Source organism: Pseudomonas sp. GM49 (genome assembly GCF_000282355.1).
Classification (GTDB): domain Bacteria; phylum Pseudomonadota; class Gammaproteobacteria; order Pseudomonadales; family Pseudomonadaceae; genus Aquipseudomonas.
Window position 1 is genome coordinate 1 of sequence record NZ_AKJL01000286.1, and the last position, 57,477, is coordinate 57,477.

General features: G+C 60.0%; 50 protein-coding genes, 1 tRNA gene and 1 pseudogene (1 of these 52 only partly in view). 31 read left to right on the forward strand and 21 right to left on the reverse strand.

From position 1 onward, the window contains the following. Positions 1-37 precede the first annotated feature (37 nt). From PMI29_RS04275 to panM, 6 genes are all read right to left on the reverse strand, one after another. A complete protein-coding gene (locus PMI29_RS04275; protein WP_008002896.1) occupies positions 38-439 on the reverse strand; it encodes a hypothetical protein in 402 nt (133 codons plus the stop codon). Positions 440-758: 319 nt separating this feature from the next. Then, positions 759-834: transfer RNA gene (locus tag PMI29_RS04270), tRNA-Phe, on the reverse strand. A 103-nt stretch (positions 835-937) separates the two neighbouring features. Then, the gene (locus tag PMI29_RS04265) at positions 938-1,210 is read right to left on the reverse strand and encodes an oxidative damage protection protein (RefSeq protein WP_007989188.1); all 273 of its coding nucleotides are present in this window, start codon (positions 1,208-1,210) and stop codon (positions 938-940) included. Further along, a complete protein-coding gene (mutY, locus tag PMI29_RS04260) occupies positions 1,207-2,274 on the reverse strand; it encodes an A/G-specific adenine glycosylase (RefSeq protein ID WP_008002899.1) in 1,068 nt (355 codons plus the stop codon). The genes PMI29_RS04265 and mutY overlap by 4 nt, the downstream gene beginning before the upstream one ends. Continuing rightward, positions 2,271-4,505, reverse strand: a complete 2,235-nt coding sequence (locus tag PMI29_RS04255) for an AsmA family protein (RefSeq protein WP_008002901.1) — start codon at positions 4,503-4,505, stop codon at positions 2,271-2,273. Before PMI29_RS04255 ends, mutY begins: the two co-directional genes overlap by 4 nt. Positions 4,506-4,583: 78 nt before the next feature. Next, entirely contained in the window at positions 4,584-4,988 is a 405-nt protein-coding gene (panM, locus tag PMI29_RS04250; RefSeq protein ID WP_008002903.1) for an aspartate 1-decarboxylase autocleavage activator PanM, read from the reverse strand. Between the two features lie 231 nt (positions 4,989-5,219). On the opposite strand from panM, the gene PMI29_RS04245 reads away from it, so the two are divergent. The 7 genes from PMI29_RS04245 to PMI29_RS04215 all read left to right on the forward strand — a co-directional run bounded on the left by PMI29_RS04245 (position 5,220) and on the right by PMI29_RS04215 (position 11,065). Then, positions 5,220-6,884, forward strand: a complete 1,665-nt coding sequence (locus tag PMI29_RS04245; protein ID WP_008002905.1) for an OFA family MFS transporter — start codon at positions 5,220-5,222, stop codon at positions 6,882-6,884. Positions 6,885-7,176: 292 nt separating this feature from the next. Further along, on the forward strand, positions 7,177-7,770 hold the full coding sequence (gene hisB, locus PMI29_RS04240) for an imidazoleglycerol-phosphate dehydratase HisB (RefSeq protein WP_007939452.1): 594 nt from the start codon (positions 7,177-7,179) through the stop codon (positions 7,768-7,770). Continuing rightward, positions 7,770-8,408, forward strand: a complete 639-nt coding sequence (hisH, locus tag PMI29_RS04235; RefSeq protein WP_007989198.1) for an imidazole glycerol phosphate synthase subunit HisH — start codon at positions 7,770-7,772, stop codon at positions 8,406-8,408. The genes hisB and hisH overlap by 1 nt, the downstream gene beginning before the upstream one ends. After that, positions 8,409-8,666 (forward strand): DUF2164 domain-containing protein, encoded by a 258-nt coding sequence (locus PMI29_RS04230; RefSeq protein ID WP_007989200.1) that lies wholly within the window; start codon positions 8,409-8,411, stop codon positions 8,664-8,666. It begins immediately after the preceding gene. A 42-nt stretch (positions 8,667-8,708) separates the two neighbouring features. Next, entirely contained in the window at positions 8,709-9,446 is a 738-nt protein-coding gene (gene hisA, locus PMI29_RS04225; protein WP_007972753.1) for a 1-(5-phosphoribosyl)-5-[(5-phosphoribosylamino)methylideneamino]imidazole-4-carboxamide isomerase, read from the forward strand. A 10-nt stretch (positions 9,447-9,456) separates the two neighbouring features. Next, a complete protein-coding gene (gene hisF, locus PMI29_RS04220; RefSeq protein ID WP_007972752.1) occupies positions 9,457-10,227 on the forward strand; it encodes an imidazole glycerol phosphate synthase subunit HisF in 771 nt (256 codons plus the stop codon). 82 nt (positions 10,228-10,309) lie between these two features. Further along, complete coding sequence (locus PMI29_RS04215) at positions 10,310-11,065, forward strand: substrate-binding periplasmic protein (protein ID WP_008002907.1); 756 nt, start codon at positions 10,310-10,312, stop codon at positions 11,063-11,065. Positions 11,066-11,209: 144 nt separating this feature from the next. On the opposite strand, the gene PMI29_RS04210 is transcribed toward PMI29_RS04215, so the two are convergent. The 4 genes from PMI29_RS04210 to gpmI all read right to left on the reverse strand — a co-directional run bounded on the left by PMI29_RS04210 (position 11,210) and on the right by gpmI (position 16,418). Further along, entirely contained in the window at positions 11,210-11,986 is a 777-nt protein-coding gene (locus PMI29_RS04210; RefSeq protein WP_008002909.1) for a divergent polysaccharide deacetylase family protein, read from the reverse strand. Between the two features lies 1 nt (position 11,987). Beyond that, the gene (locus tag PMI29_RS04205; protein WP_008002911.1) at positions 11,988-13,307 is read right to left on the reverse strand and encodes a S41 family peptidase; all 1,320 of its coding nucleotides are present in this window, start codon (positions 13,305-13,307) and stop codon (positions 11,988-11,990) included. A gap of 34 nt (positions 13,308-13,341) precedes the next feature. Continuing rightward, positions 13,342-14,637 carry a murein hydrolase activator EnvC family protein gene (locus tag PMI29_RS04200; RefSeq protein ID WP_033052689.1) on the reverse strand — a complete coding sequence of 432 codons (1,296 nt, stop codon included), beginning with the start codon at positions 14,635-14,637 and terminating at the stop codon, positions 13,342-13,344. Between the two features lie 251 nt (positions 14,638-14,888). Further along, positions 14,889-16,418, reverse strand: a complete 1,530-nt coding sequence (gene gpmI, locus PMI29_RS04195; RefSeq protein WP_008002915.1) for a 2,3-bisphosphoglycerate-independent phosphoglycerate mutase — start codon at positions 16,416-16,418, stop codon at positions 14,889-14,891. Positions 16,419-16,570: 152 nt separating this feature from the next. On the opposite strand from gpmI, the gene PMI29_RS04190 reads away from it, so the two are divergent. Genes PMI29_RS04190 through secB form a run of 3 tightly spaced genes read left to right on the forward strand, consistent with a single transcriptional unit; the run spans position 16,571 to position 17,782 of the window. Then, the gene (locus PMI29_RS04190) at positions 16,571-16,984 is read left to right on the forward strand and encodes a rhodanese-like domain-containing protein (RefSeq protein WP_008002917.1); all 414 of its coding nucleotides are present in this window, start codon (positions 16,571-16,573) and stop codon (positions 16,982-16,984) included. A 1-nt stretch (position 16,985) separates the two neighbouring features. Next, complete coding sequence (grxC, locus tag PMI29_RS04185) at positions 16,986-17,240, forward strand: glutaredoxin 3 (RefSeq protein ID WP_008002919.1); 255 nt, start codon at positions 16,986-16,988, stop codon at positions 17,238-17,240. A 56-nt stretch (positions 17,241-17,296) separates the two neighbouring features. Then, entirely contained in the window at positions 17,297-17,782 is a 486-nt protein-coding gene (gene secB / locus PMI29_RS04180) for a protein-export chaperone SecB (RefSeq protein WP_007972740.1), read from the forward strand. A gap of 116 nt (positions 17,783-17,898) precedes the next feature. On the opposite strand, the gene trmL is transcribed toward secB, so the two are convergent. Then, positions 17,899-18,354, reverse strand: coding sequence for a tRNA (uridine(34)/cytosine(34)/5-carboxymethylaminomethyluridine(34)-2'-O)-methyltransferase TrmL (trmL, locus tag PMI29_RS04175; RefSeq protein WP_007989218.1), 456 nt, complete (start codon positions 18,352-18,354; stop codon positions 17,899-17,901). Between trmL and PMI29_RS04170 the strand changes: the two genes are divergently transcribed. Next, positions 18,353-18,793: a hypothetical protein gene (locus PMI29_RS04170; protein ID WP_033052685.1), complete on the forward strand. Its 441-nt coding sequence runs from the start codon at positions 18,353-18,355 to the stop codon at positions 18,791-18,793. The two genes, trmL and PMI29_RS04170, sit on opposite strands and share 2 nt — an antisense overlap. 556 nt (positions 18,794-19,349) lie before the next feature. Here PMI29_RS04170 and ntrC read toward each other — a convergent pair. Continuing rightward, entirely contained in the window at positions 19,350-20,786 is a 1,437-nt protein-coding gene (ntrC, locus tag PMI29_RS04165; RefSeq protein ID WP_008002922.1) for a nitrogen regulation protein NR(I), read from the reverse strand. After that, the gene (gene glnL, locus PMI29_RS04160) at positions 20,783-21,868 is read right to left on the reverse strand and encodes a nitrogen regulation protein NR(II) (protein WP_008002923.1); all 1,086 of its coding nucleotides are present in this window, start codon (positions 21,866-21,868) and stop codon (positions 20,783-20,785) included. The genes ntrC and glnL overlap by 4 nt, the downstream gene beginning before the upstream one ends. Before the next feature lie 23 nt (positions 21,869-21,891). Here glnL and PMI29_RS32115 point away from each other — a divergent pair, with 23 nt between their 5' ends. After that, entirely contained in the window at positions 21,892-22,050 is a 159-nt protein-coding gene (locus PMI29_RS32115; protein WP_157221388.1) for a hypothetical protein, read from the forward strand. A gap of 48 nt (positions 22,051-22,098) precedes the next feature. On the opposite strand, the gene PMI29_RS04155 is transcribed toward PMI29_RS32115, so the two are convergent. The 3 genes from PMI29_RS04155 to glnA form a co-directional block, all read right to left on the reverse strand. Then, complete coding sequence (locus tag PMI29_RS04155) at positions 22,099-22,719, reverse strand: DUF4124 domain-containing protein (RefSeq protein WP_008002925.1); 621 nt, start codon at positions 22,717-22,719, stop codon at positions 22,099-22,101. Continuing rightward, positions 22,716-23,231 carry a DUF4124 domain-containing protein gene (locus tag PMI29_RS04150; protein ID WP_008002927.1) on the reverse strand — a complete coding sequence of 172 codons (516 nt, stop codon included), beginning with the start codon at positions 23,229-23,231 and terminating at the stop codon, positions 22,716-22,718. Before PMI29_RS04150 ends, PMI29_RS04155 begins: the two co-directional genes overlap by 4 nt. 313 nt (positions 23,232-23,544) lie before the next feature. After that, the gene (gene glnA / locus PMI29_RS04145; RefSeq protein ID WP_008002929.1) at positions 23,545-24,951 is read right to left on the reverse strand and encodes a type I glutamate--ammonia ligase; all 1,407 of its coding nucleotides are present in this window, start codon (positions 24,949-24,951) and stop codon (positions 23,545-23,547) included. 328 nt (positions 24,952-25,279) lie between these two features. Between glnA and thiI the strand changes: the two genes are divergently transcribed. Both thiI and typA read left to right on the forward strand, forming a co-directional pair. Then, positions 25,280-26,734: a tRNA uracil 4-sulfurtransferase ThiI gene (gene thiI, locus PMI29_RS04140; RefSeq protein WP_008002931.1), complete on the forward strand. Its 1,455-nt coding sequence runs from the start codon at positions 25,280-25,282 to the stop codon at positions 26,732-26,734. Positions 26,735-26,873: 139 nt separating this feature from the next. Further along, positions 26,874-28,694, forward strand: coding sequence for a translational GTPase TypA (gene typA / locus PMI29_RS04135; protein ID WP_007989225.1), 1,821 nt, complete (start codon positions 26,874-26,876; stop codon positions 28,692-28,694). 219 nt (positions 28,695-28,913) lie between these two features. Here the strand turns inward: typA and PMI29_RS04130 are convergent, their stop codons facing one another. After that, positions 28,914-29,351, reverse strand: a complete 438-nt coding sequence (locus tag PMI29_RS04130) for a YkgJ family cysteine cluster protein (protein WP_007989226.1) — start codon at positions 29,349-29,351, stop codon at positions 28,914-28,916. Positions 29,352-29,607: 256 nt separating this feature from the next. On the opposite strand from PMI29_RS04130, the gene PMI29_RS04125 reads away from it, so the two are divergent. The 5 genes from PMI29_RS04125 (at position 29,608) to PMI29_RS04105 (ending at position 38,814) form a co-directional block, all read left to right on the forward strand. Then, positions 29,608-32,058 (forward strand): glycogen/starch/alpha-glucan phosphorylase, encoded by a 2,451-nt coding sequence (locus PMI29_RS04125; RefSeq protein WP_008002936.1) that lies wholly within the window; start codon positions 29,608-29,610, stop codon positions 32,056-32,058. 289 nt (positions 32,059-32,347) lie between these two features. After that, a complete protein-coding gene (locus tag PMI29_RS04120; protein WP_008002938.1) occupies positions 32,348-35,554 on the forward strand; it encodes a DUF2339 domain-containing protein in 3,207 nt (1,068 codons plus the stop codon). Further along, the gene (locus PMI29_RS04115) at positions 35,551-36,924 is read left to right on the forward strand and encodes a DUF3999 domain-containing protein (RefSeq protein ID WP_008002941.1); all 1,374 of its coding nucleotides are present in this window, start codon (positions 35,551-35,553) and stop codon (positions 36,922-36,924) included. The genes PMI29_RS04120 and PMI29_RS04115 overlap by 4 nt, the downstream gene beginning before the upstream one ends. Before the next feature lie 273 nt (positions 36,925-37,197). Continuing rightward, positions 37,198-38,208, forward strand: a complete 1,011-nt coding sequence (locus PMI29_RS04110) for a class 1 fructose-bisphosphatase (RefSeq protein WP_008002944.1) — start codon at positions 37,198-37,200, stop codon at positions 38,206-38,208. A gap of 3 nt (positions 38,209-38,211) precedes the next feature. Beyond that, entirely contained in the window at positions 38,212-38,814 is a 603-nt protein-coding gene (locus PMI29_RS04105) for a DUF924 family protein (RefSeq protein ID WP_008002945.1), read from the forward strand. A gap of 132 nt (positions 38,815-38,946) precedes the next feature. Here PMI29_RS04105 and PMI29_RS33180 read toward each other — a convergent pair whose 3' ends face one another. Both PMI29_RS33180 and PMI29_RS33185 read right to left on the reverse strand, forming a co-directional pair. After that, entirely contained in the window at positions 38,947-39,711 is a 765-nt protein-coding gene (locus tag PMI29_RS33180; protein ID WP_412071740.1) for a methyl-accepting chemotaxis protein, read from the reverse strand. A 93-nt stretch (positions 39,712-39,804) separates the two neighbouring features. Beyond that, a pseudogene (locus PMI29_RS33185) lies at positions 39,805-40,839 on the reverse strand (HAMP domain-containing protein); the annotation flags it as partial. Between the two features lie 282 nt (positions 40,840-41,121). Here PMI29_RS33185 and PMI29_RS04095 point away from each other — a divergent pair. Both PMI29_RS04095 and PMI29_RS04090 read left to right on the forward strand, forming a co-directional pair. Next, positions 41,122-41,376 carry a hypothetical protein gene (locus PMI29_RS04095; RefSeq protein ID WP_008002948.1) on the forward strand — a complete coding sequence of 85 codons (255 nt, stop codon included), beginning with the start codon at positions 41,122-41,124 and terminating at the stop codon, positions 41,374-41,376. A 30-nt stretch (positions 41,377-41,406) separates the two neighbouring features. Next, the gene (locus tag PMI29_RS04090) at positions 41,407-41,976 is read left to right on the forward strand and encodes a lipocalin family protein (protein ID WP_008002949.1); all 570 of its coding nucleotides are present in this window, start codon (positions 41,407-41,409) and stop codon (positions 41,974-41,976) included. Positions 41,977-42,086: 110 nt separating this feature from the next. Here PMI29_RS04090 and PMI29_RS04085 read toward each other — a convergent pair whose 3' ends face one another. Next, positions 42,087-43,451: a formimidoylglutamate deiminase gene (locus tag PMI29_RS04085; protein WP_008002950.1), complete on the reverse strand. Its 1,365-nt coding sequence runs from the start codon at positions 43,449-43,451 to the stop codon at positions 42,087-42,089. A gap of 146 nt (positions 43,452-43,597) precedes the next feature. Between PMI29_RS04085 and hutC the strand changes: the two genes are divergently transcribed. Continuing rightward, the gene (gene hutC, locus PMI29_RS04080) at positions 43,598-44,308 is read left to right on the forward strand and encodes a histidine utilization repressor (RefSeq protein ID WP_161793960.1); all 711 of its coding nucleotides are present in this window, start codon (positions 43,598-43,600) and stop codon (positions 44,306-44,308) included. A gap of 10 nt (positions 44,309-44,318) precedes the next feature. After that, entirely contained in the window at positions 44,319-44,891 is a 573-nt protein-coding gene (locus PMI29_RS04075; protein ID WP_008002951.1) for a HutD/Ves family protein, read from the forward strand. A gap of 6 nt (positions 44,892-44,897) precedes the next feature. Here the strand turns inward: PMI29_RS04075 and PMI29_RS04070 are convergent, their stop codons facing one another. Continuing rightward, a complete protein-coding gene (locus tag PMI29_RS04070) occupies positions 44,898-46,535 on the reverse strand; it encodes a methyl-accepting chemotaxis protein (RefSeq protein ID WP_008002952.1) in 1,638 nt (545 codons plus the stop codon). A 451-nt stretch (positions 46,536-46,986) separates the two neighbouring features. Between PMI29_RS04070 and hutU the strand changes: the two genes are divergently transcribed. From hutU to PMI29_RS04030, 8 genes are all read left to right on the forward strand, one after another. After that, positions 46,987-48,669: a urocanate hydratase gene (gene hutU / locus PMI29_RS04065; RefSeq protein ID WP_008002953.1), complete on the forward strand. Its 1,683-nt coding sequence runs from the start codon at positions 46,987-46,989 to the stop codon at positions 48,667-48,669. Positions 48,670-48,832: 163 nt separating this feature from the next. After that, on the forward strand, positions 48,833-50,305 hold the full coding sequence (locus PMI29_RS04060) for a purine-cytosine permease family protein (RefSeq protein ID WP_008002954.1): 1,473 nt from the start codon (positions 48,833-48,835) through the stop codon (positions 50,303-50,305). Positions 50,306-50,374: 69 nt separating this feature from the next. Further along, positions 50,375-51,343, forward strand: a complete 969-nt coding sequence (locus PMI29_RS04055; RefSeq protein WP_008002955.1) for an ABC transporter substrate-binding protein — start codon at positions 50,375-50,377, stop codon at positions 51,341-51,343. 70 nt (positions 51,344-51,413) lie between these two features. Further along, a complete protein-coding gene (locus PMI29_RS04050; RefSeq protein WP_007989253.1) occupies positions 51,414-52,265 on the forward strand; it encodes an ABC transporter permease in 852 nt (283 codons plus the stop codon). Continuing rightward, entirely contained in the window at positions 52,262-53,092 is an 831-nt protein-coding gene (locus PMI29_RS04045) for a quaternary amine ABC transporter ATP-binding protein (protein ID WP_007989255.1), read from the forward strand. Before PMI29_RS04050 ends, PMI29_RS04045 begins: the two co-directional genes overlap by 4 nt. Before the next feature lie 168 nt (positions 53,093-53,260). Further along, entirely contained in the window at positions 53,261-54,784 is a 1,524-nt protein-coding gene (hutH, locus tag PMI29_RS04040) for a histidine ammonia-lyase (RefSeq protein ID WP_008002956.1), read from the forward strand. A 119-nt stretch (positions 54,785-54,903) separates the two neighbouring features. Beyond that, positions 54,904-56,436: a histidine ammonia-lyase gene (hutH, locus tag PMI29_RS04035; RefSeq protein WP_008002957.1), complete on the forward strand. Its 1,533-nt coding sequence runs from the start codon at positions 54,904-54,906 to the stop codon at positions 56,434-56,436. 109 nt (positions 56,437-56,545) lie between these two features. Next, positions 56,546-57,477, forward strand: the 5' portion of a protein-coding gene (locus PMI29_RS04030; RefSeq protein ID WP_008002958.1) for an amino acid permease. 475 nt of this gene lie beyond the right edge of the window; the window shows 932 of its 1,407 coding nt (coding positions 1-932); the start codon lies at positions 56,546-56,548; its stop codon lies off the right edge, out of view.

Below are 57,477 nucleotides of genomic sequence, written 5' to 3' on the forward strand. Positions count from 1 at the left end.
GCTGCTACAGATCGCATTACCGCTTAACTGACTGGCATTAAACCAAGGCCCGTCTGTTGTCTTTGATGACCATGGCCGATTCCCGGGTCAGCGTGTATTCGACCGGAGTTGCTTCACCCACGCCCTGGCAAAGTGCGGTGTAAGCCGTTTTCACAAAGGTCGAGGCGTCGTCATTGACCGAAAAACGATACGAGTTAAGGCCATCGGAATAGGCATCCAGCAGTTCGCATTGGTCTTTCGAAAACAAGAACTTTAATTCGGTGGCTGCCAGAGAGGCTTTGGACCTGGCTCCTGGTGCTTGAGGCCCGCCGATGGCGGTCAACTCTTCGGCGAATTTGTGCAGCAATGCTGACTGCCGAATATCAAAGCTGAAAGTTCTGATTTCTTGTTCAGTAAAAAGCTCAGCGGATTCGACGTCTGGTTTGATGGCGTCAGTCATTGCCTATATCTCTGTTGTGCATCTGCTCCCGGTTATGCGGCAGCTCCTCTTTCGATTCTGCACAAACTGAAGATCGGCGTATGTCATCCGTTTCCGTTAAAGCATACGGAGCGTTCTTACAGGCCAAATACTGCCAGGAAGAGGGTGATCTCCAATGTCGGAAGCTTTTCAGGACTCGGCCCCGGCAACCGTTGCGGATGCCTGTGGGTGCGGCGATAGGAGGTGGGAAATTGTCGCTTCGAAGGTCACCGGACCAGTGCCTGATCAAATAGCAGGCATAAAAAAACCCTGAATCTTGCGATTCAGGGTTTTCGGTATTTGGTGCCCAGAGACGGAATCGAACCGCCGACACGGGGATTTTCAATCCCCTGCTCTACCGACTGAGCTATCTGGGCAACGGGGCGCATTAAACGGGTTTTTCAGGGGGTCGTCAAGCAAGTTTTCAAAAAAATTTTAATTATTACCGTCGCTTACGTTCAGACCCCCGATAAATCGGGGTTATTCCGACGGCGGCACGTAGCCTTCGGCCTTGGCGTAATCCTCGCCGGAGAAGTACTTGTCCATCTCGCCCTGCAGATATTTGCGATCTTCGGCGTTCATCATGTTCAGGCGTTTTTCGTTGATCAGTAGGGTCTGGTGTTTCTGCCAGTCGGCCCAGGCCTTTTGCGAGACGTGGTCAAAAATGTCCTGGCCTTTGGCGCCCGGGAAGGGAGCGCGCTCCAGGCCTGGCAATTCTTCTTTGTACTTGCGGCACATGATGGTGCGGGTCATGACGACTCTCCTGCGTTCAATACGGCGGCCGCGCGTTCGAGCAAGGTTTTGACCGGGGCGGCAAGGCCCAGGCGCGGCGGGGTGGCGAGGTTATACCAGAGCCAGTCAGCCTCGGCCATGTGATGGCCGCTCTCCTGGACCTGAACCAGCCAGGGTTCGATGGATAACTGAAAATGGCTGAAGGTGTGCACCAGGCTCGGCATAGCCTGTTGGGTGCCCAGCTCTAGCGAGTGCTGCGCTGCCAGATGTTCCAGGTCGTCGAGTGCGTCGAGTTCCGGCAGGCTCCACAAACCGCCCCACAGGCCCGTGGAGGGGCGACGGTAAAGCAGGATGGCGCCTTCGGCGTTGGCAAGCATCGGCATCAGCGTGCGCTTTTGCGGGATGGCTTTGCGCGGCTTGGGGATCGGGTAACGGGTTTCCAGGCCGAGCATGTGCGCCTCACAGCCCTTTTCCAACGGGCACAGCAGGCAGCTCGGTTTGCTGCGAGTGCAGAGCGTGGCACCGAGGTCCATCATCGCTTGGGTGTAGGCGTTGACCCGGTCGTGCGGCGTGAAGCGCTCAGCGTTGGCCCAGAGCTGTTTCGCGACCTTCGGCTCGCCGGGGTAGCCCTCTTGCGCGGTAAAGCGCGCCAGTACCCGTTTGACGTTGCCATCGAGGATCGGCGCGCGCAGGCCCATGCTGATGCTGGCAATGGCGCCAGCGGTGGATAGGCCGATGCCCGGCAATTCAGTGAGTTTTTCCACATCCCGGGGAAATTCGCCGCCGTACTGCTCGACGACGATTTTCGCGGTCTTCTGCAAATTGCGCGCGCGGGTGTAATAACCCAGGCCCGTCCACAGATGCAGCACTTCGTCTTCCGGTGCCGCCGCCAGGGCTTCGACCGTTGGCAACGAGGCCATGAAGCGGTCGAAGTAGTTCAGCACCGTGCTGACCTGGGTTTGCTGCAACATGATTTCCGAGACCCACACCCGATACGGGTTGATGCCCTGCTGCCAGGGCAAATCATGACGGCCGTGGCGGTCGAACCAGTCCAGCACCGCCGTTGAAAACTGCTCGGCTCTCATCGCTTGAACAGCTCCTTGAGCGCGTCTTTGAGTTTCGGGTTGACCTTGTCGCCCCATTTCTCGTCGATTTTTTCGCTGATCCTGTCGCCAGCCAGTTTGGCCGCGACCTGGCTCATGCGGTCGTTATCCAAACGGCAAGCCTTGGCACCCAGTTCCAGCGGGCCGCGGCAGCGCAGTGGCCACTCGATGCCGACAAACTTGTCGCCGACCTGACAGGCCGGGTCCGGCATGGCGCTGGTATCGCCTTCGACGATGATGCCGACGCGGTAGTCCATGCCCAGCACTCGCAGATCGATGTCACCGTCACCGTTGACGGTCATGCCCGGGATGCGCACTTTCAGGTCCGGGTTGCTGGCCACGCCGTTACGCAAGGTCAGGTTACCCTTGAGCTCCTGGAACGGTGTGTCCTTGCCCCGGGGTTCGCCGCTGAGGGTTTTGCGGTTGAGCGTGGCGATGCCTTTGCACAGCTGTTGTTCAAGGTTGGCATTGAGCAGCACGCCATTGTTGATGACGAAACTGGCATTGCCATTAAGGGTTTCGATCAACGCTTTCTGGCTGTTGCCATTGCCGGTCAGGTTGCTGTTGAGCGTGACCAGGCCTTTGGCCGGCGGATTCTTGCCTTGGCTTTCGAGGATTTTTTCCAACGGCACACGGGTGATCTTCGTCTGCAGGTTCAGCGCCGGCACTGGCTGGCGCACATCCAGCGTGCCGGTGGTTTCGAAGTTGCCTTCGTACAGATCGCCGCGCAGGTTGGCCAGCGTCAGCAGGCCGCCCTGGCCGGTGGCCTTGAGCGCAGCGTTATGGATCGGCAGTTTTTGCAGGGTCAACTGGCCGAAGGTCAGGTCGGCGTCCACATCGAGCTTGCTCAAGCGTTCCACTGGCAACAGGCGCTCGCTACTCCACGCGTCCTTGGTCGGCGCGGGTGGTAACGGAGTGCTGCCGGCGCCGGCCATGGCATCGGCTTCGGTGCTGGCGACTTCGGCCTGACGCACTTGCGTCGTGCTATTGGCCTCGGCGGATTTCGGTGGCAGGTAACGGTCGACGTTGAAGGTGTCGGCCTTGAGCACTGCGCGCAGCGATTGCCTGGCGAAGTCTTCGACGGCAATGCGGCCGCTGAAGGTGCTGTCGTCGACTTTCAGGTTGATGCTGTCGAGCGCCAGGCTGGTCGGTGTCGCTGCCAATCGGCTGACCAGCTCGACTTTACTCAGGCTGCCTTCGGCCATGGCCGGGAGTTTCTGGCCGATGCTTTCGACGAATTTCGCCAGGTCGAACTGGGCAATCGAGATACCGCCGCTGACTTGTGGGGTCTTGTCGAGGTCGTTGACCTTCAGTTCACCCAGTGCCCGCAGTTGGTTGGCGGAGATCTTGATGCCGGTCCACTCGGCGACATTGGCGGCCTTGTCCAGCACCAGTTGGCCCTGGGCGGAGAACGTCATGGTCTTGCCTTGCAACGGGTCGCCAGTCACTTCACCGGACAATCTCATGTCTTCGAACTGATAGCGCTGCAGGGCACGTGCGATGCGCAGCTCACCATTGAGCTCGGTACGAACCCGCAGTGCCGGCTGGTTGGCGGACAGGAAAGCCGTGAGCTTGAGTGGAATGTTGACGGAGTCGTGAACCGCACCGGTGCTCAATTGAATACTTTCGGCGCTGAAGCTCTTGCCGGTTCGTTCGTCGGTGTATTCAACCCGCGCGTTGTTCACGGTCAGGCTGTCGATGTCCAGGCGGATCGGCTGGGGCGGTTTTTCCGCCGCGACGCTGGCTTCGGGTGCAGGTTCGATAGTGGCCGGCGGCGTGCTGGCCGCCGCGCCGGTGTTGGCCGTTGCAGGCACCTTGCCGATGTCCTCCCAGTTGCCGTGACCGTCCTTGTCGCGGTTCAGGCGCAGGTTCAGGCCTTCGACGCGCACGTCGCTCATCTGCACTTCACGGCGCAGCAGCGGCAGTACGCGCACCGACAGGCCGAGCATCTGCAAGTCGGCGTAGGGTTCGGTCGGTTTGACCATGGTCGCGACACTGGCGTCGTGCAGCTCCAGGCCCAGCCACGGGAACAGGCTCCAGCCGATATCGCCATTGAGCGTCAGCTCGATGTGGGCCTTGTCGCGGGCAATCTGGCGAATTTCGTCTTTGTAGTCGTTGGGATCGAAGAGGTGGGTCAGGGCAAAGCCCAGCGCCACAATGATCAGCAACAGCCCGAGAAGTACCAGACCCAGGATTTTGCCGAACGCTTTCATGGGCGAGTCCTTGTAATTAATCGAATTCAAAATTTAGCCGAGGAGTATAGCGCTCCGGAACGGACGACCGGTCAGCGATCACGCCGGCAGTACATCCAGCGGCAGTTTCAGCTTGGCGGCCAGTGCCTGAGCCTCCAGATGCCCGGCAGGCGCCAGCAGACGCAGGGTCATGCCCGATTGCGCGGCCATTTTTTGGGCTTCGGCAACCAGTCGCTCGGCAACACCACGGCGACGGGTAATTTTTCGCACACAAATTTGTGACAAGTGCCAGGCGTCTTGGTGCCTTTGCAAGCGGGCCGCGCCCAGCAGGCGATCATTGAAGCGTCCGGCGATCAGTGTGCCGTCGCGCAAACAGTCTTCGATCAACTGCGCGGCCCCGGAAAAAGGGGCGAACAGCCAGTCCGGGGCGTCGCAGTAGATCTTTTGCAGATCCTGCCGATCCTGGGCAGTGGCTTGGTTCAGCGGCTCGACAATGATCGGCATGGTGATTCCTGTGAGGTCATGAGGCGAGGGAGATCAGATGACGTACAAACGGTGATGTCAGTTTGGTTTTTCTGTCACTTGCAGATGGTAACCTTTGCCCGTTCGTCCGTCCTTCTGCGACCTGTTGTCGCACGACAAGGTGCTCCACCGAAAAAACGGTCATGCCTGCGTGCATAAAGGCCGGGAGTGAACTGTGGCTGGCGAACCATACTGATAATTGGGGGATACACAATGACCACGAGCATCACGGCGGACGGCTTCGGCGCCGACCAGCCTGCGTTCCTGTCCAAGGAGCGGATCATCGCCAAGCCCGGTTTCAACCGTTGGCTGGTGCCGCCGGCCGCGCTGGCCATCCACTTGTGCATCGGCATGGCCTACGGCTTTTCGGTGTTCTGGTTGCCGCTGTCAAAGGCGTTGGGCATCACGACTCCAGTGGCCTGCGCGCCAGACATGAGTTTTATCGCTCAGGTCTTTTCGTCCCAGTGTGACTGGCCGATCTCGATGCTCGGCTGGATCTACACCCTGTTCTTCATCTTCCTGGGTTGCTCGGCCGCCATTTGGGGCGGCTGGCTGGAACATGCCGGGCCGCGCAAGGCTGGCGTAGTGTCGGCATTGTGCTGGTGCGGCGGTCTGCTGATTTCGGCGCTGGGGGTGTATACCCACCAGATCTGGCTGATGTGGATCGGCTCCGGGGTCATCGGCGGTATCGGCCTGGGCCTGGGCTACATCTCGCCGGTGTCGACCCTGATCAAGTGGTTCCCGGACAAGCGCGGCATGGCCACCGGCATGGCGATCATGGGCTTCGGCGGCGGCGCAATGGTTGGTGCTCCACTGGCTGCGGCGCTGATGGGGCATTTCGCTTCGCCAACCAGCGTCGGTGTCTGGCAGAGCTTCCTGGTGATGGCCGCGATCTACTTCGTGTTCATGATCGGTGGCGCGCTGTCCTACCGCGTTCCGCCAACCGGCTGGAAGCCTGAAGGCTGGACCGCCCCGGCGAAAAAAGCCTCCAACGCGATGATTACCCATCGTCATGTTCACGTGAATGTGGCCTGGAAAACGCCGCAGTTCCGTCTGGTGTGGCTGGTGCTGTGTCTGAACGTATCGGCCGGTATTGGCATCCTCGGCATGGCGTCGCCGCTGTTGCAGGAAGTGTTCGGTGGCAAGTTGCTGGGCAATGACCTGGCGTTCGGCCAACTCGACGCTTCGCAACTGGCTTCGATTGCCGCCATCGCTGCCGGTTTCACCGGTTTGCTCAGTCTGTTCAACATCGGTGGCCGATTCTTCTGGGCTTCGTTCTCGGATTACCTGGGTCGCAAAAACACCTACTTCGTGTTCTTCGCCTTGGGCTTTGCCCTGTACGGACTGATTCCGAACCTCGGTCATCTGGGCAGCGTTGCGCTGTTCGTGGCGGCGTTCTGCGTCATCCTGTCGATGTACGGCGGTGGTTTCGCGACGGTTCCGGCGTATCTGGCGGACCTGTTCGGTACGCAAATGGTCGGTGCGATTCACGGCCGTCTGCTGACGGCGTGGGCTGCAGCCGGCGTGCTCGGTCCGGTGTTGGTGAACTACTTGCGTGAATATCAGCTGAGCGTCGGTGTCGAGCGTGCGGCGGCTTACGACATCACCCTGTACATCCTCGCCGGCCTGCTGGTGTTGGGTTTCCTGTGCAATCTGCTGGTGCGTCCGGTGGCGGACAAATACTTCATGACCGACGCAGAACTGGCCGCCGAACAGGCGCTGGGCCATGACAAAGGCGCTGACAGCAGCACCGTGCTGGAGTGGAAAGCCGCGCCGGGCACCAAGCCGCTGGCGATTGCCGCGTGGCTGGTGGTGGGCATTCCGCTGGCGTGGGGTGTGTGGGTGACCCTGCAGAAGACGGCGGTACTGTTTCACTAAGGTGTTCATGGGCTGACAACAGCCAGTCCTGAATAAACACCCATACTGTGGGAGCGAGCTTGCTCGCGATAGCGGTCTGACAGTCGACAGAAAGGTTGAATGTGAGGGCCCCATCGCGAGCAAGCTCGCTCCCACAGTTGTTTTATAGTGTGCCAAATGGCTTGTATGGACATGTCTATCGCCGACACCCCCGGATTCACTCCGTCAGGGATATCACCTCTCGTGTTTCTGTTTGGCGCCCGCAAGCCTATAATGGCTGCCTTTTTCGCCCAATGATTTTGCGGAGCTGGTGATGGCCGAACGTATGGCGTCTGTCGAGCGCGACACTCTGGAAACCCAGATCAAAGCCTCGATCAACCTCGATGGCACCGGAAAGGCCCGATTCGATATCGGTGTACCTTTTCTTGAGCACATGCTGGACCAGATCGCCCGTCACGGGCTGATCGACCTGGATATTGTCAGCAAGGGCGACCTGCATATCGATGACCACCACACCGTGGAAGACGTCGGTATCACCCTCGGCCAGGCCTTCACCAAAGCCATCGGCGACAAGAAAGGCATCCGTCGCTACGGCCACGCCTACGTGCCGCTCGATGAAGCGCTGTCGCGCGTGGTGATCGATTTCTCCGGCCGTCCCGGCCTGCAGATGCATGTTCCATACACCCGTGCCACCGTCGGCGGCTTCGACGTTGACCTGTTCCAGGAATTCTTCCAGGGCTTCGTCAACCACGCCAACGTCACCTTGCACATCGACAATCTGCGTGGGCATAACACCCACCACCAGATCGAAACAGTGTTCAAGGCTTTCGGCCGCGCCCTGCGCATGGCCGTCGAGCTCGATGACCGCATGGCCGGGCAAATGCCTTCGACCAAAGGCGTCCTGTAATGCAGACAGTCGCGGTTATCGATTACGGCATGGGCAACCTGCACTCGGTGGCCAAGGCCCTCGAGCACGTGGGTGCCGGCAAGGTGCTGATCACCAGCGATGCCAACGTGATTCGTGAAGCCGACCGGGTGGTTTTCCCTGGTGTTGGCGCCATTCGCGATTGCATGGCGGAGATCCGTCGCCTCGGTTTCGATTCGCTGGTGCGTGAAGTCAGCCAGGACCGTCCGTTCCTTGGCATCTGCGTGGGCATGCAAGCCTTGCTCGACACCAGCGAAGAGAACGACGGCGTCGACTGCATTGGCCTGTTCCCGGGCCAGGTGAAGTTCTTCGGCAAGGATCTGGTCGAGGACGGTGAGCACCTGAAAGTGCCGCACATGGGCTGGAACGAAGTGAAGCAGAAGGTCAGTCACCCGCTGTGGCACGACATTCCGGACCTGGCGCGGTTCTACTTCGTGCACAGCTACTACATCGCTGCCGCCAACGCGCGGCAGGTGGTGGGTGGCGGTCACTACGGTGTCGATTTCGCCGCGGCGCTGGCCGAAGGCTCGCGTTTCGCCGTGCAGTTCCACCCGGAGAAAAGCCATACCCATGGCCTGCAGTTGCTGCAGAACTTCGCTGCGTGGGACGGTCGCTGGTAAATGGCCGTCAAGAAGAAACCGCCGATCCTGACCCTCACTCCCGAGCAGGAGAGCGAGGCCAATCGCAAGATCAAGCGTTTCATGGAAGACCGCTTCGAACTCGACCTCGGCTCGTTCGAGGCGGCGGAGATTCTTGAGCTGTTTACCCGTGAAATTGCTCCGCACTATTACAACAGGGCGATTTTCGATGTGCAGGCGCACCTCAAAGAGAGGTTCGAAAGCATCGAAAGCGACTTGTGGGCGCTCGAAAAAAACTGATTTTCGAGCCAAGCTGAACATTCAATTCTGAAGGTTTGCCAGATGCTGATTATTCCCGCTATCGATCTTAAAGACGGTGCCTGTGTTCGTCTGCGCCAGGGCCGCATGGAAGATTCCACGGTGTTCTCCGATGACCCGGTGAGCATGGCTGCCAAGTGGGTGGAGGGCGGTTGCCGCCGTCTGCATCTGGTCGACCTGAACGGTGCGTTCGAAGGCCAGCCGGTCAACGGTGAAGTGGTCACCGCCATCGCCAAGCGCTACCCGAACTTGCCGATTCAGATCGGCGGCGGTATCCGTTCACTGGAAACCATCGAGCACTACGTGAAAGCGGGCGTGAGCTACGTGATCATCGGCACCAAGGCCGTGAAAGATCCGGCCTTCGTTGCCGAAGCCTGCCGCGCGTTCCCGGGCAAGGTGATTGTTGGCCTGGACGCCAAGGACGGTTTCGTCGCCACCGACGGCTGGGCTGAAATCAGCACCATTCAGGTGATCGACCTGGCCAAACAGTTCGAAGCCGACGGCGTCTCCGCCATCGTTTACACCGACATCGCCAAAGACGGCATGATGCAGGGCTGCAACGTGCCGTTCACCGCGGCGTTGGCTGCGGCGACAAAGATTCCGGTGATCGCTTCCGGCGGCATCCACAACCTGGGTGACATCAAGACCCTGCTCGACGCCAAGGCACCGGGCATCATCGGCGCCATTACCGGCCGTGCGATTTACGAAGGCACCCTCGATGTCGCTGAAGCGCAAGCTTTCTGCGATTCGTACAAAGGCTGAGGAAACGACCATGGCCCTGGCCAAACGCATCATCCCTTGCCTGGACGTGGACAACGGCCGGGTGGTCAAGGGTGTGAAATTCGAAAATATCCGCGACGCCGGTGACCCGGTGGAAATCGCCCGTCGCTACGACGAGCAAGGCGCCGACGAGATTACCTTTCTCGACATCACTGCCAGCGTCGACGGCCGCGACACTACGCTGCACACCGTCGAGCGCATGGCCAGCCAGGTGTTCATCCCGCTGACCGTGGGCGGTGGCGTGCGTACCGTGCAGGACATTCGCAACCTGCTCAATGCCGGCGCGGACAAGGTCTCGATCAACACCGCAGCGGTGTTCAACCCTGAGTTCGTCGGCGAAGCGGCGCAGCATTTCGGTTCGCAATGCATCGTGGTCGCGATCGACGCGAAAAAGGTTTCCGGGCCGGGCGAAACCCCGCGCTGGGAAATCTTCACCCACGGTGGACGCAAGCCAACCGGTCTCGACGCTGTCGAATGGGCGAAGAAAATGGAAGGCCTGGGTGCCGGTGAGATCCTGCTGACCAGCATGGACCAGGACGGCATGAAAAACGGTTTCGACCTGGGCGTCACCCGCGCCATCAGCGACGCGCTGGGCATTCCGGTGATCGCTTCCGGTGGCGTCGGCAACCTGCAACACCTGGCTGACGGCATTATCGAAGGCCACGCCAGCGCTGTACTGGCGGCGAGTATTTTCCACTTCGGCGAATACACGGTGCAGGAAGCCAAGGCTTACATGGCCCATCGCGGAATTGTGATGCGCTAAACGCCAAAAACGATACAGGCCAGTGGACACCATGGCGGGCCCAAGGCACTCTTGGGTACGCCATGGATTTCGGTAGCCAGACATGCTTAAACGCTTTCTTCTAGCCCTCGCCAGTGCTTCTCTGTTGTTCATCAGCGGAGCGCAAGCAGCAGACCGTCCCAATACCGATCTGGTGTTGCTGACGGAAAACTTCCCGCCGTACAACATGGCGAAGAATGGCAAGAATTTCGCGCAGGACGAAAACATCAATGGCATCGCCACGGACATCGTCCGCGAGATTTTCAAGCGCGCCAACATTACCTACAGCCTGACGCTGCGTTTTCCTTGGGAGCGGGTCTACAAACTCGCACTCGAAAACCCCGGATACGGCGCATTCGTCATGGCGCGGTTGCCGGATCGCGAGAAGCTATTCAAATGGGTCGGCCCAATTGGTCCGGACGACTGGATCATGCTGGCCAAGGCTGACAGCAAGATCACCCTCGAAACCTTGAATGACGCGCGCAAATACAAGATTGGTGCCTACAAGGGCGATGCGATCGCCGAGACCCTCGCCAAGCAAGGGCTCAATCCGGTCGTCGTACTGCGCGATCAGGACAACGCGAAGAAACTGGTCAACGGCCAGATCGATCTGTGGGCCACCGGCGATCCGGCCGGGCGCTACCTGGCGCGCCAGGAGGGGGTTATCGGATTGAAAACCGTGTTGCGTTTCAACAGTGCCGAACTGTACCTGGCGCTGAACAAGGACGTGCCGGATGAGACGGTGGCCAAGCTCCAGACGGCGCTGGATCAGATGCGCAAGGAAGGTGTGGTGGACGAGATTATGGGGCGGTATCTCTAACCCCCGACACCCCCATCAGCCATGCGCATATCACTGTGGGAGCGAGCTTGCTCGCGATGGCGTCGTGTCAGTCGACATCATTGTTGAATGACAGATCGCTATCGCGAGCAAGCTCGCTCCCACAGTGGTTCTGCGGTGTAGCTATTAGCGGTACACCCCATCCTTGCCATGCGCTACTGTCGCCCGATTACCGCGCACACTGATCATCTGCCGGATATCAATCCACTCGATCCCCTGGGCCCTGAGCTTGGGCAATTCGCGCTCCAGTACCGCCAATGTCTGTGGATACGGATGCCCGATCATCACCACTGAGCCCTGCTTGTGCGCAAGGCTGATCGCTATCTGCAACTGAGTGAAGATCGCAGCTTCAGTACGCTCATCGTCGAGGAACACGTCCCGCGAAACGCTGGCCAAACCGATCTTCTGCGCTTCGGCAGCGGCCACGGTCCGGGCGCTGGTGCGGCTGTCGACGAAGAACTTGTGCCGTCGTTGCAAGTCCGCCATCAACCAGGCCATCGCCGCTGGTTGTGCGGTCATGCGGCTGCCCATGTGATTGTTGATGCCGCTGGTGTACGGGACCATTTTGAACGCGGCATTCAGGCGCTTTTCCAGCTCATCGACCGGCAGCTCGGGATGCCAGGCGAACGGCCCGGTGGCCGGATCCATGGGCATGTGCAGGATGACGATCTTGCCGGCGCGATGGGCTTCGCGGGCGAATTCGGTGGCGTGGGGCGTGTCGGGCATGATCGCCGTGGTCACCGGGCCGGGCAGGGCCAGCACGCGACGATCCCGGGGCAGGTTCTGCCCCAGGTCATCGATGATCAGACTCAGGTAGGCTTTGTGGGGTGTCGATCCGGCGGGTTCTGCGTGAGCAACACCCGCCAGACAACACAACAGACCGATCAGCAACCGCAGAAGCATCTCAGCGGCCGGATGTGATGCTCAACCCTTTGAGCAGGCTCAGGGCCTGGGCCAGTTGGTAATCGTCGTCCTGCGGCATAGGTTTGGCTTTGCCGCCGGGGCCGGTCGGTTTGTCGGCGCCGCCGTTGCCATTGCCCAGGTGACCTTGCAGATCGGCTTCCTTGAAGTAGTCGCTGTCCTGCTCGCTGGTAATCTTGGCCTTGCGTACTTCGATGTCCGGCACGATGCCCAGGGCCTGGATCGAGCGGCCGTTCGGCGTGTAATACAACGCTGTGGTGATCTTCAGTGCGCGTTCATTGTTCAGCGGCAGCACGGTTTGCACCGAGCCCTTGCCGAAACTGGTGGTGCCCATCAGCACTGCACGTTTCTGATCCTGCAGGGCGCCGGCGACAATTTCCGAAGCCGAGGCGCTGCCGCCGTTGATCAGCACGACCATCGGCACGGCTTCGCTTTCGTCCTTGCCAGTGGCCGAGAAGCGCAGCTCCGAATTGGCGATGCGGCCCTTGGTGTAGACGATCAGGCCCTTGGTGATGAAGTGATCGACCACTTCCACCGCTGCCTGCAACACGCCACCCGGGTTGTTGCGCAGGTCGAGGATGATGCCTTTGAGCTTCTTGCCGTTGTCCTTGCGCAGCTTGGCCAGGGCCTTGGAAACCTCTTCGCCGGTCTTGACCTGGAACTGGGTGATACGGATGTAGCCGTAGCCGGATTCCAGCAACTGGCTCTTCACGCTCTTCACTTGAATGACGGCGCGGGCCAGGGTCACGTCGAACGGCGTGCCACCGTCGCGCACCAGGGTCAGGGTGATTTTCTGGCCGATCTTGCCGCGCATCTTGTCCACGGCTTCGGTCATGCTCTGGCCACGGGTGGGCTGGCCGTTGATCTTGACGATGAAGTCGCCGGCCTGAATGCCGGCCTTGGAAGCCGGAGTGTCGTCAATCGGCGACACCACTTTGATGAAGCCGTCTTCGGCACCGACTTCGATGCCCAGGCCGCCGAATTCGCCACTGGTGCTTTCCTGCAACTCGGCGAAATCTTCAGGGCCGAGGTAAGCGGAGTGCGGGTCGAGGTTGCTGAGCATGCCCTTGATGGCGTTTTCCAGCAGGGTCTTGTCGTCCACCGGTTCGACATAAGCGGCCTTGATCCGGTCCATCACCTCGGCAAAGGTGCGCAACTCGTCCAGCGGCAGTGGCGCCTTGGTGGTCGCAGCAGTGCCCGCAGGCGCAACCGCCGGGGCTGGTTGAGCGGCAAACGCCAGAGGCGCGCCGATCACCAGGGCGATCGTCAGGGCCAGCGAGGTAAGGCGGGACAAATGCAGCATGTCGAACGAACTCCTAATGTAGGTGACTCTACGCCTATCCTTGCGCGTGGCACCATTGCGCCGGGTCACTCGGGTGACCCTGCTGACGAATTGCGAAATACAGCGCTGGTGTGTCCTGCCCGCCACTGTTACCGACAGTGGAAATAGGTTCACCGGCTTTTACAACGTCACCCGCAGACTTGAGCAGCGTCTGGTTGTGACCGTACAGACTCAAGTACCCGTTGCCGTGGTCGAGAATCACCAGCAGCCCGGCGCCGCGCAACCAGTCGGCGAACACCACGCGACCACCGTGCACGGCATGTACCGCACTGCCGGCAGACGCGCCGATCATCACGCCATCCCACTTGGTCCGGGCATCGTCGCCACGGTTTTCACCGAAACGCGCCAACAGTCGACCATCGACAGGCCAGGGAAGTTTGCCGCGGGTTGATACAAACGGACCGCCAAAGGTCTCGCCGGAGCTGGAAACCAGTGCGCCAGGTGTCGACTTGACCGGTTTGCGCGGGGCGTCGTCGCTGGCATCTGCCAACGCCTGGGCCTCACGTAAACGCTTTTTTTCGGCTTCCTGCTGGGCAATCAGCGCTTTTTGCCGCGCTTCTTCTGCCTCACGGGCCTGGCGGGCCAGGGTTTCCTCAATGGTTTTAAGGACTTTAGACAGGTCCGCCTGATCCTGCTCGCGTGCCGCCAGCTTCTGATCGCGAGCCTTTACGTCGTCATTGAGTTTGGCCAGGACTTGCTGGCGTTCCTTGCGGACTTTTTCGAGCTCGTCACGCTGGGTGTCGAGGCTGCTTTGCTGCACCAACAGTTGCGCCTGCTGCATGGCGATGTCTTTCTCGACATTGGACAGTTGGCGCAGGGTTTCGTTGAAATTCTTCAACTGCTCCAGGCGAGCCTGGCTCAGGTAGTCGTAATAGGTGAGGGTACGGGCGAATCTTTCCGGATTCTGCTGGTTGAGCAGCAGCTTGAGGTATTCCTGGCGACCGTTCTGGTAGGCCGCCCGGGCCTGAATGGCGATCAGTCGTTGCTGTTCAGTGCGCGCGCTCTGGAGTTTTTTTTTCTCCGCATCGAGCCGCTGCAACTCGGCTTCGCTTTTCTTCAGCTCTTTCTGCAGGGCTTCGACCTGCTTCTCGAGTTTGCCCATTTCGGTTTCGGTGCCCTTGAGCTCTTTCTGCACACCGGATTTTTCTTCCTGCAGCTTGCCCAACAGTTTCTTCAGCTCGGCAATGTCCTGACGCGTGGCGTCCAACTGTTGTTGGGTATCTGCGCGCTCGTCAGCAAAGGCCGGTTGGAGCAGGCATGTCAGGGCTAGGGCTATCAGGACGCGAAGCATAGGGGCGGGCGGCACCAGGGAAAGGGACGGCCTAGTATGCCCGCCATGGGCGGCAAAAAAAATGCCCATTTCTGACTGTGTGATAACTGGAGCGAGCGGCAGACTGAATTCCATTTCGAAAACTCCATAAACCATTGTGGGAGCGAGCTTGCTCGCGATGGCATCCGATCATTCAACATAGATGTTGGCTGTCAGATTGCTATCGCGAGCAAGCTCGCTCCCACAGGTTTTGTTGCGTTTTGGAGATCCAATCAGACCAGAATCGAAGTCCCGGTCATTTCCGCCGGTTGTTCCAGGCCCAGCAACTTCAGCATGGTGGGTGCCACGTCCGCCAGCACGCCGCCTTCGCGGACTTTCAAGTCGCGCTTGCCGACATAGATGAACGGCACCGGCTCGGTGGTGTGCGCAGTGTGCGCCTGGCCAGTGGTTTCATCGGACATTTGCTCGACGTTGCCGTGGTCGGCGGTGATCAAGGCTTCGCCGCCGACTTTTTCCAGGGCATCGACGATGCGGCCCACGCACAAGTCCAGGCATTCAACCGCCTTGACCGCCGCTTCGAACACTCCGCTGTGACCGACCATGTCGCCGTTGGCGTAGTTGACCACGATCACGTCATAACGCTGGTTTTCGATGGCGTCGACGATGCGGTCGGTGACTTCCGGTGCGCTCATTTCCGGCTGCAAGTCATAGGTAGCGACTTTCGGCGACGGAATCAGAATGCGTTCTTCGCCCGGGAACGGTTCTTCGCGACCGCCGGAGAAGAAGAAGGTCACGTGGGCATATTTTTCGGTTTCGGCAATACGCAGCTGGGTCTTGCCGTTTTTCGCCAGGTAGTCGCCCAGCACGTTTTCCAGGCTGCCGGCAGCGAAAGCCGACGGCGCAGGGATGCTGGCGGCGTATTGGGTCAGCATGACGAAACCGGCCAGTTTCGGCTTGCGGGCACGCTCGAACTCACTGAAGTTGTCTTCGACGAACACGCGGGTCAGCTCGCGGGCGCGGTCGGCGCGGAAGTTCATGAACACCACGGCATCGCCGTCTTCGACTTTTACCGGCTCACCGATGGAGGTGGCTTTGACGAATTCGTCGCTCTCACCGCGCTCGTATGCCGCTTGCAGGCCTTCCTGAGCGGTGGCGGCGTTGAATTCGCCCTGGCCATCGACAATCAGGTTGTAGGCCTGGGACACGCGGTCCCAACGGTTGTCGCGGTCCATGGCGTAGTAACGGCCGATCAGGCTGGCGATCCGGCCTTTGCCCAGGGCCTGGAAGGTTGCATCGAGCAGTTCGATCGACGATTGCGCGCTTTTCGGCGGGGTATCGCGACCGTCGAGGAAAGCGTGCAGGTAGATGTTTTGAGCGCCGCGCTTGAACGCCAGCTCGGCCATGGCGACCAGGTGATCCTGGTGGCTATGCACGCCGCCATCGGACAGCAGGCCCATGAAATGCACGGCTTTGCCGGCGGCGACGGCTTTGTCCACGGCAGCGCAGATGGTCGGGTTCTCGAAGAACTCGCCGTCGCGGATCGATTTGGTGACGCGAGTGAAGTCCTGATACACCACGCGGCCGGCGCCCAGGTTCATGTGGCCGACTTCGGAGTTGCCCATCTGGCCGTCCGGCAGACCGACGTCCATGCCGCTGCCCGAGATCAGGCCGTTTGGCACGGTGGCCCACAGACGATCCAGTACAGGCTTCTTCGCCGCGAAAATGGCGTTGGATTCGGGGTTGTCGCTGTGACCGAAGCCGTCGAGAATCATCAGGACCAAAGGTTTAGGCGTGGTAGTCATGGAATTCGCTCTGGCTTAAGTAAAAAGGGGCGATGGAAAAGGGAGTCGCAGTTTAAAGCGAAGTTCCGGCCGCGTCACCGCCGGACGGGGTTTGGCCCACCATAGTGGCTGTGTATACTGGCCGACATTTTAACGCCCTGGAACCTCCTTCGATGGTTGCTCACCTGATTGAATTCGCCACTAACCACTACATTCTCGTCGGTATCTTCGTCGTACTGCTGGCGTTGCTGATTGCCTATCAAATGCAGGGCGGCGGCCGTAGCCTGAGCACCGGCGAACTGACCGGCCTGGTCAACAAGGACGCTGGCGTGGTGATCGACATTCGTCCGAGCAAGGATTTCGCCGCCGGTCACATTGTCGGTGCGGTGAACATTCCCCAGGACAAACTGGCTGCCCGCGTTGGCGAACTGGAAAAGCACAAGGCCAAGACCATCATCCTGGTCGATGCCATGGGCCAGACCGCCGGCACCCACGCCCGCGAATTGATGAAATCCGGCTTCACTGCCGCCAAGCTGTCCGGCGGTATCTCCAGCTGGAAAGCCGACAATCTGCCGCTGGTGAAGTGATATGAATAGCGTCGTCGTCTATTCCAGCGATTACTGCCCTTACTGCTCGCGAGCCAAATACCTGCTCGAGAACAAAGGCGTGGCCTTCGAAGAGATCAAGGTCGATGGCAAGCCGCAGGTGCGCGCCGCGATGGCCCAGAAAGCCGGACGTACGTCCGTGCCGCAAATCTGGATCGGCAGCACCCACGTGGGCGGTTGTGATGATTTGTTCGCCCTGGAGCGCGCCGGCAAGCTCGACGCGTTGCTCAGGGCCTGACGGCAAAACCCCAAACAAGCAAACCTAAAAGAACCCTGGATCAAGAAGGATCTGCGATGACTGACCAACAGAACACTGCTGCGAACGAAGAAGAAACTGCACCGCAATTCTCCTTGCAGCGCATTTATGTGCGTGACCTGTCCTTCGAAGCTCCGAAAAGCCCGGCGATCTTCCGCCAGCAGTGGGAGCCGAGCGTCGCCCTGGATCTGAACACCCGTCAAAAGACGCTGGAATCCGACTTCCACGAAGTCGTGCTGACTTTGTCGGTGACCGTGAAAAACGGTGACGAAGTGGCGTTCATCGCCGAAGTGCAGCAGGCCGGGATCTTCCTGATCAAGAATCTGGATGACGCTTCGATGAGCCACACCCTGGGTGCGTTCTGCCCGAACATCCTGTTCCCGTACGCTCGCGAAACCCTGGACAGCCTGGTGACCCGCGGTTCGTTCCCGGCACTGATGCTGGCTCCGGTGAACTTCGATGCGCTGTACGCGCAAGAGCTGCAACGCATGCAGGCTGCCGGCGAGACTCCAACCGTTCAGTAAAAGCGTTTCAATACTGTGGGAGCGAGCTTGCTCGCGATGAGGTCACCAGTTTCAACATCAATGTTGACTGATGCACCGCCATCGCGAGCAAGCGCGCTCCCACATTTTTTTGGGTGTTATTTAAAGCCGTTTTGACGCCACGCTTCGTACACGGCCACTGCGACAGTGTTCGACAGGTTCAGGCTACGGCAGCCTTCGCGCATCGGCAGGCGCAGGCGTTGTTCGGCGGGCAGGGCATCAAGCACCTCGGCGGGCAGGCCACGGCTTTCCGGGCCGAACAGGAACGCGTCGCCCGGGGCGAAGCTGGCATCGTGGAACGGCCGCGAGCCTTTGGTGGTGAATGCGAACACCCGCGGGTGACCGAGGCTTTCCAGGCAGCTGGCCAGGTCCGCATGGCGTTGCAGAGTGGCATACTCGTGGTAGTCGAGACCGGCCCGGCGCAGGCGCTTGTCGTCCATCTCGAAGCCCAGCGGTTCGATCAAATGCAGGTGGCAGCCACTGTTGGCGCACAGCCTGATAACGTTGCCGGTATTCGGCGGAATTTCTGGTTGGAAAAGGATGACGTGAAACATGCACGGCTCCGAAGGTAAAGATGACGCGCATTCTACGCCGCCAGAAGGCGTGCGTTCGAAACTATTCCTGCGGGTAATGGGCTCGCTGGCGATTGTCGGGATGATGGTCGGGATGATGATCGGTCGCCTGACCGCGCCAGACCCCAGTCAGTTGCAGCAGGTTGAAGTGACAAGCGATGGGCTGGTGGTGTGGTTCAACAACGAGCCCGAGACCCACGGCGAAATGGTGGATGGCAGTGTCGCGCTGCTGTTTGGCGCCGAGGGCAAGGCGCAGAAAGGCCAGCTCAAGCTCGGCGGCAAGGACGTGAACTGGCGGGTACGTTTGAGCGATGGGGGGTTGTTGCTGACACTGGTGGCGGCCCGGCCCCTGCAGGGCGAGTGGGCCGGTAGCGAGGTCGATGACCGCTGGCGGCTGGAGATCCATCTCCGGGAGCAATAAAAGAGGGAATCCCCGGCCTGCCTGTACCAAGGTTCCCGAAACGGGAGGCTCGTCGCGAGTGCGGTATGAGCCTGGTGTAAAGAAGGAACCCCTGACCTGCCTGTATCAAGGGCCCCAAAACGGTCGGGCTCGTCGCGGGTGCGGTGTGAGCCCTGTGTAAAGAGGGGAATCCCCGGCCTGCCTGTACCAAGGTCCCCGAAACCGGGTAGGTGAACTGATTCACTTGAAAGGGTTATTGCAGGGGGCGTGCCAGGTTTTCATATGTGCTAACAGAAAATTCTGAAGTAACACTCAAGGCCCCGTAATTCGGGGCTTTGGTGTTTTTTGGGGGGGAGTTTTGCGGCAGATGGAGGCGGTGTTTCGATTCAGCTTTCGTGCGCGATTGCGGTTCACGGTGCATTCAGTCGGTGCATTGATGGCTCTGAAAACATCGCGAGCAAGCTCGCTCCCACAGGGTTTGATGGTGTCTACACGATAGTGAAAACGCCGAAAAACCACTGTGGGAGCGAGCTTGCTCGCGATTGGGCCTAACGATCAGCGAATAACTACAGGCTGTTTAGCCCTCATCCCCCTCATCATCATCCCCGCCATCTACCTTCATCCCCAATTCCTTGATCTTGCGCGTCAGGGTGTTGCGCCCCCAACCCAGCAACACGGCGGCATCGCGGCGGCGGCCGGCGGTGTGTTTGAGGGCGGTCTCGATCATGATCCGCTCGAAGGCCGGCACGGCGCTGTCGAGCAGGCTCGACTGGCCGCGGGCCAGCGCCTGATCGGCCCACTGGCGCAGGGCTTGCTCCCAGTTGGTCACGGGTGCCGAATCCTGCGGCAGGCTCAGCAGCTCCGGCGGCAGGTCGCCGATGTGTACTTCACGACCCGACGCCATCACCGTGATCCAGCGGCAGGTGTTCTCCAGCTGTCGCACGTTGCCGGGCCACGGCAGGTTCTTCAGGTATTCCTCGGTTTCGCTTTTCAGCAGCTTCGGCTCGACGGCCAGTTCTTGCGCGGCGCGGCTGAGGAAATGCTTGGCCAGGGTCGGGATGTCTTCGCGACGGTCCGACAGGCGCGGGATATGGATGCGGATCACATTCAGACGATGGAACAAGTCCTCACGGAATTTCCCGGCATGCACCAGGGTTTCCAGGTTCTGGTGGGTCGCAGCAATGATGCGCACATCGACCTTCACCGGCACATGGCCGCCGACGCGGTAGAACTCGCCATCGGCCAGTACACGCAGCAATCGGGTCTGGGTATCGGCCGGCATGTCGCCGATTTCATCGAGGAACAGCGTGCCGCCGTCGGCCTGTTCAAAACGCCCTCGACGCAGGTTGGCCGCGCCAGTGAACGCGCCTTTCTCGTGGCCGAACAGTTCGGACTCCATCAGGTCTTTTGGAATCGCCGCCATGTTCAGCGCGATGAACGGCGAAGCCGCCCGCGGGCTGTGGCGGTGCAGGGCGTGGGCCACCAGTTCTTTACCGGTACCGGACTCGCCGTTGATCAGCACGGTGATGTTGGAGTGGCTCAGGCGGCCGATGGCGCGAAACACCTCCTGCATCGCCGGCGCTTCACCAATGATTTCCGGCGTGCGGGTCAGTGCCGGGGCGACTTCCAGGCCCTGTTGTTCCTGGGCGTGCTGGTTGGCGCGTTTGACCAGGGAGACCGCTTCGTCGACATCGAACGGCTTGGGCAGGTACTCGAAGGCGCCGCCCTGATAGGACGCGACAGCGCTGTCCAGATCGGAGTGAGCGGTCATGATGATGACCGGCAGCCGGGGGTGCTGCTCGCGAATCCGCGCCAGAAGGTCCAGGCCGCTGGCGCCGGGCATGCGGATGTCGGAAATGATCACATCCGGCTGCTGGCGCGCCAGGCGACTCATCACGCCATCGGCGCTGTCGAAGCTTTGCGTGGTCATGCCTTCCTGCTGCAGGGCTTTTTCCAGGACCCAACGGATAGAACGGTCGTCATCGACGATCCACACGGTTTCACTACGGCTCATGTCGATGTGGCTCCTTGTTCCAGTGGCAGAAAGATCGAGAAAGTGGTGTGGCCGGGGTGGCTGTCACATTCGATCAGGCCCTGGTGCTGGCTGATGATGTTCTGGGTAATGGCCAGGCCCAGCCCGGTACCGTCCGGACGACCGCTGACCATGGGAAAGAAGATGGTTTCCTGAAGCTCCGCAGGAATGCCCGGGCCGTTGTCGATGATCTCGATCTTGGTCACCAGACGATGGCGCACGTGGCCTATGGTGAACTGGCGCATGGTGCGGGTGCGCAGGCTGATGCGCCCCAGGCGCAGCTCGTTCTGGCTGCTGATGGCCTGCATGGCGTTGCGCACGATGTTCAGGACCGCCTGAATCATTTGCTCGCGGTCGATCAGCACGTCCGGAATGCTTGGATCGTAGTCGCGCACCAAGGTGATGCAGCCCTGGCTTTCGGCCTCTACGAGGTGGCAGACGCGCTCCAGCACTTCGTGGACATTGCACTGGGCCAGTGACGGCAACTTGTTGGAGCCGAGCATGCGATCCACCAGGTTACGCAGGCGGTCGGCTTCTTCGATGATGACGTTGGTGTAGTCGCGCAGGCTTTCTTCCGGCAGTTCCCGGGCCAGCAATTGTGCTGCGCCGCGAATCCCGCCTAGCGGGTTCTTGATTTCATGGGCAAGGCCGCGCACCAGCATCTTGCTGGTTTCCTGCTTGGACAGCTGTGCTTCTTCCTTGGTGATCCGCAGCAAGCGGTCGCGGGGGTGGACTTCGAGCAGCAGCATCGTGTCGCCGTTGCTCAGAATCGGCGTTACCGCGTAGTCGACGGTCAGGGTCTGGCCGGTGAGGGCGGTGAGCATGGCTTCGCGCTTGGTGAACGGGTGCGCTTGTTCGACGGCCTGGCGCAAGGAGTTCAACGCTTCGGTCGATTCGGTAAACAACTCACTGATGAACTGCCCGTGGCTGCGCTGACCGCTGATGGCCAGCAGCATCTCCGCCGCTGGGTTCATGTACTCGAGGCGCAGTTCGGCGTCGAGCAGGATGGTGGCGGTGGTGAGGTTGTCGAGTAGCAAACGGTGGAGTGCGTCGCTAATGGTCATCGGGACCTCTTTTAGAGCAGGGCATGCGCAAGAAAAAAGCGCTGGTACGGGCAAAATGCAAAAACCAAACCAAGGCTCCGAAAAGAAGCGTTCAGCGCCTGAAACAGGCGTTTGACGCTCGTTTGCGTGGCGTTCTGCCGGCTTTTTCGGGTACTTTCGAACCAAAATGGGTTGGAATGTGAGTACGGTGCAAGCAATTGCACCAATATAGTGCGCAAACCTGAACGAGGTTAGAAAAGTCGCAGGAAAGGATTTTTTTCTTCGGCGGGTTTGTCGCCGGGCGGGCATTCCGGCCGCTGGCCGTAGTCTTCGAGAGTGCAGGGTTTGATCTTGCGCTTCTGGGCGAGAGACGTGCGCTGCATGTGGAAGGGTTGGCTGGCGGTGCGTTCGACGATGCGCCCCTGTTCGTCAAGGATTTCCACGGACAGGGTATGGCTGCCGCGATCGATGTTGCTCAACGGGAACACCGGGCTCGGGCCAGGTTCGGCGGTGGGCTGGCCGTCGAGCAGCAATCGGTAGCGATGACCCCGCTGCAGGCCTGGTTCGCTGGTGACGCTGACGATGATTTCACCGGCGTTGCTGCGGATGGTCGCGTCGGGTTCCGGAACCAGGATGCGCACCAGATCATAGTGGAACGGCGCTTTTACTTCGGGACTGTCTTCTGCACTCAACGGCGCTGCACTTGTGGGGTTGGCCGCCATTCGATTGCTCTTTACCAGTGGTACACGCGTGGCGTTGCCGGGTTTGGGTTGGTCGGTGAAAACCCGATTACCTTGGGGGTCAACGTAAGTAAAGACCTGCGCCGACGTGGGTAGCGCAATGAAGCAGGCGATCAGCAGCCAGGCCTTCAAGGCGTGTGTACTCGTTGCACGGTGAAAGTTGTGGTGGGGCTCTGCTGCACAATGTTTTCGCCATCGATCACTTGCACGGCGAGGCGGTGTTCGCCGCGATCGATGTTCACCATTTGCAGGATCGGCACATTGCCTGGCTGGCCGTAGGGCTGACCGTCCAGCAGCAGGCGCAACAGGTGCGGGCCTTGCAGGCGCGGCTTGATCAGTACCGTTACGGTGAACGTGCCGTTGTTGGCGCGCAAGGCTTCGGTGGTCGGCAGGCCTGTCAGCTCAAGCACTTCATAGGTCTTGTGGGGCTGTTCATTGCGCACGGCTTCGGCAGCAGGTGCAGCTTCGCCGGGAGGCTGGTATTCGACGCTGTTGAGGGGCGGCAAGTCGACCGGTTGGGCGCTGACGCCGTCAGGCGGTTGATTGCTGTACGCGGTGGCGCCGTTGGCGTCCGTGTATTTGTAGATCTGCGCCGTGGCGGGCAGGGCGATCAGCAACAGGATGAAGAGAAAACCACGACCCATGGAATCGACCGGAAACGAAAGCGTTGGGTTGCAGCATAGGTCAGGTGTGGCGGTTGTCCCAAGCAGCTAAACATATGGATATGGTTTGCGAGATATTCCAAGCGCCACAAGTCCCTGTGGGAGCGGCGGTGCGACGATTCGACTTGCTCGCGAAGACGTCAGTACACTCAACATCTGCTTATCAGACAGACCGCTTTCGCGGGCAAGCCCGCTCCCACAGGGATGTGCGTCAGCCGTTGAATTGTGGGCAATAAAAAAGGCCTCCACGAAGGAGGCCTCTTTTTTTCACGCCGCGTGCCGCAGCGCTACCGGATCAGCAGCTGTAGTACAGCTCGTATTCCAGTGGGTGTACGAAGGTACGTACCTTGATTTCTTCTTCGCTTTTCAGGGCGATGTAAGCGTCGATGAAGTCGTCGCTGAAAACGCCGCCTTTGGTCAGGAACGCACGACCTTTGTCCAGCTCTTCCAGGGCTTCTTTCAGGCTGCCGCAAACTTGTGGGATCTCTTTCGCCTCTTCAGGCGGCAGGTCGTACAGGTTTTTGTCAGCGGCGTCGCCAGGGTGGATCTTGTTCTGGATGCCGTCCAGGCCAGCCATCAGCAGTGCGGCGAAGCACAGGTACGGGTTGGCAGCCGGATCCGGGAAGCGTGCTTCGATACGGCGGGCTTTCGGGCTCGACACGTAAGGAATACGGATCGAAGCGGAGCGGTTGCGAGCCGAGTAGGCCAGCATCACTGGAGCTTCGAAGCCTGGAACCAGACGCTTGTAGGAGTTGGTCGCCGGGTTGGTGAAGCCGTTCAGGGCCTTGCCGTGCTTGATGATGCCGCCGATGAAGTACAGAGCGGTATCGGACAGACCGGCATAGCCTTCGCCTGCGAAGGTGTTCTTGCCATCTTTCCAGATGGACATGTGTACGTGCATACCCGAGCCGTTGTCGCCGTACAGAGGCTTAGGCATGAAGGTCGCGGTGCGGCCGTAGGCATCGGCTACGTTGTGCACGACATACTTCAGGGTTTGGGTTTCGTCGGCTTTCTTCACCAGGGTGTTGAACTTGACGCCGATTTCGTTCTGGCCGGCAGTCGCCACTTCGTGGTGGTGAACTTCGACGGTCAGGCCCATTTCTTCCAGTGCGTTGCACATGGAGGTACGGATTTCGTGGTCGTGGTCGAACGGTGGAACCGGGAAGTAGCCGCCTTTGACGCCTGGGCGGTGGCCTTTGTTGCCGCCTTCGATGTCCTGGTCGGACATCCACGAACCTTGTTCAGAGTAGATCTTGAACATGGAGCCGGAAATGTCGGACTTGAACTTGACCTGGTCGAAGATGAAGAACTCTGGCTCTGGACCGGCGTACACAGTGTCACCGATAGCGGTGGCTTTCAGGTGCTCTTCGGCGCGCTTGGCGATCGCGCGTGGGTCGCGATCGTAGCCTTGCATGCTCGAAGGCTCGATGATGTCGCAGACCAGGATCAGGGTCGGTTCTTCGGTGAACGGATCCAGAACAGCGGTGGAGTCGTCCGGCATCAGGATCATGTCGGAGGCTTCGATGCCTTTCCAGCCAGCGATGGAGGAACCGTCGAACATTTTGCCGACTTCGAAGAAGTCGTCATCCAGCGCATCGCGAGCCGGCATGGTCACGTGGTGCTGAGTGCCTTTGGTGTCCGTGAAGCGCAGATCAATCCACTTGACGTCATGATCTTTGATGAGTTGAACCGACTTCGACATAGTGTCCTCCGGGTGGCTTCGGGCTAGTAATGGATGCCCTTAAATGTGGGTGATGCCGGCGCGAATACTCTGCCAAGGCAACCTGCCTCACAAGGGAGCAAATTGCATGCCAGTGCCCCACCATGGGTTTTTTGCCCCAATTTCACGCCTGTCAGGCGGAAAAGTACCTTAAAGCGGAAAATCCCGCCCTACAATGTGGCGTTCATTTCAATAAATGACCTGTTTTGGTGCGTGAGAAACCTTCTGCACATTAACTGGTTAAACCTTGAGCAATTTCCGCTATAATCCGCGCCCCCCTTTTTCGGCAGGCCATGCGCGCGCTGTTTCCATGAAATTAATCGTAAAAGTCTTCCCCGAGATCACCATCAAGAGCCGCCCGGTACGGATGCGTTTCATCCGTCAATTGGCCAAGAACATCCGTGCCGTGCTCCGCGATCTGGACCCGGCCGTGGTGGTGAACGGCGTGTGGGACAACCTCGAGCTGGAAACCCGCGTCAGCGACCCCAAGGCCTTGAAGGAGATGGGCGAGCGCCTGAGCTGCATGCCGGGCATCGCGCATTTCCTGCAAATCGATGAATACCCGCTGGGCGATTTCGACGACATCGTTGAGAAGTGCAAGCAGCACTACGGTGATGCACTGGCCGGGAAGATTTTCTCGGTGCGTTGCAAACGCGCCGGCAAGCACCCATTCAGCTCGATAGATATTGAGAAATATGTCGGCAGCCAGTTGCGTCGTCAGTGCGGTGCCGCCGGGATCGACCTGAAAAAACCGGAAATCGAAGTCCGAATCGAAGTTCGCGACCAACGGTTGTTCGTGATCCACAGCCAGCACAACGGTATCGGCGGATATCCGCTGGGCGCCCTGGAACAGACGCTGGTGCTGATGTCCGGCGGCTTCGATTCCACCGTTGCGGCCTACCAGATCATGCGCCGTGGCCTGATGGCGCACTTCTGCTTCTTCAATCTGGGCGGACGTGCCCACGAACTGGGCGTCATGGAAGTCGCGCATTTCATCTGGAAGAAGTACGGCAGCTCCCAACGCGTGCTATTTGTCAGTGTGCCGTTCGAGGAAGTGCTGGGCGAAATTCTCGGCAAAGTCGATAACAGTCATATGGGCGTAGTATTGAAGCGTATGATGTTGCGCGCTTCGTCCAGGATTGCCGATCGACTGCACATCGAGGCACTGGTCACCGGTGAGGCGATTTCCCAGGTGTCGAGCCAGACGTTGCCGAACCTGAGCGTGATCGACTGCGTGACCGACAAGCTGGTACTGCGTCCGCTGATCGCCAGTCACAAGCAGGACATCATCGACCTGGCCAACGAAATCGGCACCGCCGATTTCGCCCGGCACATGCCGGAGTACTGCGGGGTCATTTCGGTCAATCCGAAGACCGCCGCCAAGCGCTACCGTGTCGAGCACGAAGAGAAAGAATTCGATATGGCGGTGCTCGAGCGTGCGCTCGAAAACGCCAAGCTGGTGCCGATCGATCGCGTGATCGACGAATTGGGCCAGGACTTGCAGATTGAAGAAGTCAGCGAAGCGCTGGCCGGTCAGATCGTCATCGATATCCGTCACCCGGATGCCGCTGAAGACGACCCGCTGGACCTCGCTGGCATCGAGGTACAAACGATGCCGTTTTATGCACTGAACGCTCGTTTCAAGGAACTGGACCCTACTCGCCAGTACCTGCTGTATTGCGACAAAGGCGTGATGAGTCGCCTGCATGCCCACCATTTGCTCAGTGAGGGGCATGCCAATGTGCGCGTTTATCGACCGAGCTAAGTGCCCGGGGCTGTTTGCCTGTGGCCTGCGTCACCGGCCCCCCGACGCCGCCGTCAAGCTGTAACGGCTTTCACGGACGCTACTGTTAATCGCTGCCAAGACTTGTCAGCACACCGAATCCTCTGATCGAGATACACAAGTGATCGAAAATCTACGCAACATCGCCATCATTGCCCACGTTGACCATGGTAAAACCACCCTGGTAGACAAACTCCTGCGTCAATCCGGCACCCTGGAGCGCAACGAGCTCAACGACGAGCGCGTGATGGACTCCAACGACCAGGAAAAAGAGCGCGGTATTACCATTCTGGCGAAAAACACCGCCATCAACTGGAACGGCTACCACATCAACATCGTGGACACCCCGGGCCACGCCGACTTCGGCGGTGAAGTTGAGCGCGTAATGTCGATGGTCGACTCCGTTCTGCTGCTGGTTGACGCTCAAGACGGCCCTATGCCGCAAACCCGTTTCGTGACCAAGAAGGCTTTCGAAGCCGGCCTGCGTCCGATCGTGTGCATCAACAAGGTTGACCGTCCAGGCGCGCGTCCGGACTGGGTTCTGGACCAGATCTTCGACCTGTTCGACAACCTGGGTGCCACCGAAGAACAGCTGGACTTCAAAGTCGTCTACGCCTCGGCCCTGAACGGTATTGCCGGTCTGGACCACACCGAAATGGCTGAAGACATGACCCCGCTGTACCAGTCGATCGTCGACAACGTACCGGCGCCGGCTGTTGACCGTGAAGGTCCGTTCCAGATGCAGATCTCCGCACTGGACTACAACAGCTTCCTGGGTGTTATCGGCGTTGGCCGTATCGCTCGTGGTCGCGTCAAGCCGAACACCCCGGTTGTCGCTATCGGCGCCGACGGCAAGAAGCGTAACGGTCGTATCCTGAAGCTGATGGGTCACCACGGTCTGCACCGTGTAGACGTTGAAGAAGCTGCAGCAGGCGACATCGTCTGCATCAGCGGTATGGACTCGCTGTTCATCTCCGACACCCTGTGCCACCCGGACACCGTTGAAGCGATGAAGCCGTTGACCGTCGACGAGCCAACCGTTTCCATGACCTTCCAGGTAAACGACTCGCCATTCTGCGGTAAAGAAGGCAAGTTCGTGACTTCCCGTAACATCAAGGAACGTCTGGACAAAGAGCTGCTGTACAACGTTGCACTGCGCGTTGAAGAAGGCGACTCGGCTGACAAGTTCAAGGTTTCCGGCCGCGGCGAACTGCACCTCTCGGTACTGATCGAAACCATGCGTCGCGAAGGCTTCGAAATGGCTGTAGGCCGTCCGGAAGTGATCATCCGTCTGGTTGACGGCGTGAAGCACGAACCGTTCGAAAACGTCACCATCGACCTGCCGGAAGAATCCCAGGGCAAGGTGATGGAAGAGATGGGCCTGCGTAAGGGCGACCTGACCAACATGGTGCCGGATGGCAAGGGCCGTGTACGTCTGGAATACAACATCCCTGCTCGTGGTCTGATCGGTTTCCGTAACCAGTTCCTGACCCTGACCAACGGTGCTGGCATCCTGACCTCGATCTTCGACCGTTACGACGTGATGAAGTCCGGCGACATGTCCGGCCGTCAGAACGGCGTTCTGGTTTCGGTGGAAACCGGTAAGGCTCTGACCTACTCCCTGGAAACCCTGCAGGCACGTGGCAAGCTGTTCGTTGAACACGGTCAGGAAATCTACAACGGTCAGATCGTTGGTCTGAACAGCCGTGACAACGACCTGGGCGTTAACCCTACCAAGGGCAAGAAGCTCGACAACATGCGTGCTTCGGGTAAAGACGAAACCATCGCCCTGGTTCCACCTGTTCGCTTCACCCTGGAACAGGCTCTGGAATTCATCCAGGACGACGAGCTGTGTGAAGTAACTCCTAAGTCCATCCGTCTTCGCAAGAAGATCCTGGACGAAAGCGAGCGTACCCGCGCTGCCAAGAAAGCCAAGGCATAAGATGTAGTCCTGGCTGAACAAAAACGCCCCCGGTCGAAAGGCCGGGGGCGTTTTTGTTTGTCTGGGATTTGTGTGGTGTTTGTGCCGGCCCCTTCGCGGGCAAGCCCGCTCCCACAGTGTTCGAGGTGAACCACAAATTGTGTGAACACCACAGAACCCCTGTGGGAGCGGGCTTGCCCGCGAAGGCGGCCGATCAGCCGCCACTAGTTTCAGAAAAAATCAGAACCGCTCGATACTCCGCGAATTCCGCTCGCGCTCCACTTCCTTCGGCTTGTACGCGCAATACCCCGGCCGCGGGCCGATTTTCGGGTGGTTGCGGCAAGTATCCGGGCGCTTTTCATAAATAGTGCACAGACGGCTCTTACGATCCAGGTACAGGCAATCGTTGTTGCTCATGCGCTGGAGGGTGAAGATCTCCGACTTCTGGTTGTAACGCTCGACGATCCCTTCCTTTTGCAGGCGCTTGGCGATGTTCTTCGGCGGATCACCGCGCTCGAACTCGTCGACGATGCCGATGCGGATCAGATCCTTGATCTTGACCTCGACGGGCAGGGTGCAGCAGCTGGACATGCATGAGCCGCACATCGGGGCAGAGTACTTGGCCCAGGTATCGAGGCGGTCGATCTCTGCGGCGGCGATCAGGTTCGGCTTCATCATCGGTTGTTACCAGCGTGTGCATCAGGGCGCGCGATCATACCGGGACTGGTGGATTTTTGAACAACCTTTCGCCAGATTTTTTCGCAGACGGCGCAAACAACCGGAAAATAGGCACGGGCCCTGCATTGATTCAGGCACAAGACAACGCAATGTCGATCCAGCTCGTATTCAAAGGAAAAACTGCCGAACCAGAGCCTCTACCGCCTGTCAGACCGTCTAGGCTCAGACAACTCCAAGCTCGCTCGAGGTCCTATCGATGACTCAAGAACCACTTGTTCGCGAAGCTGAGGTGGCCGCATTCCGCGACGCCGTCTTGACCAAACTCACCTATGCAGTGGGTAAAGACCCGGATCACGCCTTCGACCACGACTGGTTCGAAGCCATTGCCCTGGCCGCGCGGGACCACATGGTCGAGCACTGGATGGACCACACGCGGCAGATCTACCGTAAAGGTCAGAAGCGCGTTTACTACCTCTCCCTGGAATTTCTCATCGGTCGGCTGCTCTTTGACAGTCTGAGCAACCTCGGCCTGCTCGACGTGGCTCGCGAGGCCTTGACCGAACTCGGTGTCGACCTTGAGCGCATCCGCTTGCTGGAGCCCGATGCAGCCCTGGGCAACGGCGGCCTCGGGCGTCTGGCGGCGTGTTTCCTGGAAAGCATGTCGACCCTCGGCATCGCGGGTCATGGCTACGGCATCCGCTATGAGCATGGGTTGTTCCGCCAGGCGATTGTCGATGGCTGGCAACAGGAGCAGACCGAACACTGGCTGGATTTCGGTAACCCCTGGGAATTCGAGCGGCCTGAAGTGGTTTATCCGATCGGTTTTGGCGGCAGCGTCGAAACCGTGACCGATGAAAGCGGCAAGTCCAGGCAAGTCTGGCACCCGGCGGAAACGGTACGGGCGATTGCCTACGACACGCCGGTGGTCGGCTGGCGCGGGGCGAGCGTCAACACGCTGCGCCTGTGGCGCGCCCGGGCCATGGAAGATCTGCATCTGGAGCGTTTCAACGCCGGCGACCACCTGGGCGCCGTGGCCGAGGTAGCCCGGGCCGAAAGTATCTCCCGGGTGCTGTACCCGGCGGACAGCACCGAGGCCGGCCAGGAATTGCGCCTGCGCCAGGAGTATTTCTTCGTCGCCGCTTCATTGCAGGATCTGCTGCGTCGCCATCGCAACATGCACACCTCGGTGCTGACCCTGAGCGATCACGCTTCGATCCAGCTCAACGACACTCATCCCTCGATTGCCGTGGCTGAACTGATGCGACAACTGGTCGACGTGTATGACGTGGCGTGGGATGCGGCGTGGCAGGTCACCGTCGATACGCTGTCCTACACCAACCACACCTTGCTCCCCGAAGCGCTGGAAACCTGGCCGGTAGGCTTGATGGAACGCATGCTGCCGCGGCATATGCAGATCATTTACCTGATCAACGCCCAGCACATCGACTCCCTGCGGGCCAAAGGCATTCACGACTTCGACGTGTTGCGCGCGGTGTCGCTCATCGAGGAGGACAACGGTCGTCGGGTGCGCATGGGCAACCTGGCGTTTCTCGGTTCCCACAGCATCAACGGTGTGTCCGGACTGCACACGCAACTGATGCGCCAAACTGTGTTCTCCGAACTGCACAAGCTCTACCCGGAGCGGATCAACAACAAGACCAACGGCATTACCTTCCGCCGCTGGTTGTACCAGGCCAACCCCGAGCTGACCTCGATGCTGGTCGATGCCCTGGGCCCTGAGGTGCTGGACAACCCGGAAGAGCGGCTGCTTGCCCTCGAACCGTTCGCCGAGAAAAGCGCGTTTCGCAAGGCGTTTGCCGAGCAACGCCTGCACAGCAAGAAAGCCCTGGCGTACCTGATCCATGAGCGGCTGGGCGTCGCGGTCAATCCGGCGGCGATGTTTGACGTGCAGGTCAAGCGAATCCACGAATACAAACGCCAGTTGCTCAACCTGATGCACACCGTTGCGTTATACCAGGCGATCCGCGCGGAACCTGAAATCGACTGGGTGCCACGAGTGAAAATTTTCGCCGGCAAGGCGGCCGCGAGTTATCACCAGGCCAAACTGATCATCAAGCTGACCAACGATATCGCCCGGGTGGTGAACAACGACCCGACCGTGCGTGGCTTGCTCAAAGTGGTGTTCCTGCCCAATTACAACGTCAGCCTGGCGGAGAGCATCATTCCGGCGGCGGATTTGTCCGAGCAGATCTCCACCGCCGGTTTCGAAGCGTCGGGCACCAGCAACATGAAATTCGGCCTGAACGGCGCGCTGACCATCGGCACCCTGGACGGGGCCAACGTGGAAATGTGCGAGCGCATCGGCGCCGCGCACATGTTCATCTTCGGCCTCAGCGCGCAGCAGGTGGAGGCGCGCAAGCAGAACCATGAGTTCAGTGCCGTACCGGACATCGCCGCGTCCCATCGCCTGAACGATGTGCTGCAAGCGATTCGTGGCGGGGTGTTCTCGCCGGATGATCCGTCCCGTTACACCGGGTTGATCGATTCGCTGGTGGACTACGACCGCTTCCTGGTCTGCGCCGACTTCGATTCCTACTGGAACGCGCAGATGCGCGTCGAAGCCCATTGGCACGATTCGAAAGAATGGTGGCGTTCAGCGGTGTTGAACACGGCGCGGATGGGATGGTTCTCGTCGGACCGGACCATTCGCGAGTACGCCACGGAAATCTGGAAGGCACTGGAGTAGTTTTCGGCCAGAACTGCGAGCAAGGCCCGGTTGTTGCCGGGCCGGATCGATATACTGGGCGCCGGATTGCCGAGCGGCAGAGTTCATCAGATTCTGAACACACCACCATCCCTTGTGGGAGCGAGCTTGCTCGCGATGAGGCCATAACATTCAGTATTGATGCTGAGTGTCAGTGCGCTATCGCGAGCAAGCTCGCTCCCACAGGATTTGTGGTGTTTTCACACTAGACTGATCAGACGCTGTACCGCTTGGACTTGCCTCATGACGGGGCTGCTCAGGGATATCGACCATGCAATGGATTTTTATGCTCGTCGGGCTGGTGCTCGGCTGGATACTCGACGAGTCATTCAGTGATGCACTGCTGGGCGCACTACTCGGCTTGGGTATCGGCCAGACCCTTCGCATGGCTCGTATGGACTCTCGAGCGGTGGAGCAGCAGCGACTGCTGGATCAGGCACAGGTTGCGCTGCAAGCGGTCGAGCAACGGCTGGCGCTGCTCGAAGCATCGGGCGTCAAGGCGCCGGAAACCCGTGAACCGCTCGTATCGCCTGAAACCCTTCTTGATGAACCACCCGCCGCAGCCCCGGAATTGATCTGGGAACTGCCACCCGAACTCGAGCCGATAGCCGTCGCGGCCTCCGAAACCGCTCGTCCGCAGCCCGCCGATGCCTGGAAGCCAGAAACAATCGCTCGCCAGGCACAATCACCTGTCCCTCCGCGTGGCCCGAATCTTATCGACCGTGCCATCAGTCGCGCCCGTGCCTGGTTGTTTGGCGGTAATACCGTGTTGCGGGTCGGCGTGGTGCTGCTGTTCCTCGGCCTGGCCTTTTTGCTCCGCTATGCCACCGAAGGCGTGGTGGTGCCGCTTGAGTTGCGCTACGCAGGCGTTGCGGCAGCAGCCTTGGGGTTGCTCGGGCTGGGTTGGTGGTTGCGAACGCGCAACAGCAGTTACGCGTTGATCCTGCAAGGCACCGGGATCGCCGTGTTGTACTTGACGGTGTTTGCCGCAATGCGCCTGCATCCGCTACTCGACCCCTCGGCGGCGTTTGGCCTGCTGGTGGCGGTGACAGTCTGCTCGGCGATTCTCGCCATTACCCAGGACTCCCTGGGGCTGGCCGCCGTTGCCGCACTGGGTGGCTTCGCCGCGCCCATCCTGGCCTCCACCGGCGCCGGCAGCCACGTCGCGCTGTTCAGCTATTTCACCTTGCTCAACGCCGGCATCCTCGCCATTGCCTGGTTCAAGGCCTGGCGCCTGCTGAATGTCATCGGGTTCACCGGCACCTTCGGCATCGGTTTCGCCTGGGGCCTGCGCTCCTACTTGCCGGAGTTGCTGTGGAGCACCGAGCCGTTCCTGATTGTGTTTTTCCTGATGTACCTGGCCATTGGTCTGCTGTACGCCCGGCGCAAGCTGATGCAGATGAGCGACGCACCGGCAGAGAGCAGTCGCGAAGCGCTGCTGCAGTGGTCGGCGCGCAAGGGTGATTACGTCGACGGCACGCTACTGTTCGGCCCGCCTCTGGTGGGTTTCGGCTTGCAGTTCGCATTGGTGCAGCATCTGGAATTCGCTGCGGCGTTCAGTGCCTTGGCGCTGGGCATGATTTACATGGGGCTCGCCCGTTGGTTGATGGCCGGGCGCACGCTGTTGCTGGGGGAAACCTGCCTGGCCTTGGGGGTGATCTTCGCCAGCCTGGCGATTCCGCTGGGGCTCGATGCACGCTGGACGACGGCGGCGTGGGCGGTGGAGGGCGCGGGGATCTTCTGGCTCGGTCTGCGCCAGCAAAGGCCTCTGGCCCGGGCGTTTGCCTTGCTCCTGCAAGTGGGGTCGGCGCTGGCGTTTCTCGGCGAGTTGCACAACAGCGAGAGCAGCCTGCTCGGTGGCGTGCCGTTAGGCGCGCTGTTACTGGGCGTCGCGTTGCTGTTCAGTTTCTACCAGTTGCGCAAAGCCTTGCCGGAACAGATCAGACCCTGGGAGCTGAAAGGCCTGCCGGTGTTGGCTTGTCTCGGGCTGGCGTTTCTCTATTTGCTGGCACCGCTGTTTTTCTTCAGCCACGGCACGGTGATCAGTTGGGCCTTGGCCGGGGCGCTGACGTTGTTTGTTGGCTTGCGCCTGCCATCGCGCACGTTCGTGTTCACCGCGCTTGCTGTGCAATGGTTGGGTGGCGCGCTGTTCCTGGTGACAGGACCGCAGTTCAGTGACGGCCTGCAACCCATGGCCCATGGCGGGTTCTGGGCGCCGCTGATGTTGGGGCTGGCCGCGATGGTCGGGGCTTGGCGTTTGCAGATGGGGCATTCGCTCGGAGCGTTCGAAGGGCTGAGTCTGTTGCGGTTGTCCCAGGCTTTGCTGGTGTGGGGCGCAGGCTGGTGGGCGTTGGCCTGGGTCATCGAAGTGCTGCATTTTGCGCCGCTGCCGATGCAGGCGACTTTGTTGTTGAGCATCACTGCCGTGAGTGTTGCGCTGTGGACGGTGTTGGCGCTGCGCCTGAGTTGGCCGTCACTGGGAGTGCTCTGCACGGCGTTGATTCCCGCTGCGGCGCTGGTACTGCTGGCGGCCTGGCACCCGCGATATCACCCGGCCGCCAACTTCGGCTGGCTGGCGTGGGCCGCCGTGTTCGTGGTGCATTTCATCTCCCTGCGACGCCTGGCGCCAATGCTGCCGGCGCGCGTGCCGGGTGTCGCCCATGTGCTCGGCTGCTGGCTGTTGATGGGTGTGCTGGCTCTGGAGTTGCGTTACGGCTTGCTGGTGTTGTCCGAGCAATACAACGCCTGGCGCTGGTTGGGTTGGGCGATTCTGCCAAGTCTGTACCTGGTGCTGATGGCGGCACCTCGCGCGTGGCCTTGGCCGTTGTCGGCGTATCCGCGCGAATACCGTGTATACACCGCCGCGCCGCTGGCGTTGTTGATGCTCGGTTGGTTCTGGCTGGCGAATGTCGCCAGTGACGGCAACGCCGAGCCGCTGCCTTACGTGCCATTGATCAACCCGCTGGAGCTGGGCCTGTTGTTTGCGTTGTTCGGCGTCTATGTCTGGTCCCGCAGCGCGCTGACACAGCTGGCGGTCCGCAAGGATTACGCTGCCATCGCCACGCAAGGGGTCGCTGGTGCCTCGCTGTTCGTGTTCTTTACGGCATTGGTAATGCGTACGGCGCACCATTGGAGCGGGGTGCCGTTCGAGCTGGATCTGTTGCTGGAGTCGATGCGGGTACAAGCCGGCCTGTCCATCGTCTGGACCCTGATGGCCCTGAGCCTGATGATCGGTGGTCATTTGCGTCGCCGCCGCGAAGTCTGGTTGATCGGCGCCGCCTTGATCGGTGTGGTCGTGGCCAAGCTGTTCTTTGTCGAATTGAGTAATCGCGGCGGGCTGGCGCGGATCGTGTCGTTTATCGGTGTCGGCGTGTTGCTGCTGGTGGTGGGCTATTTCGCCCCGCTGCCGCCCAAGCGTGACGAAGCTGTGCCGGATATCGAGAAACCGGTCCCGGAATCAGAAGGAGTGTCGTCTTGAGTCAGAAGCTGAACCTGGGTTGGCTGGGCGCTGTTGCCATGGGAGTGGTGTTGTCGGCGGCTGCCCAGGAAAAACCGGCGGATTTCACCACCCAAGTGCCCTTGTCGGTAACGGGCGAAGGCCCTTGGTATCGCCTTGAACTGCCCCTGAACGTACAACTGAATGCACGGCAGGCCGATTTGAGCGATGTGCGTGTGTTCAACGCCGTGGGCGATGTTCAGGCTTATGCCCTGGCTCGGCAGTCGGCGCAGAGCAGTGAAACGCGCACCTTGACCGAGGTGAAATGGTTTCCGTTGTACAACTCGGTGGACGCCACTGAAACCGCGCCGAGCGTGCGGGTGCAATCGAGCGCCAACGGCACGTTGGTCGAGGTGCAGCCCTCCAGTCCGCTGGAGGCGGGTGAGGAGGAGTTGCGCGGCTGGTTGCTCGACGCGTCCGCGATCAAGGCGCCGTTGCAGCAATTGATTCTCGACTGGACCAGCGAACGCGATGGCTTCCAGCGTTTCACCCTCGAAGCCAGCGACGATTTGCAGCATTGGCGGTCCTGGGGCGAAGGGCAGGTGGCGCGCCTGATCTTTTCCGACGAGCGGGTCGAACAGCGTGCAATCAGCTTGCCGGGCCAGTCGGCGCGTTACTTGCGGTTGCTGTGGATCACACCGCATTCGGCACCGACACTGACTTCGGCGCAACTGCAAAGCGCCAGCACCCGCAGCCTGCCGCTGCCGTTGGTCTGGTCCCAGGCGTTGGCCGGCAGTAGCGTGAAGGCGGGTGAATACACCTGGCAGTTGCCGATGGGGTTGAATGTCGAGCGAGTGCAGGTCGAGTTGAGCCAGCCCAACAGCCTGGCGCCGGTCAGCCTGACCGGTCGTCGCGACAGCAGCCTGCCGTGGCAGCCAGTGGTCAGCGGTTTGCTCTATCGCCTGACCCAGAACGGTCAGGACGTGGTGCAAAACGAATTGCCGTTGTCAGGGCAAATCGTGCAGCAATTGAAACTGACCGTGGACGAACGCGGCGGTGGCCTGGGTGTTGATGTGCCGACGCTGAAGTTTGCCGTGCGCGCCACGCAACTGGTGTTCCTGGCGCGTGGGCCAGGGCCTTACACCCTGGTCGTGGGAAATACGACGGCGAAGGCGGCGAACCTGCCGCTGTCGACGCTAATTCCGGATTATAGCCCGGAGAAGCTGGCGACCCTGGGCAGGGCCATGGTGGATGTCGGGGTGGAGGCTAGGAAGCCGTCGACGGTCACCGCGTCTGCGCCGATCGACACTCACTGGAAGAAATTCGGGTTGTGGGCGGTGTTGTTGCTCTGCGTGGTGTTCCTGGTGGCGATGGCGTTCAGTTTGCTGCGCAAGTCTACTGCCAAACCTTGATTGTGGGTGCTGCGCACCCAATCGCGAGCAAGCTCGCTCCCACAGGTATTGCGCTGTCCCTGTGGGAGCGAGCTTGCTCGCGATAGCGGTATATCAGTCAATAAAAATGCTTATATGACCGCTACTTTCCAGCTCACATCCAGCCCATTTCCAACTACGCTCATCCCCGCACATGAACTCTCTTTGACCGATCACGTCTGATAGGAGGAAATGCGCCCCGACTCGCGTTAAACTGCGCGGGTTTTTAGCCCCCCCATTCCACCGGAGCCTTCCATGTCCCGCGTTACCTTGAGTCGCTATTTGATTGAGCAGACCCGCAGCAACAACACTCCTGCCGATCTGCGCTTCCTGATCGAAGTGGTGGCGCGTGCCTGCAAGGAGATCAGCCACGCCGTGTCCAAAGGCGCCCTGGGAGGCGTTCTGGGCAGCATGGGCACTGAAAACGTCCAGGGCGAAGTGCAGAAGAAGCTCGACGTGATCTCCAACGAAATCCTGCTCGAAGCCAACGAATGGGGCGGTCACCTGGCCGGCATGGCGTCCGAAGAAATGGACAACGCCTACCAGATCCCGGGCAAATACCCGAAAGGCGCGTACCTGCTGGTATTCGACCCGCTGGACGGTTCGTCGAACATCGATATCAACGCGCCGGTAGGCACTATCTTCTCGGTACTGCGTTGCCCGAACGAGTACCTGAGCCAGAACGAGCCCTTGAACGAAAAGGCCTTCCTGCAGCCAGGCACCCAGCAAGTGGCCGCCGGTTACGCCATCTACGGTCCACAGACCATGCTGATCCTGACCCTGGGCGACGGCGTGAAAGGCTTCACCCTGGACCGTGAAATGGGCAGCTTCGTCCTGACTCACGAAAACATCACCATTCCTGAAAGCACCCAGGAATTCGCCATCAACGCGTCCAACCAGCGTCACTGGGAAGCTCCGGTACAACGCTACGTCGGCGAATTGCTGGCAGGCGAAGAAGGCCCGCTGAAAAAGAACTACAACATGCGCTGGGTCGCCGCGATGGTGGCCGACGTGCACCGCATCCTGACCCGTGGCGGTCTGTTCATGTACCCACGCGACAGCCGCGAGCCTTCCAAGCCAGGCAAACTGCGCCTGATGTACGAAGCCAACCCGATGTCGTTCCTCGTGGAACAAGCGGGCGGTGCGTCCACCGACGGCCACCAGCGCATCCTCGACATCCAGCCGAACGGCCTGCACCAGCGTGTGGCTGTGTTCCTGGGTTCGAAAGAAGAAGTTGCACGTGTAACGGCTTACCACAAGGAATAAACCATGACCGCGCCCTGGAAGCCGTTGCTTGATTGGTGGTTCGGGAGTTCCGAGTCAGCGAGCGAAGTGGCGGCGCAGAAGGGCAAGTTATGGTTCGGCAAGCGCGACAGCCAGGACCTCGAAGCGCGCGAGCGTTTCGGGGACTGGGCCGAGCAGGCACTGGCCGGCGGATTGACCGAGTGGATGCAACGTCCCGAAGGTTGGCTGGCCCTGGTGCTGTTGCTCGATCAAATCCCGCGAATGATCTTTCGCGATACTCCCAAAGCCTTTGCAGGCGATCTCCGGGCGCAAAAGCTGGTGGCCCAAGGCATTGCCGCGGATTTCGACCGGCAGTTGCAGCCGATTCAGCGGGTGTTCATCTACTTGGTGTTCGAGCACAGCGAAAACCTTGCGGTGCAGAATGAAGGCGTCTCGCGCTACCTCGAATTGGTGGCGCAGCAGCCGGAGAGCGATCGGGCACTGTTCAGCGATTACCTGGACTATGCCGAGCGGCATCAGAAAGTGATTGCGCAGTTTGGGCGGTTTCCGCATCGCAATGCGGTGTTGGGAAGGGAGTCTACGGCTGAGGAGTTGGCGTTTCTGTCGAAACCGGGTTCACGGTTCTAAATTTCATCGCGGCTGATGCCGCCTTCGCGGGCAAGCCCGCTCCCACAGTTGATTTGGTCGGACACAAAATTTGTGCCCGCCCTAGATCCCTGTGGGAGCGGGCTTGCCCGCGAAGGGGCCGGTGAGCGCGCCTCAGATCCTGAAGCTACCCACCAACTGCTTCAACCGCGCCGCCTGCTGCTCAAGATCGGCACACGCACGCAAGGTCGCCTGCAGGTTCTCCACACCTTCCTGGTTCAGCGTGTTGATCTCGGTGATGTCGACGTTGATCGACTCCACCACAGCCGTCTGTTCTTCAGTTGCGGTGGCGACCGACTGGTTCATGCCATCGATCTCGCCGATGCGCTGGGTCACGCTGCCCAGGCGTTCGCCTGCCTGATTGGCGATGCCGACGCTGCTTTCGCTCTGGCGCTGGCTGTCGGTCATGATGCCCACCGCTGCCCGGGCGCCGACTTGCAACTCTTCGATCATTGTCTGCACTTGCTGCGCCGAGTCCTGGGTGCGGTGAGCAAGGTTGCGCACCTCATCGGCCACCACGGCAAAACCACGGCCGGCCTCGCCAGCGCGGGCCGCTTCAATGGCTGCGTTCAGGGCCAGCAGGTTGGTTTGCTGGGAGATGCTGGTGATCACTTCCAGGATCTGCCCGATGTTGACCGTATTGCTGTTGAGGGTTTCGATGTTGCCGCACGAATCGCTGATCTTGGCCGACAGCTGCTGCATCGCCGCGATGGTTTTATCCACCACCTGTTGGCCGTCTTCGGCCAGGCTGCGGGCATCGCTGGAGTGTTGTGAGGCGAGGGCGGCGTTTTGCGCGATTTCCTGGGCGGCGGCACCGAGCTGGTTGATCGCCGCAGCCACGCTGCTGGTGCGCGAGGCTTGCTGGTCGGAGTTGAACATCGACGAGTTTGACGCGGCGACTACACGCAACGCCACCTCGTTGACCTGGCCGGTGGCCGAGGATACTTCGATGATCGAGGTATGAATGCGCTCGACGAAGCGGTTGAACGACAGCCCCAATGCGCCAAATTCGTCGTGGCCGTGGATGGTCAGGCGTTTGGTCAGGTCACCTTCGCCTTCGGCGATGTCGTGCATGGCGCGACCCATGGTCAGCAGCGGCTGCATCAGCAGGCTGATCAGCATGCCCAGCAGGGCGATGATGATCACCACGGCAATCACCATGGCGATGATCGCCGAGGTGCGGAATTCGCTGAGCATCGAGAACGCCGTTTCCTGGTCAAGCACCAGCGCCACGTACCAGTCCGCCGATGGCACGCCGTTGACGTGGGTGAAGGAGATGAACTGACGCTTGCCGTCGATCTCGACTTCCTTCATGCCTGGGCTGACTTTCGGCGTGTCGCCCGGATAGGCCTCGGCCAGACTCTTGAGCACCAGCTTGCTGTCCGGGTGAATCAGGATCTTGCCGTCGGCACCGACGATGAACGCATGACCGTGACCGCCGAAGTTCAGCGAGTTGATGATCGCGCTGACGCTGGACAAGTCGATGTCGGCCCCGGCCACGCCAATCATCTGGCCCTGGTGCTGCACCGGGGTAGCCACGGTGATCACCAGTTTGCCGGAAGAGGCGGCGATATACGGTTCGGTGACGATGGTCTTTTGCGCGTTATTGGCCGCCTTGTACCAGCCACGGGCACGTGGGTCGTAGTCTGCCGCACGGTTGCCCGCCGGGACCGAGAACATCACACCGTCGGCACCACCGAAGTAACTCAGCTGGAAGTTGCCGGTGTAGGCGGGCAGGTCGATGATCCGTTTCAGGCTGGCGGGAGCATTGCCATCGGCGCTGACCTGTTGGGCCATCGATTGCAGCAATTGCATGCGGCTTTCCAGCCAGGTCTGGATGTTGCTGGTGGTCAGGCTGCCGAGTTCCTGCATCGAGGCTTCGGTACTGTTGCGCAAGGTTTCGCGCTGGCGATAGTCGTTGAACAGGATGAAACAAGCAAATGCGACAGCCACCACGAGGGCGGCAGCCAGCAATATCTTGTGGCTGAACTTCATGTTTCTGGTCATGGATGAGCTACCGCAGAGGGTCAGGTCTACAAAAGGGGGAAGCAAATGCCACCGACGTAGCTTTGCGTTGCATTTATGTCGACTGAACGGCGCCAAAGATTAGGCTGATTTTCTGAAAAACGACGAAATGCTCGATGAACAAGGTAAATGGCAGATTTTCGGCAAAAGGTAGACGAGTGGCCCGATAAATAGCCTGCCTGGCAGGGAACCTGACAGGGGTTTTCTCTTCTAAGCTTCAGCTTGGCAGCCATGCCAATCCCCTACGCCCCCCGGAGTTTCACCATGTCGCTGCGTTCCATCGCCCTGCTTTCGTTCTGCGTATTGCTCGCTGCCTGCAGCAAGGTCAATCAGGAAAACTACTCGAAGCTCTCGGCCGGTATGGCCAAGGTCGACGTGGAGACCCTGTTGGGCAAACCTGCCGATTGTTCAGGCGCGCTCGGCATGTCCAGTTGCACCTGGGGCGACAAGAACAGCTTTATCAGCGTGCAGTTCGCCGGTGACAAAGTGCTGATGTTTTCCGGCCAAGGCCTGAAGTAAACCGGGGCAACTGCCCTCGGGAGAAAAATAATGAAGCGGTTATTGATCATCCTTTTTGCCGGCCTGGTATTGGCCGGCTGTGCCACGCCTGGCCAGGACCCATTGGCCCCCAAGACTGTCAAAAGCGTCAACCTCAAGCGCTACCAGGGCACCTGGTACGAGCTGGCTCGTATGCCGATGTACTTCCAGCGTGACTGCGCGCAATCCGAAGCTCATTACACGCTCAAGCCTGACGGTAACGTGGCGGTGCTGAACCGCTGCCTGACGGCGCAGTGGCAATGGGAAGAGGTCAAGGGTACGGCTTATCCACAGGTGCCCGGCAAGGCCGACAAACTGTGGCTCGAGTTCGATACCTGGTTCTCCAGGCTGATCCCGGGTACGGCGAAGGGCGAATACTGGGTGCTGTACGTCAGCGATGACTACAAGACCGCCATTGTCGGTGACCCGAGCCGGAAATATTTGTGGCTGTTGTCGCGCACGCCAACCGTGAACGGTGTGGTGCGTGAGGAGCTGCTGAGCAAGGCGCGTCAGCAGGGTTACGACACTACGCGGCTGATCTGGCGAGCGTCGGAGCAGCAGATGGCCGAGACCTCGGACTAACTTCACAAATCCTTGTAGGAGCGAGCTTGCTCGCGATGGTGTATCAGGCGCATTGGTGTCGACTGACACTCCATCGCGAGCAAGCTCGCTCCTACAGTATTGTTTTGGTGTCAGCCTAGAAGGTCACGCAGTACCTGGGTAAAGGCCCGATTGCTTTCTTCTTCGCCAGCATGCCGACCGTCACGCACCACCCACTGGCCATTGACCAACACATCCCGCACCTGGCGATCGCCACCGGCAAACAACCAGCGATTGAGAATTCCGTCGCCACTGGCCGTTGCCAGATACGGATCGTTGCCGTCGAGCACCAGCCAGTCGGCGCGCTTGCCGACTTCCAGTGCACCAATCGGCTGGCCCAGCGCCTGAGCACCGCCATCCAGCGCGGCATCAAACAAGGTGCGGCCGACCATTGGCTGATCCGCGCCATACAAACGATTACGCCGCTGGTCGCGCAGACGCTGGCCGTATTCCAGCCAACGCAATTCTTCCACCACGCTCAACGACACATGGCTATCGGAACCGATGCCCATGCGGCCACCCTGGGCGAGAAAATCCACCGCCGGGAAAATCCCGTCGCCCAGGTTGGCTTCGGTGGTCAGGCACAGACCGGCGATGGCGCGACTCTTGGCCATCGACGTGACTTCCTCCGGGTTGGCATGAGTCGCGTGGACCAGGCACCAGCGTTGGTCGACATCGATGTTTTCGTACAGCCATTGCAGCGGGCGACGACCGCTCCAGGTCAGGCAGTCGTCGACTTCTTTCTGCTGCTCGGCGATGTGGATGTGCACCGGGCACTGCTTGTCGCTGGCTGCCAGCACTTCACTGATCTGCTGCGGCGTGACCGCACGCAACGAGTGGAAACACAGGCCCAGGGCTTGCGCCGGTTGTTGCGCCAGGAGCGGTTGCAGGCGCGACTGCAGCTTGAGGTAGTTTTCGGTGCTGTTGATGAAGCGGCGCTGACCGTCGTTCGGCGCTTGGCCACCGAAACCGGAGTGGCTGTAGAGCACCGGCAGCAGTGTCAAACCAATACCCGCTGAACTGGCGGCCTGGCTGATGCGCAGGGCCAGTTCGGCCGGATCTGCGTAAGGCTGACCATTGATGTCGTGATGCACGTAGTGAAATTCCGCGACCGAGGTGTAACCGGCCTTGAGCATTTCGATGTATAGCTGACGGGCGATGACGCCGAGTTGTTCCGGGCTGATTTTTCCGACGAGGCGATACATCAGGTCGCGCCAGGTCCAGAAACTGTCGTTCGGGTTACCCGCCACTTCCGCCAGCCCGGCCATGGCCCTCTGGAAAGCGTGGGAGTGCAGATTCGGCATGCCCGGCAGCAGCGGACCGCTCAACCGCTCGGCGCCATCTGCATGGGAATTGGCCTGGACATGGGTCAATACGCCGTCGGCGCTGACCTCAAGACGTACATTGTTGGCCCATCCACTAGGCAGCAGCGCGCGTTCGGCAAAGAAGGCGGACATGGTTCAGCACCTCATCGTGTGTTATTTGTATATACATATACAGACGTTTGCCTGCCCGGTAAACTCCGGCAAGCTAGCGATATTCACTAAACGACCAAGGATTAACCGTGCCGACTCCGCCTCCAGTCTCTCCGTTGGCCGCGAACATGGGCGACAGTCCGGCGCCCTTGTACGCCCGCGTCAAACAAATGATCACCCAGCAAATCGACAGTGGAAACTGGCCGCCGCACTATCGCGTTCCGTCGGAAAGCGAACTGGTCAACCAGTTGGGCTTCAGCCGCATGACCATCAACCGTGCCCTGCGCGAGATGACTGCCGACGGTCTGCTGGTGCGCATGCAAGGCGTCGGCACGTTCGTCGCCGAGCCGAAAAGCCAGTCTGCGTTGTTCGAAGTGCACAACATCGCCGATGAAATCGCCTCTCGCGGTCATCGCCACACCTGCAAGGTCATCACCCTTGAGGAAGAGGCCGCCGGCTCCGAGCGCGCCCTGGCCCTGGACATGCGCGAAGGGCAGAAGGTGTTCCACTCGCTGATCGTGCATTTCGAAAACGATATCCCGGTGCAAATCGAAGACCGTTTCGTCAACGCGCTGGTGGCACCGGATTACCTCAAGCAGGACTTCACCCTGCAAACGCCCTACGCCTATCTGAACCAGGTCGCGCCGCTGACCGAAGGCGAGCACGTGGTCGAGGCGATCCTGGCCGAGCCGTCCGAATGCAAATTGCTGCAGATTGAAAAAGGCGAGCCGTGCCTGCTGATCCGTCGCCGCACCTGGTCCGGTCGTCAGCCAGTGACAGCTGCTCGCTTGATCCACCCCGGTTCCCGTCATCGTCTGGAAGGTCGGTTCCATAAATAGAGAGCCATAAATGAATCAGTTAAAGGTTTTACGCGCCAAAGACTACCCGCGCATGCCGTGGAAAAACGGCGGCGGCAGCACCGAAGAAATCACCCGCGATGCCGGCACCGGCCTGGATGGTTTCGGCTGGCGCCTGTCGATTGCCGACATTGGCGAATCGGGTGGTTTTTCCACCTTCGCCGGTTACGAGCGAGTGATCACCGTTTTGCAGGGCGACGGCATGACCCTGACGGTGGATGGTCAGGACACTCGGTCACTGTTACCGCTGGACCCGTTTGCCTTCAGCGGTGAGAGCAAGGTTTCCTGCACATTGCTCGGCGGTCCGATTCGCGATTTCAACCTGATTTATGCGCCACAGCGTTACGGTGCACGGTTGCAGTGGTTGAGTGGTGAGCAGCGGTTCTTCAGCTCGGCGGGCACGGTGCTGGTGTTCAGCATGAGTGAGCAGGTTGAGGTGTCGGTCGATAACAACGCCCAGCAATTGGGCCTTCATGATTGCCTGCAATTGGAGGCTGATGCCGGATTACTGGACGTCGCCATCAAGGGGCTGTGCTGCGTGATCGAACTGACGTCGCGCGACTGATCCCGGTCATTCCCGTTCGAGGGTAAAACCTCGAACGGTCGCCTCCAGCTCACTCGACATCTGTTTTAGTGCCTGGATGGTTTTCACCACCTCCTGTTGCATCGCGACATTTTCCTCGACCCGCTGCGCCACGTTTTCCACATTGCGTGCCACGTCTTCGCTGGCTTCACGCTGTTCCTGCAAGGCATTGGAGATCTGGCTGACTGCATTGAGTGACGCGTTGAGCGCGACCTTGACGTCATTCATCGACGTGCCGGCGCTGTCGATCAGATGCTGGCCCTGAAGTACGCGCTCGCGGCCAGTGTTCATGCTGCTGTTGGCCTTTCTCATGCCGCTTTGAATTGTACTCACCAGCACCACAATCTCGGCGGTAGAGCGGGTCGTGCGGGTTGCCAGCTCCCGCACTTCGTCAGCCACCACGGCAAACCCGCGCCCTTGTTCGCCGGCCCGCGCTGCCTCGATGGTGGCATTGAGTGCGAGCAGATTGGTCTGTTCGGCAATGCTGTGGATCATGCCGACAATTTTCCCGATGGCGTTGGAGTGCAGGGTCAATTGGTCGATTTCACCCGACGTCTGGGTCACCAGTTGGGCGATCTGCTGCATCTCGATGATAGAGCGCTCCATGGTGGCAATGCCGCAAGCGGTGATCTGTTCGGCCTTTTGTGTGGTGTCGTGCGCCTGCGCGGCGTTCTCGGCGATGTGCGTAATGTTGGCTGACATCTGTTGCGCAGCGGCGGCAATTGAAGAGGCTGCGCCATTTTGCTCGGCAGCCTGTTTCAGGCCTTGTTCAGACGAGATGCTCAGGTTCAGGGTCGAGGACTCGATATGCTGCGATGCCTCGCGCACCTTGCCGATCATGCTGGCCAGGCTGCGTCGCATGGCCTCGACCGATTGCATGACGCCCGTTGGCGTCGCGTTACCGATCACCGGCTCGCCGAGCCGGCCCTGGGCAATCCGTGTGCTGATACTGGCCAGCTCGTGAGGCTCGGCGCCCAGGTATCGCGCCAGTCTGGCGCCGAACAGCAGGGCATAAAGACTGCCAAACAACAGTGCGAGAGCCAGGACCACGGCCATCAGCCTCATATTGACCACATAGAGTGCCTGGCTATGCTCGAAATGTCGGCGTGCTTCTTTAAGCTGGACATCGGTCAGTTGCGAAAACAGTGAGGTCAGCGGGTCGATCAAGGGGTACAGCTGGTGGACGGCGAAATGCTCCAGGCTCTGACTGGAAACTTCGCTTTGGTTCAAGTCCGCCTGCAAACGCTGGAGCGGTGCGTCGGTGGCCTGCATCAGCGGTTCGATTTCACTGATCAGTTGCATCTCTTCATCGATCAGGTGGGTCGACAGATAGGCGCGCCAGAGCGGGTCGACTTCTAGCAGGGCTCGCCGTATCTGTTGCGCCGCCTCGACGCCACTGTGGATGCCGTCGCGGGCCTTGTGGATAGCGTCGACGATCCGGACTGAATACAGCTCGGAGATTTTATTCAGGTCCTGTTGCGGGATGACCCGGTCCAGGTAAACCGTCTCCAGTCCCTGCACCGTAGTGCGCATGCAGTACAGGCCGAGTGCGCCGATGCCGATCATGCTGCTCAGGAGAATGCCGGCAAGCAGGAGCAGGTGGGTTTGGACTTTCCACTGTTTCATTACGGGTTCCTCGCAGAAGTGACGTCAGGGGGCTTGCTCGTGAAGTCGGCGAGGATTGATGGAGGTGGAGTCGGATGTTTCTCATGATGTTGTAGGGTGTTTCTGGAATGCTCTCAATTGGGCATCAGGTGTTACCGAACGCCCCAGTGTGGCGCAAAACCGCGCTCAAGTAACAAAGTCCCATCGCTACAAAAAATCCCCCGGAAAAATTTCATTTTCGCCAGAACCCTTGTTCCAGGCGCTCTCCAGCCGTTTCAGAACTTTTCTTGAATGCTCATTCAGTAAGTTGGCCGCTTGATTGCATATGCTTGTATGTACAAGTAAAGACGTATGCGTATGAGTCGCGAGGACTCAACCATCGTCCACTGATTCGCCGGTGTGCACTGATGCCCATTGGCTTGCTCGCCCACTGCCTGGGTTGGTTTGGATTGATTGCTGAGGAGTTCTTTTCGTGACCGAGAATAAACGTACCAAGTTTCGCGACGTCGAAATCCGCGCTGCCCGCGGTAACAAGCTGACCGCCAAGAGCTGGCTGACTGAAGCACCGCTGCGCATGTTGATGAACAACCTCGACCCGGAAGTCGCCGAGAACCCTAAGGAACTGGTGGTTTACGGTGGTATCGGTCGCGCTGCCCGTAACTGGGAATGCTACGACAAAATCGTCGAAAGCCTGACCAACCTGAACGACGACGAGACCCTGCTGGTGCAATCCGGCAAGCCGGTCGGCGTGTTCAAGACCCACAGCAACGCCCCGCGCGTACTGATCGCCAACTCCAACCTGGTTCCACACTGGGCGAGCTGGGAACACTTCAACGAACTGGACGCCAAAGGCCTGGCCATGTACGGCCAGATGACCGCCGGCAGCTGGATCTACATCGGCAGCCAGGGCATCGTCCAGGGTACCTACGAAACCTTCGTCGAAGCCGGTCGCCAACACTACAACGATGACCTGAAAGGCAAGTGGGTACTGACCGCTGGCCTGGGCGGCATGGGCGGTGCCCAGCCTCTGGCTGCAACCCTGGCCGGCGCTTGCTCGCTGAACATCGAATGCCAGCAGGTCAGCATCGATTTCCGTCTGAAAAGCCGCTATGTCGATGAGCAAGCCACCGACCTCGACGACGCTCTGGTCCGTATCGCCAAATACACCAAAGAAGGTAAGGCGATTTCCATCGCGCTGCTCGGCAACGCGGCTGAAATCCTTCCAGAACTGGTCAAGCGCGGCGTGCGCCCGGACATGGTCACCGACCAGACCAGCGCCCACGACCCGCTCAATGGCTACCTGCCTGCCGGCTGGACCTGGGACGAGTACCGCGCTCGCGCCAAGACCGAACCGGCCGCTGTGATCAAGGCCGCCAAGCAATCGATGGCCGTGCACGTCAAAGCAATGCTCGACTTCCAGAAGATGGGCATTCCGACCTTCGACTACGGCAACAACATCCGTCAGATGGCCCAGGAAGAAGGCGTGGAAAACGCATTCGACTTCCCAGGTTTCGTACCGGCTTACATCCGTCCACTGTTCTGCCGTGGCATCGGCCCGTTCCGTTGGGCTGCACTGTCGGGCAACGCTGAAGACATCTACAAGACCGACGCCAAGGTCAAAGAGCTGATCCCGGACGACGCCCACCTGCACAACTGGCTGGACATGGCGCGCGAGCGCATCAGCTTCCAGGGTCTGCCGGCACGTATCTGCTGGGTTGGCCTGGGCCTGCGCGCCAAGCTGGGTCTGGCGTTCAACGAAATGGTCCGCAGCGGCGAGTTGTCCGCGCCAATCGTGATCGGTCGCGACCACCTGGACTCCGGTTCGGTATCGAGCCCGAACCGCGAAACCGAATCGATGCAGGACGGTTCCGACGCCGTGTCCGACTGGCCACTGCTCAATGCCCTGCTCAACACCGCGAGCGGTGCGACCTGGGTTTCCCTGCACCACGGCGGCGGCGTCGGCATGGGCTTCTCCCAGCACTCGGGCATGGTGATCGTCTGCGACGGTACTGACGAAGCGGCCGAGCGTATCGCTCGCGTGCTGCACAACGACCCGGCCACCGGCGTTATGCGTCACGCCGATGCCGGTTACCAGATCGCGATCGACTGCGCCAAGGAACAAGGGCTGAACCTGCCGATGATTACCGGCAAATAACGCTGTACTGCTTTATGTGGGAGCGAGCTTGCTCGCGATGAGACCGGCACATTCAACATCTTTGTTGACTGACAAACCGCTATCGCGAGCAAGTTCGCTCCCACAGAAGAGCAGCCACACATCAACTCAACGAATAATCAGAACAATCCATAGAGGTTGAACCATGGCTGTCACTGACGAACGTGCAGGCAACAAACCGTTGATCGAGAAGCGCTCGATCGACTACATCCCGGAAGCGGAAAGACACGGTCGTCTGTTTAGCCAGTTCACCCTGTGGATGGGTGCCAACCTGCAAATCACCGCGATTGTCACCGGGGCCCTGGCCGTGGTGCTGGGCGGTGATGTGTTCTGGTCGTTGATTGGCCTGCTGATCGGGCAATTGCTCGGTGGTGGCGTGATGGCGCTGCATGCCGCGCAAGGGCCCAAGCTTGGCCTGCCGCAGATGATTTCCAGTCGGGTCCAGTTCGGCGTGTATGGCGCGGCCATCCCGATCGTGCTGGTGTGTTTGATGTACCTCGGGTTCACCGCAACGGGAACCGTACTTTCCGGCCAGGCGCTGGGCCAGTTGTTTGGCGTCAGCGACACCGTCGGTATCCTCCTTTTCGCCAGTGTCATCGTGCTGGTCACGGTGCTCGGTTATCGGGTGATCCATTGGATCGGCCGTGTTGCCAGCGTCATTGGCGTGATTGCCTTTGTTTATCTGTTCAGCCGTCTGATGAGCCAGGTCGACGTTGGCGCTCTATTGCAAATCCGCCACTTCAGCTGGAGCAGTTTCTTGCTCGCGGTGTCGCTCGCGGCGTCCTGGCAGATTGCCTTCGGCCCCTATGTGGCTGACTATTCTCGCTACCTGCCGAGCAAGATTTCCTCGGTGAAAACTTTTTTTGCCGCAGGCGCAGGTTCGGTCATTGGTGCACAGGTGGCGATGGTCCTCGGCGTGTTCGCTGCCGCTTCGGCCAACGGGCAATTCGCCGGCCACGAAGTGGCGTACATCGTGGGTCTGGGCGGGACCGGTGCCACCGCTGCACTGCTGTACTTCAGCATCGCGTTCGGCAAGGTCACCATTTCCACGCTGAACTCCTACGGCAGCTTCATGTGCATCGCGACCATCATCAGCGGTTTCCGTGGTGACCTGAAAGTCACGCGCTTGCAGCGTCTGGTCTTCGTGCTGGTCATCGTCGGTGCTGCGACCCTGATGGCATTGCTCGGTCAGCACTCGTTCCTCGGTGCGTTCAAGTCCTTCATCCTGTTCTTGCTGGCGTTCTTTACGCCATGGAGCGCGATCAACCTGGTGGACTACTACTGCATCACTCGCGAGCGCTATGACGTGCCGGCACTGGCCGATCCGAACGGTCGCTACGGCCGTTGGAACCCCCTCGGTATCAGCGTCTATGTCTTCGGTGTGCTGGTGCAGCTGCCGTTCATCTCCACCAAGTTCTACACCGGTCCGTTGGTGGCAGCTTTGGGTGATGTGGATATTTCCTGGATCATCGGTCTGGTGCTTCCCGCAGCCCTGTATTACGTGTGCGCGAAAAAATGGCACGGCGCAGTGCCCGATCAACTGATTCTGCCGGTCGAGCAGGACAGCGTTGTACAACCTAAAAAAAGCGGGGCCGGTCGCGCTGCGGCGCAGGCCTGATTGGACGTTGCCAGGGCTGGATGCCTCTTGACTGCCGTAAGCCAATTAATGATTAGGAGCGTCACAACAATGAAATCGAACAAGACCCTGCTGACCACATTGCTTTCCATGGGCCTGCTGGCCAGCGCTGGCGCCACTCAGGCGGCGGGTTGGTGCGAGTCGGGCAAGCCGGTGAAATTTGCCGGCCTGAACTGGGAAAGCGCCATGTTGCTGACCGACGTGATGCAAGTCGTGTTGGAGAAAGGCTACGACTGCAAGACCGACAGCCTGCCGGGCAACTCCATCACCATGGAAAACGCCCTGAGCAGCAACGATATTCAAGTGTTTGCCGAAGAGTGGGTCGGCCGCAGCGAAGTCTGGAACAAGGCTGAGAAGGCCGGCAAGGTCGTCGGTGTCGGCGCGCCGGTGGTTGGTGCGATCGAAGGTTGGTACGTGCCGCGCTACGTGATCGAAGGCGACGCCAAGCGCAAGCTGGAAGCCAAGGCTCCGGACCTGAAAAACATTGCCGATCTGGGCAAGTACTCGGCGATCTTCAAGGACGCCGAAGAGCCATCCAAGGGCCGTTTCTACAACTGCCCGGCCGGCTGGACCTGTGAGCTCGATAACAGCGAAATGCTCAAGAGCTACGGTCTGGAAAGCACCTACACCAACTTCCGCCCAGGCACCGGCCCGGCGCTGGATGCCGCGGTGCTGTCGAGCTACAAGCGTGGCGAGCCGATCCTGTTCTACTACTGGTCGCCAACCCCGCTGATGGGCCAGGTCGACGTGGTGAAACTCGAAGAGAAACCAGGCGTGAACAAGACTGTGACCATCAAGGTCGGCCTGTCCAAGACCTTCCACGACGAAGCCCCGGAGCTGGTGGCCGTGCTGGAAAAGGTCAACGTGCCAATCGACCTGCTGAACCAGAACCTGGGACGCATGACCAAAGAGCGGATCGAGTCGCCAAAACTGGCGAAGATCTTCTTGAAGGAACATCCTGAAGTCTGGCACGCGTGGGTGAGCGACGACGCAGCCAAGAAAATCGACGCGGCCTTGTAGGTTGAGCTTCTCCGGCTGTCGACAACGGCAGTCGGATGCTTGATCGCAACCCCTTGATTGAGAGTCTCTTATGTTTCCCGAAAGCTTTACCTTTTCCATCGCCGACTGGGTCAACGGTTGGGTCGATTCGCTGGTCACCAACTACGGCGACGTGTTCCGGCACATCTCCGACACCCTGTTGTGGGCCATCGTCAATCTTGAAAGCCTGCTGCGCGCGGCGCCCTGGTGGCTGATGCTGGCGATCGTGGCAGGCGTGGCCTGGCACGCGACCCGTAAAGTCGTGACCACGGCGGTGATCGTCGGTCTGTTGTTCCTGGTGGGTGCGGTCGGCCTCTGGGACAAGCTGATGCAGACCCTGGCGCTGATGATGGTGGCGACGGTCATTTCTGTGTTGATCGGCGTGCCGCTGGGCATCCTCTCGGCGCGCAGCAATCGCCTGCGTTCGGTGCTGATGCCGTTGCTGGACATCATGCAGACCATGCCGAGTTTCGTGTACCTGATCCCGGTGCTGATGCTGTTTGGCCTGGGCAAGGTCCCGGCGATTTTCGCCACCGTGATCTACGCCGCGCCGCCGCTGATCCGCCTGACCGACCTGGGCATTCGCCAGGTCGACGGCGAAGTGATGGAAGCGATCAACGCCTTCGGTGCCAACCGCTGGCAGCAACTGTTCGGCGTGCAACTGCCGCTGGCCCTGCCGAGCATCATGGCGGGCATCAACCAGACCACCATGATGGCCCTGTCGATGGTAGTGATTGCTTCGATGATCGGTGCCCGTGGCCTGGGTGAAGACGTACTGGTGGGGATTCAGACCCTCAACGTCGGACGCGGCCTTGAAGCCGGTCTGGCGATCGTGATTCTGGCTGTGGTGATCGACCGCATTACACAGGCGTACGGTCGTGCACGGCATGAGGTGAGCAAATGAACAACGCAACCGTGAGCAAGATCGAAGTCAAAAACGTCTTCAAGATTTTCGGCAACCGTGCCAAGGATGCGCTGGCCATGGTCGGCCAGGGCAAGACCAAGGATCAGGTGCTGGCCGAAACCGGCTGCGTGGTTGGTGTGAACGACCTGTCGCTGAGCATTGGTAGCGGTGAGATTTTCGTGATCATGGGCCTGTCCGGTTCCGGCAAGTCGACCCTGGTACGCCACTTCAACCGCCTGATCGATCCGACCAGCGGCGCGATCCTGGTGGATGGCGTGGACATCCTGCAATACGACATGGAAGCCCTGCGCGAATTTCGCCGACGCAAGATCAGCATGGTGTTCCAGAGCTTCGGCCTGTTGCCGCACAAGAGCGTGCTGGACAACGTCGCCTACGGCCTGAAAATCCGTGGCGAAAGCAAAGCCATGTGCGCCGAGCGTGCGCTGCACTGGATCAACACCGTGGGCCTCAAGGGCTACGAAAACAAATACCCGCATCAGCTTTCCGGCGGCATGCGCCAGCGTGTGGGCCTGGCCCGCGCCCTGGCGGCGGACACCGACATCATCCTGATGGACGAAGCGTTCAGTGCCCTCGACCCGCTGATCCGTGCGGAGATGCAGGACCAGTTGTTGGAACTGCAAAAGACCCTGCACAAGACCATCGTCTTCATCACCCACGACCTCGACGAGGCCGTGCGTATCGGCAACCGCATCGCGATCCTCAAGGACGGCCGCCTGATCCAGGTCGGCACGCCGAAAGAGATCCTGCATTCGCCGGCAGATGAATATGTCGACCGCTTTGTGCAGCGTCGGGCGGCGGTGGTCTGAGAAAGCTGTGGTAGCTGGGCCGGCCCCTTCGCGGGCAAGCCCGCTCCCACAAGGATTGGTGTCGAACACCAGTTTTGATTACGCCAGCAACCACTGTGGGAGCGGGCTTGCCCGCGAAGGCGTCAGTGAAGCTGCATCAAAATTCAGGTTTGTACGCAGAGGTTGAAGATGTCCCAGGCTGAAAAAATCGTTATCACCGAAGCGCAGGTCACTTGGCAGGATGTGGTCGCTGTAGCCCGTCATGGCGCACAGCTTGAGCTGTCGGCGCCGATCTGGGCGCGCATCGAAAACGCTCAGGCCATCGTCCAGCGCATCGTTACCAGCGGCGAACGGGCCTACGGCATCAATACCGGCCTGGGCGCGCTGTGCAACGTCTCGCTGCAGGACGAACAACTCAGCCAGTTGTCGCGCAACACCTTGCTCAGCCACGCTTGCGGCGTCGGTGCACCGCTGACCGACGAACAGACCCGCTCGATCATGTGCGCCGCGGTCGTCAACTACAGCCACGGCAAATCCGGCCTGCACCGTCAGGTCGTTGAAGCGCTGCTGGCACTGCTCAACCGTGGCATCACCCCACAAGTGCCGTCCCAGGGTTCCGTGGGCTACCTGACCCACATGGCGCACATCGGCATCGCACTGTTGGGTGTCGGCAATGTCAGCTATCGCGGCCAGGTCGTTTCCGCGCAGCAAGCGCTGGCCGAAGAAGGCCTGCAACCGGTCAAGCTAGGGGCGAAAGATGGTTTGTGCCTGGTCAACGGTACGCCGTGCATGACCGGCCTGAGCTGTCTGGCGATTGCCGATGCCACGCACCTGCTGGAATGGGCCGACGTGATCGGTGCCATGAGCTTCGAAGCCCAACGCGGGCAGATCGACGCGTTCGATGCCGAGATCATTGCGCTCAAGCCGCACCCAGGCATGCAGCAGGTCGGGATCAACCTGCGGGCCTTGCTCGACGGCAGCGAAGTGATTGCCCAGAGCAAAGGCATTCGCACGCAAGACGCCCTGAGCATTCGCTCGATCCCGCAGGTGCACGGCGCCGCGCGCGATCAATTGGTACACGCGACCAAACAGATCGAAACCGAACTCAACGGCGCCACCGACAACCCGCTGGTGCTGGGCACCGCCGACAATTACCGCGTGGTGTCCCAGGCCAATCCCCACGGCCAATCCGTGGCAATGGCGGCGGACCTGCTGGCGATTGCCATGGCAGAAATCGGCTCTATCGCCGAGCGACGTCTGGATCGCTTGATCAACCCGCACGTCAGCGGTCTGCCGGCGTTCCTGGTGGCCAACCCGGGGGTGAACTCCGGGATGATGATCGTCCAGTACGTCGCCGCTTCGCTGTGTGCAGAGAACCGTCAACTGGCGCAACCGGCGGTGCTGGATAACTACGTGACTTCGGGCCTGCAGGAAGATCACCTGAGCCTGGGCACCAACGCCGCACTTAAGCTGCATCGCGCGCTGGAAAACTGCACGCAGATCCTCGCCATCGAGTACCTGTTGGCGGCCCAGGCGTTTGAGTTCCTCAAGGAGCAACGCTTCGGTGCCGGCACCGATGTGGCGTGGCGTCTGCTGCGTGAACGTGTTCCTGCGTACGATCAGGACCGTTGGCTGGCGCCGGATATCGCTGCGGCAGCCAGCGTTCTGAAAGACCCTGTTTTGCTGCAAAAAGCTTTACCGAACTTGAACTGATTTCCATACACAACCAGCGTGCCAAGGCGCCAGCCCCCTCAACAAGGGGGAAGCGACGGACAACGGATATTTCCGGAGCGTCTGGTAGTTAACAACAAACTCTCAAAAGGAGAATGAACATGACTGCGCTTAATTTGATTCCCGGCCAACTGAGCCTTGCCCAACTGCGTGATGTCTATCAGCAACCGGTCAAAATCACCCTCGATCACAGCGCTGCAGCCCAGATCGAAGCCAGCGTTGCCTGCGTGGAGCAGATCCTCGCCGAGAACCGCACCGCTTACGGTATCAACACCGGTTTCGGCCTGCTGGCCTCGACCCGCATCGCCAGCGAAGACCTGGAAAACCTGCAGCGCTCGCTGGTGTTGTCCCACGCCGCCGGTGTCGGCCAGCCGATCAGCGATGAGCTGGTGCGTTTGATCATGGTGCTCAAGGTCAACAGCCTGAGCCGTGGTTTCTCTGGCATCCGCCGTGTTGTGATCGACGCGCTGATCGCCCTGATCAACGCCGAGGTTTACCCGCACATTCCACTGAAAGGCTCGGTCGGTGCTTCCGGTGACCTGGCGCCTCTGGCCCACATGTCGCTGGTGCTGCTGGGCGAAGGCAAGGCTCGCTATAAAGGCGAATGGATGGAAGCCACCGAAGCGCTGAAAGTCGCCGGTCTTGCCCCGCTGACCCTGGCGGCGAAAGAAGGCCTGGCGCTGCTCAACGGCACTCAGGTGTCCACCGCTTTTGCCCTGCGTGGCCTGTTCGAAGGCGAAGACCTGTTCGCCGGTGCTCTGGCCCTGGGCGGCCTGACCGTTGAAGCGGTACTGGGTTCGCGCTCGCCGTTCGACGCACGCATCCACGCTGCCCGTGGCCAGAAAGGCCAAATCGACGCCGCAGCCGCTTATCGCGATCTGCTGGGCGAGCGCAGCGAAGTCTCCGACTCCCACGAAAACTGCGAAAAGGTCCAGGATCCGTACTCCCTGCGCTGCCAGCCGCAAGTCATGGGCGCCTGTCTGACCCAATTCCGTCAGGCTGCCGAAGTGCTTGCTATTGAAGCCAACGCCGTCTCCGACAACCCTCTGGTGTTCGCGGCGGAAGGCGACGTGATTTCCGGCGGTAACTTCCACGCCGAACCTGTGGCCATGGCCGCTGACAACATGGCATTGGCCATCGCTGAAATCGGTTCCCTGAGCGAGCGCCGTATCTCGCTGATGATGGACAAGCACATGTCGCAACTGCCGCCGTTCCTGGTGGCCAACGGTGGCGTGAACTCCGGCTTCATGATCGCCCAGGTGACCGCAGCGGCCTTGGCCAGCGAGAACAAGGCGTTGTCCCATCCACATTCGGTGGACAGCCTGCCGACTTCCGCCAACCAGGAAGACCACGTCTCCATGGCTCCGGCAGCGGGCAAGCGTCTGTGGGAAATGGCCGAGAACACCCGCGGGATTCTTGCCGTTGAATGGCTGGCGGCGGCTCAGGGCCTGGACCTGCGCGACGGCCTGAAAACCTCGCCAAAACTGGAAAAGGCCCGCGCCATCCTGCGTAACGAAGTGCCGTTCTATGAGAAGGACCGCTTCTTCGCGCCGGACATCAATGCGGCGTCTGAATTGTTGGCCTCGCGCTGCCTGAACGAGCTGGTGACGGCGAAGTTGCTGCCTAGCCTGTAATGGCCCCTTCGTGAGCGAGCTCGCTCCCACATTGGAATGCGTACTCCTGTGGGAGCGAGCTTGCTCGCGATTCGATTTAGCGTCGAATAACAATAATTAGGGACGAGAAATGCAACAGCCAGAAAAAGGTTTGAAACGCGGGCTTTCTGCCCGACATATTCGCTTCATGGCGCTGGGGTCGGCGATCGGCACCGGGCTGTTTTATGGATCTGCCTCGGCCATTCAAATGGCCGGGCCTGCGGTACTGCTCGCTTACCTGATCGGTGGCGCGGCGGTGTTCATGGTCATGCGCGCCCTCGGTGAGATGGCGGTGCACAACCCGGTGGCTGGCTCTTTCGGCCAGTACGCCAGTACCTACCTGGGGCCGATGGCGGGCTTCATCCTCGGTTGGACCTACGCATTCGAAATGGTCATCGTCGGCATGGCCGACGTCACGGCATTTGGTATCTACATGGGCTTCTGGTTCCCGGAAGTTTCTCGCTGGATCTGGGTGCTGGGTGTCGTTTCCATCGTTGGCGGCTTGAACCTGTGCAACGTCAAAGTCTTCGGTGAAATGGAGTTCTGGCTGTCGCTGCTCAAGGTCGCGGCCATCGTCGCGATGATCCTGGGTGGTTTCGGCATCATGTGGTTCGGCATCAGCTCGGCCCCCGGCCAGGCGACCGATATCAGCAACCTCTGGAGCCACGGCGGCTTCATGCCCAATGGCATGGGCGGTCTGATCGCTTCGTTCGCGGTGGTGATGTTCGCGTTTGGCGGTATTGAAATCATCGGCGTAACGGCAGGTGAAGCCAAAGACCCGCAGCACGTGCTGCCCCGGGCGATCAATGCCGTACCGTTGCGTATCCTGCTGTTTTACGTGCTGACGATGCTGGTGCTGATGTCGATCTTTCCATGGCAGCAGATCGGCAGCCAGGGCAGCCCGTTCGTGCAGATTTTCGACAAACTTGGGATCAGCTCGGCGGCCACCATCCTCAATATCGTGGTGATCACGGCGGCGATTTCGGCGATCAACAGTGACATCTTCGGCGCTGGCCGCATGAT

Bases quoted from the DNA above. Each gene is read 5' to 3' on its own strand.
- PMI29_RS04210 (WP_008002909.1), bottom strand. From the start codon at position 11,986: ATGCTTCTGCGGTTGCTGATCGGTCTGTTGTGTTGTCTGGCGGGTGTT.
- PMI29_RS33180 (WP_412071740.1), bottom strand. From the start codon at position 39,711: ATGTTCAACTCCGACCAGCAAGCCTCGCGCACCAGCAGCGTGGCTGCG.
- hisH (WP_007989198.1), top strand. From the start codon at position 7,770: ATGCAGACAGTCGCGGTTATCGATTACGGCATGGGCAACCTGCACTCG.
- PMI29_RS04050 (WP_007989253.1), top strand. From the start codon at position 51,414: ATGTTTCCCGAAAGCTTTACCTTTTCCATCGCCGACTGGGTCAACGGT.
- PMI29_RS04070 (WP_008002952.1), bottom strand. From the start codon at position 46,535: ATGAAACAGTGGAAAGTCCAAACCCACCTGCTCCTGCTTGCCGGCATT.
- hutC (WP_161793960.1), top strand. From the start codon at position 43,598: ATGGGCGACAGTCCGGCGCCCTTGTACGCCCGCGTCAAACAAATGATC.
- trmL (WP_007989218.1), bottom strand. From the start codon at position 18,354: ATGTTTCACGTCATCCTTTTCCAACCAGAAATTCCGCCGAATACCGGC.
- glnA (WP_008002929.1), bottom strand. From the start codon at position 24,951: ATGTCGAAGTCGGTTCAACTCATCAAAGATCATGACGTCAAGTGGATT.
- PMI29_RS04055 (WP_008002955.1), top strand. From the start codon at position 50,375: ATGAAATCGAACAAGACCCTGCTGACCACATTGCTTTCCATGGGCCTG.
- hutH (WP_008002956.1), top strand. From the start codon at position 53,261: ATGTCCCAGGCTGAAAAAATCGTTATCACCGAAGCGCAGGTCACTTGG.
- hisF (WP_007972752.1), top strand. From the start codon at position 9,457: ATGGCCCTGGCCAAACGCATCATCCCTTGCCTGGACGTGGACAACGGC.
- glnL (WP_008002923.1), bottom strand. From the start codon at position 21,868: ATGACCATTAGCGACGCACTCCACCGTTTGCTACTCGACAACCTCACC.
- PMI29_RS04085 (WP_008002950.1), bottom strand. From the start codon at position 43,451: ATGTCCGCCTTCTTTGCCGAACGCGCGCTGCTGCCTAGTGGATGGGCC.
- gpmI (WP_008002915.1), bottom strand. From the start codon at position 16,418: ATGACTACCACGCCTAAACCTTTGGTCCTGATGATTCTCGACGGCTTC.
- secB (WP_007972740.1), top strand. From the start codon at position 17,297: ATGACTGACCAACAGAACACTGCTGCGAACGAAGAAGAAACTGCACCG.
- PMI29_RS04090 (WP_008002949.1), top strand. From the start codon at position 41,407: ATGAAGCGGTTATTGATCATCCTTTTTGCCGGCCTGGTATTGGCCGGC.
- PMI29_RS04045 (WP_007989255.1), top strand. From the start codon at position 52,262: ATGAACAACGCAACCGTGAGCAAGATCGAAGTCAAAAACGTCTTCAAG.
- PMI29_RS04255 (WP_008002901.1), bottom strand. From the start codon at position 4,505: ATGAAAGCGTTCGGCAAAATCCTGGGTCTGGTACTTCTCGGGCTGTTG.
- PMI29_RS04095 (WP_008002948.1), top strand. From the start codon at position 41,122: ATGTCGCTGCGTTCCATCGCCCTGCTTTCGTTCTGCGTATTGCTCGCT.
- mutY (WP_008002899.1), bottom strand. From the start codon at position 2,274: ATGAGAGCCGAGCAGTTTTCAACGGCGGTGCTGGACTGGTTCGACCGC.
- PMI29_RS04215 (WP_008002907.1), top strand. From the start codon at position 10,310: ATGCTTAAACGCTTTCTTCTAGCCCTCGCCAGTGCTTCTCTGTTGTTC.
- grxC (WP_008002919.1), top strand. From the start codon at position 16,986: ATGAATAGCGTCGTCGTCTATTCCAGCGATTACTGCCCTTACTGCTCG.
- PMI29_RS04125 (WP_008002936.1), top strand. From the start codon at position 29,608: ATGACTCAAGAACCACTTGTTCGCGAAGCTGAGGTGGCCGCATTCCGC.
- PMI29_RS04075 (WP_008002951.1), top strand. From the start codon at position 44,319: ATGAATCAGTTAAAGGTTTTACGCGCCAAAGACTACCCGCGCATGCCG.
- PMI29_RS04060 (WP_008002954.1), top strand. From the start codon at position 48,833: ATGGCTGTCACTGACGAACGTGCAGGCAACAAACCGTTGATCGAGAAG.
- panM (WP_008002903.1), bottom strand. From the start codon at position 4,988: ATGCCGATCATTGTCGAGCCGCTGAACCAAGCCACTGCCCAGGATCGG.
- PMI29_RS04265 (WP_007989188.1), bottom strand. From the start codon at position 1,210: ATGACCCGCACCATCATGTGCCGCAAGTACAAAGAAGAATTGCCAGGC.
- PMI29_RS04190 (WP_008002917.1), top strand. From the start codon at position 16,571: ATGGTTGCTCACCTGATTGAATTCGCCACTAACCACTACATTCTCGTC.
- PMI29_RS04110 (WP_008002944.1), top strand. From the start codon at position 37,198: ATGTCCCGCGTTACCTTGAGTCGCTATTTGATTGAGCAGACCCGCAGC.
- PMI29_RS04170 (WP_033052685.1), top strand. From the start codon at position 18,353: ATGCACGGCTCCGAAGGTAAAGATGACGCGCATTCTACGCCGCCAGAA.
- hisA (WP_007972753.1), top strand. From the start codon at position 8,709: ATGCTGATTATTCCCGCTATCGATCTTAAAGACGGTGCCTGTGTTCGT.
- PMI29_RS04205 (WP_008002911.1), bottom strand. From the start codon at position 13,307: ATGCTGCATTTGTCCCGCCTTACCTCGCTGGCCCTGACGATCGCCCTG.
- PMI29_RS04130 (WP_007989226.1), bottom strand. From the start codon at position 29,351: ATGATGAAGCCGAACCTGATCGCCGCCGCAGAGATCGACCGCCTCGAT.
- PMI29_RS04150 (WP_008002927.1), bottom strand. From the start codon at position 23,231: ATGGGTCGTGGTTTTCTCTTCATCCTGTTGCTGATCGCCCTGCCCGCC.
- hisB (WP_007939452.1), top strand. From the start codon at position 7,177: ATGGCCGAACGTATGGCGTCTGTCGAGCGCGACACTCTGGAAACCCAG.
- PMI29_RS04200 (WP_033052689.1), bottom strand. From the start codon at position 14,637: ATGCTTCGCGTCCTGATAGCCCTAGCCCTGACATGCCTGCTCCAACCG.
- PMI29_RS04230 (WP_007989200.1), top strand. From the start codon at position 8,409: ATGGCCGTCAAGAAGAAACCGCCGATCCTGACCCTCACTCCCGAGCAG.
- hutH (WP_008002957.1), top strand. From the start codon at position 54,904: ATGACTGCGCTTAATTTGATTCCCGGCCAACTGAGCCTTGCCCAACTG.
- PMI29_RS04275 (WP_008002896.1), bottom strand. From the start codon at position 439: ATGACTGACGCCATCAAACCAGACGTCGAATCCGCTGAGCTTTTTACT.
- PMI29_RS32115 (WP_157221388.1), top strand. From the start codon at position 21,892: ATGCGCAAGAAAAAAGCGCTGGTACGGGCAAAATGCAAAAACCAAACC.
- PMI29_RS04120 (WP_008002938.1), top strand. From the start codon at position 32,348: ATGCAATGGATTTTTATGCTCGTCGGGCTGGTGCTCGGCTGGATACTC.
- PMI29_RS04245 (WP_008002905.1), top strand. From the start codon at position 5,220: ATGACCACGAGCATCACGGCGGACGGCTTCGGCGCCGACCAGCCTGCG.
- ntrC (WP_008002922.1), bottom strand. From the start codon at position 20,786: ATGAGCCGTAGTGAAACCGTGTGGATCGTCGATGACGACCGTTCTATC.
- thiI (WP_008002931.1), top strand. From the start codon at position 25,280: ATGAAATTAATCGTAAAAGTCTTCCCCGAGATCACCATCAAGAGCCGC.
- PMI29_RS04105 (WP_008002945.1), top strand. From the start codon at position 38,212: ATGACCGCGCCCTGGAAGCCGTTGCTTGATTGGTGGTTCGGGAGTTCC.